General features: G+C 44.3%; 41 protein-coding genes (1 of these 41 only partly in view). 24 read left to right on the plus strand and 17 right to left on the minus strand.

Going from position 1 to position 57,671, the window contains the following annotated elements:
- The 6 genes from AACW75_RS16325 to AACW75_RS16350 form a co-directional block, all read right to left on the minus strand.
- On the minus strand, positions 1-510 hold the beginning of the coding sequence (locus AACW75_RS16325; protein WP_135454402.1) for an Lcl domain-containing protein. 975 nt of this gene lie to the left of the window's left edge; only the first 510 of its 1,485 coding nucleotides appear in the window; the start codon lies at positions 508-510; the stop codon falls past the left edge of the window.
- Between the two features lie 4 nt (positions 511-514).
- Positions 515-2,842 (minus strand): proprotein convertase P-domain-containing protein, encoded by a 2,328-nt coding sequence (locus AACW75_RS16330; protein ID WP_145568934.1) that lies wholly within the window; start codon positions 2,840-2,842, stop codon positions 515-517.
- Positions 2,843-2,851: 9 nt separating this feature from the next.
- Positions 2,852-4,993, minus strand: a complete 2,142-nt coding sequence (locus AACW75_RS16335) for a TonB-dependent hemoglobin/transferrin/lactoferrin family receptor (protein WP_145568933.1) — start codon at positions 4,991-4,993, stop codon at positions 2,852-2,854.
- Positions 4,994-7,015, minus strand: a complete 2,022-nt coding sequence (locus AACW75_RS16340; RefSeq protein ID WP_145568931.1) for a prolyl oligopeptidase family serine peptidase — start codon at positions 7,013-7,015, stop codon at positions 4,994-4,996.
- A 311-nt stretch (positions 7,016-7,326) separates the two neighbouring features.
- Positions 7,327-8,220 (minus strand): lipase secretion chaperone, encoded by an 894-nt coding sequence (locus tag AACW75_RS16345; RefSeq protein WP_145568929.1) that lies wholly within the window; start codon positions 8,218-8,220, stop codon positions 7,327-7,329.
- Positions 8,221-8,259: 39 nt separating this feature from the next.
- The gene (locus AACW75_RS16350; protein ID WP_145568928.1) at positions 8,260-9,201 is read right to left on the minus strand and encodes a lipase family alpha/beta hydrolase; all 942 of its coding nucleotides are present in this window, start codon (positions 9,199-9,201) and stop codon (positions 8,260-8,262) included.
- Positions 9,202-9,729: 528 nt separating this feature from the next.
- On the opposite strand from AACW75_RS16350, the gene AACW75_RS16355 reads away from it, so the two are divergent.
- Complete coding sequence (locus AACW75_RS16355; protein ID WP_108223660.1) at positions 9,730-10,977, plus strand: SGNH/GDSL hydrolase family protein; 1,248 nt, start codon at positions 9,730-9,732, stop codon at positions 10,975-10,977.
- Between the two features lie 169 nt (positions 10,978-11,146).
- Here the strand turns inward: AACW75_RS16355 and AACW75_RS16360 are convergent, their stop codons facing one another.
- Positions 11,147-12,478: a DEAD/DEAH box helicase gene (locus AACW75_RS16360; protein ID WP_017073676.1), complete on the minus strand. Its 1,332-nt coding sequence runs from the start codon at positions 12,476-12,478 to the stop codon at positions 11,147-11,149.
- A 361-nt stretch (positions 12,479-12,839) separates the two neighbouring features.
- Here AACW75_RS16360 and AACW75_RS16365 point away from each other — a divergent pair, with 361 nt between their 5' ends.
- Positions 12,840-13,106 (plus strand): Lpp/OprI family alanine-zipper lipoprotein, encoded by a 267-nt coding sequence (locus tag AACW75_RS16365; protein WP_004732066.1) that lies wholly within the window; start codon positions 12,840-12,842, stop codon positions 13,104-13,106.
- Between the two features lie 174 nt (positions 13,107-13,280).
- Here AACW75_RS16365 and AACW75_RS16370 read toward each other — a convergent pair whose 3' ends face one another.
- A complete protein-coding gene (locus AACW75_RS16370) occupies positions 13,281-14,267 on the minus strand; it encodes a L,D-transpeptidase family protein (RefSeq protein WP_145568925.1) in 987 nt (328 codons plus the stop codon).
- Positions 14,268-14,613: 346 nt separating this feature from the next.
- Between AACW75_RS16370 and deoD the strand changes: the two genes are divergently transcribed.
- The 4 genes from deoD (at position 14,614) to AACW75_RS16390 (ending at position 20,146) form a co-directional block, all read left to right on the plus strand.
- Positions 14,614-15,324 carry a purine-nucleoside phosphorylase gene (gene deoD, locus AACW75_RS16375; protein WP_017073673.1) on the plus strand — a complete coding sequence of 237 codons (711 nt, stop codon included), beginning with the start codon at positions 14,614-14,616 and terminating at the stop codon, positions 15,322-15,324.
- A gap of 116 nt (positions 15,325-15,440) precedes the next feature.
- Positions 15,441-16,910, plus strand: coding sequence for a lactate dehydrogenase (locus tag AACW75_RS16380; RefSeq protein WP_029224867.1), 1,470 nt, complete (start codon positions 15,441-15,443; stop codon positions 16,908-16,910).
- A gap of 186 nt (positions 16,911-17,096) precedes the next feature.
- Positions 17,097-18,566, plus strand: a complete 1,470-nt coding sequence (locus tag AACW75_RS16385; protein ID WP_135454390.1) for a tetratricopeptide repeat protein — start codon at positions 17,097-17,099, stop codon at positions 18,564-18,566.
- Positions 18,566-20,146: a GGDEF domain-containing protein gene (locus AACW75_RS16390; RefSeq protein ID WP_029224866.1), complete on the plus strand. Its 1,581-nt coding sequence runs from the start codon at positions 18,566-18,568 to the stop codon at positions 20,144-20,146. Before AACW75_RS16385 ends, AACW75_RS16390 begins: the two co-directional genes overlap by 1 nt.
- A gap of 46 nt (positions 20,147-20,192) precedes the next feature.
- On the opposite strand, the gene AACW75_RS16395 is transcribed toward AACW75_RS16390, so the two are convergent.
- Positions 20,193-21,101, minus strand: coding sequence for a DMT family transporter (locus AACW75_RS16395; protein ID WP_145568922.1), 909 nt, complete (start codon positions 21,099-21,101; stop codon positions 20,193-20,195).
- Positions 21,102-21,445: 344 nt separating this feature from the next.
- Here AACW75_RS16395 and AACW75_RS16400 point away from each other — a divergent pair, with 344 nt between their 5' ends.
- The 6 genes from AACW75_RS16400 (at position 21,446) to AACW75_RS16425 (ending at position 27,099) form a co-directional block, all read left to right on the plus strand.
- Positions 21,446-21,841 carry a DUF3302 domain-containing protein gene (locus tag AACW75_RS16400; protein WP_145568920.1) on the plus strand — a complete coding sequence of 132 codons (396 nt, stop codon included), beginning with the start codon at positions 21,446-21,448 and terminating at the stop codon, positions 21,839-21,841.
- Complete coding sequence (locus AACW75_RS16405) at positions 21,841-22,971, plus strand: HlyD family secretion protein (protein ID WP_017073667.1); 1,131 nt, start codon at positions 21,841-21,843, stop codon at positions 22,969-22,971. The genes AACW75_RS16400 and AACW75_RS16405 overlap by 1 nt, the downstream gene beginning before the upstream one ends.
- 349 nt (positions 22,972-23,320) lie before the next feature.
- Positions 23,321-23,869, plus strand: a complete 549-nt coding sequence (locus AACW75_RS16410) for an ECF-type riboflavin transporter substrate-binding protein (protein WP_029224865.1) — start codon at positions 23,321-23,323, stop codon at positions 23,867-23,869.
- A gap of 6 nt (positions 23,870-23,875) precedes the next feature.
- Positions 23,876-25,570 carry an ABC transporter ATP-binding protein gene (locus AACW75_RS16415; protein ID WP_145568918.1) on the plus strand — a complete coding sequence of 565 codons (1,695 nt, stop codon included), beginning with the start codon at positions 23,876-23,878 and terminating at the stop codon, positions 25,568-25,570.
- On the plus strand, positions 25,567-26,406 hold the full coding sequence (locus AACW75_RS16420) for an energy-coupling factor transporter transmembrane component T family protein (RefSeq protein WP_145568916.1): 840 nt from the start codon (positions 25,567-25,569) through the stop codon (positions 26,404-26,406). The genes AACW75_RS16415 and AACW75_RS16420 overlap by 4 nt, the downstream gene beginning before the upstream one ends.
- Before the next feature lie 216 nt (positions 26,407-26,622).
- Positions 26,623-27,099, plus strand: coding sequence for a TetR/AcrR family transcriptional regulator (locus AACW75_RS16425; protein WP_145568914.1), 477 nt, complete (start codon positions 26,623-26,625; stop codon positions 27,097-27,099).
- A gap of 120 nt (positions 27,100-27,219) precedes the next feature.
- Here the strand turns inward: AACW75_RS16425 and glgB are convergent, their stop codons facing one another.
- The 3 genes from glgB to AACW75_RS16440 all read right to left on the minus strand — a co-directional run bounded on the left by glgB (position 27,220) and on the right by AACW75_RS16440 (position 34,384).
- Positions 27,220-29,400 carry a 1,4-alpha-glucan branching protein GlgB gene (glgB, locus tag AACW75_RS16430; protein WP_017073662.1) on the minus strand — a complete coding sequence of 727 codons (2,181 nt, stop codon included), beginning with the start codon at positions 29,398-29,400 and terminating at the stop codon, positions 27,220-27,222.
- A gap of 175 nt (positions 29,401-29,575) precedes the next feature.
- On the minus strand, positions 29,576-31,756 hold the full coding sequence (gene malQ, locus AACW75_RS16435; protein WP_145568912.1) for a 4-alpha-glucanotransferase: 2,181 nt from the start codon (positions 31,754-31,756) through the stop codon (positions 29,576-29,578).
- Positions 31,757-31,930: 174 nt separating this feature from the next.
- Complete coding sequence (locus AACW75_RS16440) at positions 31,931-34,384, minus strand: glycogen/starch/alpha-glucan phosphorylase (protein ID WP_017073660.1); 2,454 nt, start codon at positions 34,382-34,384, stop codon at positions 31,931-31,933.
- Between the two features lie 568 nt (positions 34,385-34,952).
- Between AACW75_RS16440 and malT the strand changes: the two genes are divergently transcribed.
- The 7 genes from malT to sstT all read left to right on the plus strand — a co-directional run bounded on the left by malT (position 34,953) and on the right by sstT (position 44,132).
- Positions 34,953-37,661, plus strand: coding sequence for an HTH-type transcriptional regulator MalT (gene malT / locus AACW75_RS16445; protein ID WP_029224864.1), 2,709 nt, complete (start codon positions 34,953-34,955; stop codon positions 37,659-37,661).
- A gap of 581 nt (positions 37,662-38,242) precedes the next feature.
- On the plus strand, positions 38,243-39,163 hold the full coding sequence (locus tag AACW75_RS16450; RefSeq protein WP_145568910.1) for a DUF368 domain-containing protein: 921 nt from the start codon (positions 38,243-38,245) through the stop codon (positions 39,161-39,163).
- Between the two features lie 204 nt (positions 39,164-39,367).
- Positions 39,368-39,808, plus strand: a complete 441-nt coding sequence (locus tag AACW75_RS16455) for a hypothetical protein (RefSeq protein ID WP_017073657.1) — start codon at positions 39,368-39,370, stop codon at positions 39,806-39,808.
- Positions 39,805-40,401 (plus strand): SCO family protein, encoded by a 597-nt coding sequence (locus AACW75_RS16460; RefSeq protein WP_145568907.1) that lies wholly within the window; start codon positions 39,805-39,807, stop codon positions 40,399-40,401. The genes AACW75_RS16455 and AACW75_RS16460 overlap by 4 nt, the downstream gene beginning before the upstream one ends.
- 116 nt (positions 40,402-40,517) lie before the next feature.
- Positions 40,518-40,976, plus strand: coding sequence for a copper chaperone PCu(A)C (locus AACW75_RS16465; RefSeq protein WP_145568905.1), 459 nt, complete (start codon positions 40,518-40,520; stop codon positions 40,974-40,976).
- Positions 40,977-41,460: 484 nt separating this feature from the next.
- On the plus strand, positions 41,461-42,525 hold the full coding sequence (gene rsgA, locus AACW75_RS16470; RefSeq protein WP_145568903.1) for a ribosome small subunit-dependent GTPase A: 1,065 nt from the start codon (positions 41,461-41,463) through the stop codon (positions 42,523-42,525).
- Positions 42,526-42,917: 392 nt separating this feature from the next.
- A complete protein-coding gene (sstT, locus tag AACW75_RS16475) occupies positions 42,918-44,132 on the plus strand; it encodes a serine/threonine transporter SstT (RefSeq protein WP_102554221.1) in 1,215 nt (404 codons plus the stop codon).
- A gap of 247 nt (positions 44,133-44,379) precedes the next feature.
- Here the strand turns inward: sstT and AACW75_RS16480 are convergent, their stop codons facing one another.
- The 3 genes from AACW75_RS16480 to AACW75_RS16490 form a co-directional block, all read right to left on the minus strand.
- Complete coding sequence (locus tag AACW75_RS16480; protein ID WP_145569502.1) at positions 44,380-45,654, minus strand: tetratricopeptide repeat protein; 1,275 nt, start codon at positions 45,652-45,654, stop codon at positions 44,380-44,382.
- Positions 45,655-45,991: 337 nt separating this feature from the next.
- A complete protein-coding gene (locus AACW75_RS16485) occupies positions 45,992-46,594 on the minus strand; it encodes a response regulator transcription factor (protein WP_135454378.1) in 603 nt (200 codons plus the stop codon).
- An 11-nt stretch (positions 46,595-46,605) separates the two neighbouring features.
- On the minus strand, positions 46,606-48,489 hold the full coding sequence (locus tag AACW75_RS16490; protein WP_135454376.1) for a sensor histidine kinase: 1,884 nt from the start codon (positions 48,487-48,489) through the stop codon (positions 46,606-46,608).
- A 254-nt stretch (positions 48,490-48,743) separates the two neighbouring features.
- On the opposite strand from AACW75_RS16490, the gene dsrO reads away from it, so the two are divergent.
- The 5 genes from dsrO to AACW75_RS16515 all read left to right on the plus strand — a co-directional run bounded on the left by dsrO (position 48,744) and on the right by AACW75_RS16515 (position 56,075).
- The gene (gene dsrO / locus AACW75_RS16495) at positions 48,744-49,580 is read left to right on the plus strand and encodes a sulfate reduction electron transfer complex DsrMKJOP subunit DsrO (protein ID WP_145568901.1); all 837 of its coding nucleotides are present in this window, start codon (positions 48,744-48,746) and stop codon (positions 49,578-49,580) included.
- A complete protein-coding gene (nrfD, locus tag AACW75_RS16500; protein WP_145568899.1) occupies positions 49,577-50,734 on the plus strand; it encodes an NrfD/PsrC family molybdoenzyme membrane anchor subunit in 1,158 nt (385 codons plus the stop codon). Before dsrO ends, nrfD begins: the two co-directional genes overlap by 4 nt.
- A gap of 14 nt (positions 50,735-50,748) precedes the next feature.
- Positions 50,749-53,841, plus strand: a complete 3,093-nt coding sequence (locus tag AACW75_RS16505) for a tetrathionate reductase subunit A (protein ID WP_145568897.1) — start codon at positions 50,749-50,751, stop codon at positions 53,839-53,841.
- 521 nt (positions 53,842-54,362) lie between these two features.
- Positions 54,363-55,004, plus strand: a complete 642-nt coding sequence (locus AACW75_RS16510) for a c-type cytochrome (RefSeq protein WP_016797888.1) — start codon at positions 54,363-54,365, stop codon at positions 55,002-55,004.
- 9 nt (positions 55,005-55,013) lie between these two features.
- Positions 55,014-56,075, plus strand: a complete 1,062-nt coding sequence (locus tag AACW75_RS16515) for a c-type cytochrome (protein ID WP_145568895.1) — start codon at positions 55,014-55,016, stop codon at positions 56,073-56,075.
- Positions 56,076-56,260: 185 nt separating this feature from the next.
- Here the strand turns inward: AACW75_RS16515 and AACW75_RS16520 are convergent, their stop codons facing one another.
- Positions 56,261-57,190, minus strand: a complete 930-nt coding sequence (locus AACW75_RS16520) for a LysR family transcriptional regulator (RefSeq protein ID WP_054545872.1) — start codon at positions 57,188-57,190, stop codon at positions 56,261-56,263.
- 26 nt (positions 57,191-57,216) lie between these two features.
- Positions 57,217-57,657, minus strand: a complete 441-nt coding sequence (locus AACW75_RS16525) for an Lrp/AsnC family transcriptional regulator (RefSeq protein WP_010431662.1) — start codon at positions 57,655-57,657, stop codon at positions 57,217-57,219.
- Positions 57,658-57,671: the final 14 nt, after the last annotated feature.

A 57,671-nucleotide genomic window follows, 5' to 3' on the forward strand; every position in this document is an offset into this window, starting at 1 on the left:
TGCAGATAAATCGTCTTGGATATCGCCAGAGATCGTAATGCCACTTTTCGCCAACTGCGCTTTTAATTTGTTGTTTGCCTCAGCTACCGTTAACCCGTCTGCGACATAACCCGCCAATAGTGAACTGATACCATTAATCTCATTTCCAGTATTTTTTTGAAGACCGGGAGCAGCAATATAAGCGTAAGAAGATGCAGAACCGCTCGTGCTATTAGCTGCAATCCCTGTGTCCACCTGAGCTAACAAAGGCACAGATAAAATCGACTTTTTAGTACTGGTGATACTAAATTCGCCATTCGCGTTGGCTGTAGAACTTGGTTCCCCGCTATCGCACATGTAGTTTTGATTTATGTCTGCGCAGACCTTGCTTTGTAAATCTACATTCTGTGCTGTCACTGTACCTGACACGGTATAGGTTGGTGCAGCTGATGCAGAGGTATCGGAACTGCCCGAACCACCGCAGCCAGCAAGAGCCAAAGAGATGGCCAAAATTGTCAATTGAGGTTTCATAGAGTTATCTTCTTGTTTTGTTTTTAAAGAGCCTTGCCATCAGAGACAAGTAACGCGTACCAAATGACCTGCCGAACGAGATCAAGGACATAAATAAAATTGATATGAGTGAAGCTGAACCACCAGAAGAGCTACTCGCAACGGTTGGTTCTTGAGGTGAAGTCGTCGTTTCACCACATTCGTATTTCGAAATAGTGCCGAGTCCCCAACGCTTTAGGTTCCCAGTTTCACCATTCACATAATCGGCGATTTCTAAACGCCAAGACCCGTTAATAGGCTCACCCTTAAACGAATCAAGAACCGAGTCATGCTTGAGCGTGAAGTAACCATCAAAGCCAGAAAATCGCGTCGACTTATGGTTAAGTAAATCGACCCGTGTTCCCTTCGGTGAAATCAGAGTGACCACTAAATCGCTTAAACGAGGGTGTTCGATATCTAAATACATACCAAAATTTTCGTCTGCGACCTGAGCCGTTCCATTTAGAGTGAAATTGAATGTTTTAAAGCCAACGATCGGCTGATTAGTCGAGCTAAACCGGCTATCAGGAAGGTAACTGTTTACTTCTTTGATATCAGATTCGAGTACAGGTAAGCCATATACAAGAGACAAATCGTGCTGCCAATTTTGTGATTTGAGGGCATCGTTGTATCGGTAATCGACACTCGTATTCATAGCAACAGAAGATCCACACATCTCGCCTTTCGGAAGCGTCGCCTCTATCGACAATTGATCAACCGGATCGCTAACGAACGACTTCACCAATTCTGAAATATTGATTTGGCCATCCACTTGAGCCTGTCTTAACGTCGGGTACAACTCAATCGTCAACGGCTTATTTGGATCAATATATCGATCAGCGACCTCTACCTTAAAGGGCTCGATGATCAACCCATGCACATCAAATTTTTGCTTCAATATTTCGGCATAATCTCGATTTGGATATAGCTGTTGAGCCACAAACAGTGTGCTCTCAGCTAGGTCATGCATTTTCAATCCACGACCTAGCCCGTACATAGACTCGAGTACGATTGAATCGAACTCTTTAAAAGCCACTTCTCCATACTGTTCAACCGATGCTTTCAGAGCCTGGAACAAAGGCGTTGACCAAAGCTCATCCCCTAGTTCACCAGCAACACTTTCATGAGGACGATATTCCGCTTGTCTAAAGTAACGTGCTCTTTGATTCCATAGGCTACGAGTGGTATTTCTTACCCCAAAGTAACCATCCCAGTTAAAGACAGTATCAATCTCGAACTCTTGCCCGCGCGTCTGTGCATTTTCATACTGAGTACGAAAGCTAAAACTACCCGCCCAGTAGTCTCCAAACCCTTCACCGATGGCACCTGTATGGCCGTAAGCCCAATCTTTTACGATGTGATAATGAATCCCATGGCCAAGCTCATGCAGAATCACATCACCATCTAATGCATCAGGTGAGCCACCGCCAATACCAAACAAAGCCGCTTTGGAACCATAATAATACGTCGAGTTATCTGCAGATAAACCTCTGCCATCGAACTCAAGAGGGGCATCAAACAGATCAAAGCCCAAGCTGCTGATATAGCGTAAAGACTGATCTAGATGAGCAAATACCATCAATTGTAGGAATCGCACATCTTGCCAATCCACATTTTGCAGCTCGTTCAGATCGGCAAACTTTGTAACACCTTCAGCTGCGAGAAAGTTTGAACTGTCACGGTTTATGACAGCACCTAAGTCGGAGTCAATCGAATATAAGGCCGCTGCGTCGACCTGAGATACACGAGCATTGGTAAGGTAAATTCCATCACTATGATCCAACACCTCTACATCGGCTTGCATGTAATGTGGGAGACTTGGGTATTGGCTCACATCAGTTAGTAAACTTACTGGTGGCTCAGCTCTGTCCATGGTTCTCAAATCAGGACTGAACACATTCACATGCGTCGCAACAATTTGCCCACTGCTTAAGCTCGGCGCACGCTCTGCTTCTAATAAGCGAGGAGCTTCCAGCTCAGCAGCCGTTGTCGGATTTCCGTTGAGTAACACGGTATTTTCTAAGCTTCTGAAAACGCGTGAAACCTGCTCGTCAGAATTAGTGGATAGAACCACAGATTTCTGTTGTTGGTACTCACCTTCGATCAATAAGTCGAAGTTGTAGTGATGTCCCAACTTAGACTGCGTTTCATAGCGAAACCTCAGCGTACCGACCTCTGGGTAAGCTTGTTCTAAATACGCTTTGGCTTCCTGCTGCGTTGATACAACAGTATTACCGAGAGGGTAATCCCACTCGGCGGCACTGCTTGTTGCTGAAACCAACAACAAAGCAAGGTATAGAGGACTCTTTTTCATATGTCCTCCTTAAAACGCATACTTGGCGTTAACGGTGAAGTAACGACCAGGTTCTGTAGAGTAAACTTTATTACTATCAGCTATGCCCGCGACATCTTGGTAACGGATGTATTCTTTGTCGAAGAGGTTGATAACGTTGGCGCTGACATCCAAACCAAAGGTCCAAGAGTAACTTACACCAAGGTCAACACTCGCCCAGCCAGAAGTAGTCGCACAATCAGTAACGATACCTAAATCATCTTCACATTGAGGCACGTTGCCCATCGCTTGTGCCCAATTAACCTGTGCATACGCTGATAATGCATTGTTGTCATAAGCAATGCCGGCATTACCTTCCCAAGGCGTTAGTGTGCGAACTTTTTCTCCATCCTCATCTTCTCCATCAACATAGCCGACTTTTGTATTCACACTCCAAAATTCGCTTAAACGGTGTGCGACAGATGCTTCAATGCCATATGTCTCGACTCCATTTACGTTTTGATACTGCTTGTAGTAGTTACCTGTATTTGGGTCCGGCACAAACGTGACCTGTTTAACGTCGATAAAATTATCGAACTTCTGATAGAAAACAGCCGCATATAGCTGTGTTTGTCCATTATCAAACTTACTGCCCAGTTCAAACGAATCACTGGTTTCAGCCTCAAGGTCCATATTTGGCACAATGACAAATGGGGTAATTGGGACAAAATCATGGTTCTGATAACCATAAATTTTGTCATAACCCGGTGCTCTAAAGCCGTGGTTGTACGAAAGGTAGGTATTTAGCGAGTCTGTTAACTGATAGCTAACCGATAAGCTAGGAGAAAACTCGTTCGAATTTTGTTCCTTCACTTCGTAGCCATTGATTGTGCTCTGTGATTCAGGCTTCAACTGGTGTAAATCAACACGGGCTCCTGCCGTCACAGTCCAATGGTCAATTTCAATCGCGTCACGAATAAAAGCAGCAAAGTTGTACGAGCGGGCTGGAGCAAAAGGGACATCCGCGTTAAGTGACACTCCGTTCCAATCTAAAACAGAAGATTGACTTGGACGCTCATGGAGGTTGGTTTCCATATTCACACCATAAGACAATGTATGGTTCATGTTTTGATGTTGGAATGCGCTAATAAAATCGGCGTTTACACCGAGAAGCTGATCCGTAAAACCACGAATATCAATCGTTCTACGTAACTCAGAAACGTTATTGTTGGTTCGAGACATCAAACGATTGGTGGTATCTTCATTAGTCATATCACGCCAATAGATCTTGGCATCTAATTCCTCAAACCAAGTATTGGCAGGTAGGTACTCAAACCCCGCATACGCAGAGAACGTCTCGGTATAAGACTGTTGGTCAAAATCTTCAGTGTCCCATTTACCGTCCTTTTGGATCTTAGAAGACCCTTCTTTACGACTTGAATTCTCTTTGTAATACTCAACATTACCTTTGAGCATTAAGGCGTCACTTGACCAGTAGTTCAGGGTGTAACCACCACCGACGCCATCGATACTTCGGTTATATAGGTCTTCTTCAAAATTACGGGTTTCTTCACCTTCCCAATAAGAAAGATTGACCAAGCTTTCGAATTTCCCCGAACGGAAAGCAAGGTTTGTCGCGCCTTTGTATTTATTACTGATACCGGTATAGGTTGCAGAGACGTCGCTATAGAAATCTTTGTCGTCGAGGTAGTCTCCCGGCTTTTTAGATCTCACAACCACAACACCACCAATCGCACCGGACCCATACACAGACGAGCTCGCACCTTTGATGACTTCAATACTGTCGAGGTTCGACATATCGAATGAGTTGCGCCCTATTTTGTCGTTGATGTCATTAGCCCCAAAACCATCAGCAGATTTTATCCCGTCTTTAACAATCAAAATCCGGTTACCTGTCATACCGCGAATAGTAATGTTTTGCGGTCGTCCTGCCCCCCCAGAAACACTGACTCCAGGTTCACTTTTTATTGCGTCGTAGAGTTCTGTTGCGCCTTTTTTTTCTAGGTCTTCACCCGTGATCACGGCAACTGAACCTGCTACTTCAGATAACGGTTGCTCTATTTTGTTCGCCGTTACGAGCACCTCTTCAAAGTGGTAAACCTCAGATTCGGCGTGCACGACGTTGGCAGCAAGTACACTCAGTACTGCCGCTGATAGGGGGGAAAGCTTCATTTACTGCTCCGCTTTAATGTCTTTCAGGGTAAGTGATAAAAGGAATGCGTATTCAAACGCTTGTTGTGCTAAGGATTTTCGTCTATCTGTCGAATGTCCTTGAGTAAAGTTTGTCGACAATAAATAGGGCCCACTTCCAGTCGTTAGCTCGCTTAATTTTGCGTAATACTTAGCCCCTTCCCAATAGGGAACGCGGCGATCGTTGAGGCCAACTTGAATCAATATCGGTGGGTAATTTTGTTCGCTAAGATTTAGATAAGGGTCATATTGCTGCATTACCTGCAATTCATCGGCAATGTTTGGATTGCCCCACTCACCGTACTGATGAGCTGTTAGAGGTAATGCAGAATCAGACATGCTATTAACAACATCAACAAATGGCACTTTAAGGACAGCACCATCAAACAAGTCAGGAGCTTGATTTAAAGCTGCAGCAACAAGAGTGCCACCAGCACTTCCACCCATCGCATAAATAGGGCGCTTACCTAGATTGTATGCTGTCAAATCACGAGCAACTGCGATGAAATCCAAGATGGCATTTTCTTTTTTAATCCCCTTACCGGCTTGATACCAAGACTCACCATAAAACCCGCCCCCACGAACATGTGCAATTGCATAAATAACACCTTCATCAAGTAAGCTAATAATTTGTGGCATGAAATAGGGCTTCATCGTCATGCCATAAGCCCCGTATCCATACAAAAACACTGGTGTGGTCTTAGTCAATTTGTCTTTGCGATAAGCCAAAGTGACTGGAATCGTTACCCCACCAGAATTCACCATAACTTGCTCGGTTTGATACGCTGATTGTTGGTATTGAGGGTAATGGTCTTGAGAGAAGCGTTCTCGTTGTAAAGTATCAGTATTCAACCGGACCCACTTCGCAGGCTGAGTCAGAGACATGCTGCGAATGTGCAATTTGTTACTTTGGTAGTCGCCCACTTGGCTTACCCAAGCAACTTGGCCCACGTCGGCCAATAACTGGCTTGAACGATAGCGATTATCTTTGTCGAGAAAGTTTAGAGACTGAGACGCACCACTTTGGCTAACAACCACAGCGCCGGATTCAAACAGATAAAAGTTACTGATTCTGGAATCGTCATTAGGTGCATAGATCGTTTGCCACTGAATTACTTGTGCAGCCTGACTGAGTGGAGCTGAGTAAAAAGCGAAATCATTACGGGTATGGTTACTATTGGCATACAAGGTTGAACCCGCAACATCAACGTAGTATTCCACTCCCGCTTTACGTGACAAAAGTGGTTTGGAAATCTCGCCTGTATCAAGATTGAGTAAACGTTGCTCGCTGGCGTTTTCACTGTTTGCCTGAACCACAGCAAATTGCTTATCACTGGAAAGGTAATACGAAAGCAACCAAGCGGGGTCTAGCTCTTCGATTAAGCGGATTGACTTGGACTCGCTTAAGAAATTTAGGGTTAACGCATACGGTCTCGAAGTGTGTTGTTCAAGCTGAATTAAATACAGAGATTGACCGTCTTTCGACCACGCAAGCGAACTGTCTACATTTTGAGCTACTGGTGTCACTTGACGACTTTGAAGATCAACAACACTGACTTGGTAGTGCTCTGACCCAGTTACATCTTCTGCAATCGCGAGCTTTGTTTTACTTGAATTTAAGGCCCAACCTCCTAGCTGATAGTAATCAAAACCAACAGAGCGAGCGTCAATGTTAAGCAACTCAACTGAATTCGCACTCCCAACTTGCCGAGAGAGTAATACTCTTCCACTGTTACGATTTTGGATCGCATACTCAAATCCACCGATTTCTTTCCATGGTTTATCAGCACGCACGGGACGATGGTCTTGCCAATTTTGTTGTAAGGATTCACTCAGAGATCGAACGCGTTCTTGATAAAGCTGAGTTTGAACATTCTGTTTATTAAGATAATTGAGTACTTCGCTAGCACTACGTGAATCATCCCTTAGCCAAGAGAACTGATCCGAAGCACCAACTCCTCCCGAAAAGGCGAGAACAAAAGCTAACAACACAAACGCTTTCATAAATAAAACAAATCCATACGCTAAATTAATAAATTTCGCGCATAATGCACCTAAACGATAATGAGATCAATTATCATTTACATATATTCGTGAGATTAATCACAAGAAGAGTATCAATTAATGATGGATTACTATTGTAATCTTGGAAGGAATTTATATTTAGATAAGCTTGAAAAATTAGTCGATAGTGTTCATTTAAATCAGAAAATTGACCATTTACAGAACAAGCAAACGTTTACTAAGTTTGTGACACGACTATCTCCACTAAGGAAATTTTGAAAACTTGAATAACTTCGTTAGCTCAGCAAACCTTACTGAGCGTTCTCAGTGCCTCTGATTCTCTCAATCGCTTCTACCCTTCTAAGTTGCTGGGGCTGAAAATGAGCTTCTCGAAGCTGGGCAAGCGTCTCTTTTTGTTCAATTTCAGAGAGTGCTGAGTCATTCAAAATGTCATTTCGTTCGACAAAGTAGACCTCTAAAGATCCATCAAAGTCCGCCCTTTGTTGATCAAGCGCTTCGAGCCTCTGCGTCGCTTCTTCGCCAACCAGTTCGCTTCTCTTCAAGTATTTTCCTTGTTCATCTAGGCCTTGTGAGCTGGATAGTTGCTGTAATAACACCTGATTTTGATAACTGGCTTGAACGTAATCTGGTTGTTCAGATAGATAAGATTCAAGCCTTTGCTGATATTCTTGTTCCTCTAGCCCTTCTTGTTTCAGAAGTAACTTTTCTAAAGCGATTTCCCTCATTTTATTGTCATGGGTAAACAGGATACTTATCTCGCTCTCACTGAAAAATTGAGTTTGAAAGTCAAGCAGAGCTTGATTCAGTGCGCGTAAGTCCTCTGCGGATATTGAGGTGGTGTCGAATTGAACATCCAATGCTGTCAGTGCCGACTTGTACTCGAGGTACTTTGCGAACAATGCTTCATCGACAATAGCAGCTTGTGATTGTTCGTGGTGATTCGCCACATTGTCACGAATCTCTTCAAGGGTTAACTCGGTGTTGCCTGACACGAAATATTCCATCATGTCTTTGGCTGATGCATTATCGATTTCGGTATCTTGTTGAGAAGCAACTTTCAAGGAAGAAACCTTTGGTTCTCTATTACCGTTTGGATCTAGGTCCTCTTTTACGACAATGAAAAAGACCGCCGCTGCACTCATCAGGGCTATTGTGGTTATCGACAAAATGGCGGTCTTTTTCATTGTATTTTCCTTGTTCTCTTATTAAATGGGCAGAGCCACCTACAGGCCTGCCAGCTTCAATCGATTGGCATGTTGACGGTATAGCGTCACAGGATCGGTCTCAAAAAGATGGTGGATACCCAACAAGCCATTGATCTCGTCTAGGTGATTCATTTTATAATCGTCACCAATCACTTTGCCCAAATGCGCGCTGCATGCTCCCACTAAACCATCATTAGGTTCATTGAATGCTAAGCCAAGGATTGTCATCGCTCCGTCGGTAGGATCGAGAAGATTGGTAAAATTGGAAGACCCTGTCCACGAGTAGTAATAAACGCCATTACTCGCTTGCCATTCGCCATCACCACACTCAGACGTAGGAACGCCTTCAGGGTAAAACTGATTGAATGCTAGCGAACCTTCGGTGGTCAAAGCTTCAAGAGAGGCAAGCCCGTCTTGATCCAAATCTGAGCCACCAGACAGCAAGTTAATAAGCGTGGTCAATCCACCAGCCAACTTAACCGCAATACCTTCTGTCGCAGAGCCTTCATCTACGGTTCCACGCACTAAGTCAGCCACCTTTGAGCCTTTATGAACCCCGCCAATACTCGTCACGGACGCAACAAGATCAGGTCGAACCGACGCCACATAACGTGCAGTCGGCCCTCCGTGGCTATGACCAACCAAATTCACTTTGCTTGCCCCAGTCGCAGCTAACAGAGTCTCTACTTGAGCCAGTAACTGCTCTCCACGTATTTCAGAGCTGTTGGTCGCTGATACTTGCGCTACATACACACTCGCGCCATCTTTGGTTAGGGACTCAGGTATGCCATAGAAATAATCCACACCCGCTAATGTATCGAAACCAAACAGACCATGTACCAACATAATGGGGTATTTAGTTTCTGTGTACCCGCTGACTTCTAATGCCGATGCGCTTGTTCCGGCATAGACACCAAAACTCGATAGACAAGCTATTGTCCAAATTAATATCTTTTTCAATGTTCTTCCCTTAAACAGATTAGACCTCTGATGAGTAAATGAACCGTAGGTTATAATTTTATAAAATAAAAAATTCGAGATTGATATTTGTGATGATGGGCTTAATTTAAACAGGGGTGATTAACATTGAAATATGTATCCCAATAAACAGCTTGTTTTTAACTCTTTGATTAAAAATACATTACCTTAGTTTTTGGCACCTTTTATAAAGATCACATTAGATCTAACAACTTACGAAAACCGCACACACTGCTAATTGACCCTCACTGCATACCTCTAAACGGATACCAAAACCCTCAAAAAAAGTGACGAATTTCATCCTGTACTTGAGTGTTCTAACAACAGAAAACACGTTGAAAATTTGATGTTTATGCCAGTTATAACCGACGGACAGTTGAATGTATTGACGTGAATTATTGATGTTAGATATAGGTCTTACCAGTTATTCGCTATTCAGTTATTAAAAGTAACAGGCAACAAGAAACAACGTTTTTTTGGCTTACCTAAATACAATAAGAGAATGCAGTGATGAAAAATACGGCTTTAATACTCGCGTTATCCATCCCTTTTGGTGCTCATGCAGCTGAAGATTCTATACCCACTCCAGAATCCATAACGTCTGCACAGGTTCTAAAAACGCAAGGGGAACAAACTTATTCGTATGTTCGATGTTGGTATCGAACCGACGCATCACACGACTCCTCAGCCACTGATTGGCAATGGGCAAGAAAAGAGAACGGGGACTATTACACCATCAACGGATATTGGTGGTCTTCAGTCTCGTTCAAGAACATGTTTTATAGTGACGCGCCTCAATCCGAAATAAAGCAGCGTTGTGAAAAGACGCTCGACATCCAACATGACGTCGCAGATATCACCTATTTTGCAGCAGATAATCGCTTCTCTTACAATCACTCCATCTGGACCAACGATAACGCTGTGCAAGCCAATACAATTAATCGTATTGTCACTTTTGGTGATAGCCTTTCCGACACTGGCAATCTATTTAATGGCTCTCAATGGGTTTTTCCGAATGCTGATTCGTGGTTTTTGGGACACTTTTCAAATGGTTTAGTCTGGACTGAGTACTTAGCAAAAGCTAAAGATCTTCCTCTGTATAACTGGGCAGTGGGTGGAGCAGCAGGCACCAATCAATATGTCGCGCTGACTGGTGTTTATGACCAAGTCACGTCTTACTTAACCTACATGAAAGTGGCTAAAAATTATCGCCCTGAGAACTCGTTATTCACTTTGGAGTTTGGTCTGAATGATTTCATGAACTACGACCGAGAAGTCGCTGATGTAAAAGCTGATTTCAGCAGCGCTTTGATTCGATTAACAGAGTCTGGAGCGAACAATATCTTGTTGTTCACATTGCCCGATGCGACCAAAGCGCCGCAATTTAAATACTCGACCGAGCAAGAGATCATTAAAGTTCGTGGCAAGATATTGGAATTCAACCAATTCATCAAAGCCCAAGCCGAATATTATCAAGGCATGGGGAAAAACGTGGTGTTATTCGATGCAAGCGCACTCTTCGCGAGTATTACCGATAACCCTGAACAGCATGGTTTTAGAAATGCGAGTGACGCTTGCCTAAATATCAACAGAAGCTCATCAACCGACTATTTACGCAGTCATAGTTTAACCAATGACTGTGCCACATACGGCTCTGATAGTTATGTGTTCTGGGGAGTTACGCATCCAACGACGGCTACTCATAAATACATCGCAGACCATATCTTGGCGTACTCATTCTCGACGTTCAATTTCTAACTAGGAAGAGCCCAGCGAGTATCATGAGTTACCTACTGTAAGTACCGGAAGTTAAGGGCTTACACAAAGTACAGACACAAAAAAACCGCCATCATTGGCGGTTTTTATTTACGTTAACTTTTATAAAGATCAGTTTTTATAAACATCAGCTTTAGTTCACGCGAGTTGATTACTCGTCATCCACTTTTGGTGCGACTTTCTTCTTAGGGATAAACACGCTATCACCCACTGCCACATTTTGGTGGAAGCTCTTATCGCGCTTAACAGGTTTCTTAGGCGTCTTCTTAGCTTGAGTCTTCGCTTTATTCTTCGCAGGACCGCCTTTAGTAACAACAGGTTTACGCGGCTTAATGCCCTTAAACTTGCCTTTCAAACCTTCAAGAACAGAGAAAGTAAGATCTTGTTGAAGGTAAAGCTCAACACGTTTGAAGCTATCCCAGTCTTTTGGACCTACCAAAGAGATCGCGTCACCTTTGTTACCAGCGCGGCCAGTACGACCAACACGGTGAACATACTCTTCCGTATGTTTAGGCATATCAAAGTTGATAACGTGGCTTACGTTTGGAATATCAATACCACGTGAAGCAACGTCTGTTGTTACCAAAATTTTGTAAACCGCACGCTCAAATTGGCTCATGATCGCGTTACGTTGTGTTTGGTTTAGATTACCACTCAATGCAACCGCTTTAAGCTTCTTCTCATTCAGCTTTTCCGTCAAACGGTCAGTATCGGCACGAGTTGCAGTGAAGATCATCACCTGACGATATTCAGCTTCCTCAATGACACGGTCTAAAATCGCTTCTTTGTGATCAAGGTGATCACACAGGTAGAATTTCTGAGTGATATCAAGGTGCTGCTCGTTAGAAACGCCTACAGAAATACGTTTAGGTGCGTCTAACATCTCACTTGCAATGCCGTTAACTTCCGCGTGATCTAACGTTGCAGAGAACATTAGAGTTTGACGACGACGGTGTTTAGCTGCATTCGCAATACGACGGAGCTCAGGAGCAAAACCAAGATCAAGCATACGGTCAGCTTCATCAAGGATTAGCGTTTCAACACCATCTAAAAACAGTGAGCGGTGCTCAAGGTGATCCGCAAGACGTCCTGGAGTCGCAACAATAAAACGAGGGTATTTACGCAGAGCTTTAACTTGGTCGTTAAAGTTTTCGCCACCTAAGATAAGTGTGGCTTCGTAAGACAGACCACCAAGCATGCTTCGCAGTTCGCCGTAAACTTGCTTTGCTAGCTCACGAGTAGGAGCCAAAATTACACCACGAGGATCTTTAGCAGAAAACGCTTTGGTTTTTAATGCTTTGTGTATCATTGGCAACACAAACGCCAACGTTTTTCCTGATCCCGTTTTTGATGAAGCCAATAGATCCTTACCGGCAATAGCAACAGGGATCGCTTTTGATTGGATCTCTGTCGCTTTCTTGAAGTCGTAATGTTTTAAGTTCTTCAGTAAGCGGTTGTCTAAGCCTAAATCTTTAAAGTGCAAAGGACTCTCCAGTCTTGATGGTATTGAATAAAATTAATTTAACGTGACATGATACCGCGAAAGTACTTTATAAGGATAGAGATCACAGTAAATTTATCCTCATATCTCAAGTTGCCTAGGATATTCTATGCATTGGCACCAAAGGGATAGGCCTTCCAAATAATGTAAAAATCGATTCCAACTCCACCGTCTCAAAAATGAGACAGACTGTGATGCTTAGCTAATTACCTCAAAAATTTAGCAATTTCTTTAGTTATTGTTTTTGCAGTTAAAAAATTAGTCGCTACAATCATTAATGAAGCGACTATATGATAAAGAATGTATAGCGCATCTTTTGATGATAAATAAGCAAGGAGTTCTTATGAATAAGACGTTAATCGCAGCTGCAGCCTCAGTTTTCATTTTAGCCGGTTGTTCTTCAGAGCCTGAAGAAGCTGCAGTGTCAGAAATGGATCAATTGACTAACCAAGTTGCTGAACTAAGCAGCGAAGTTGAAGCGCTTAAGAGTGATAAAGCAGCCGCAGAAATGAAAGCTCAAGAAGCATCTGCAGCCGCTATGGCAGCAAAAGAAGAAGCGGATCGTGCTAACGACCGTATCGACAACATTGCAGAGTCTTACACTAAGTAATTGAAAGATAACGCAGTTAATCTATAGATTATATAAGTCGCAAAATGCAGTAAATTGATAGCACCACCTCCGAATAGAGGTGGTGTTTTTTATTTGGGGTAGAGAAAAAGAAAAGAAAGAGAAAGAGAAAGAGAAAGAAGAAAAGCAATGACGCTTTCCAAAGAACCTATTGAATTAAAACTCAATCACAGGCGGTGCTATCTCCACAGGTACACCATTTTGAGCAAAAATAACCGCTTTCGCCTTTGAATTCGGTAAATCAGCATCTTCAAGCCACCATTTTAACTCAACCGGAATTTGTAACGACTTTTTAGAACCGTCACTTCGAGTCAATGGTTCATGAGCTTCAACAAACACACTTCTGTCTGGCTCTAAAGACACTTTAATCGGTTCATCAATGATCGTGACCTGCTCGCCACGGTTAACCTGTTCAAAAAGCCACTCAATATCTTTAGGTTCCATACGAATACAACCAGAACTGACTCGTAAACCAATCCCGAAATCTTTATTAGTTCCATGAATAAGGTAGTCACCTGCCCCATATGCGAGGCGCATAGCGTATTCGCCAAGCGGGTTTTCTGGGCCTGCAGGGACAACTCGAGGTAATTCGATGCCTTTCTCTAAATATTCTTTACGTATTGAGTTAGGAGGTGTCCAAGTCGGGTTTGGTCTTTTTTGGCTTATCTTAGTGATCATCTCTGGGGTATCGCGCCCCACTCGGCCAATACCGACTGGAAAAACATGAACTTGATTTTTATCCGGTTCAAAGTAATACAACCTTAACTCGGCAAGGTTGATAACAATTCCTTTTCTTGGGGTATCAGGCAAAATCAACCGACTAGGAATACTCAATACATAGCCTTCCGCAGGAAGGAAAGGGTCTACACCTTTATTTGCCGCCATTAAAGAAAGAAAGCCAATATCGTATTGCTTTGCAATGATGGCTAACGTTTCTCCAGCCGTCACCTCATGTTGTTGTATTCTGCCTACGATGCGGCTTTCCGCCGGGGGCAGTTCAAAGGTCGCAGCAGACACCCATGACGAAGCCATCGCCGCGATCATAGCCGCAACCAATGACGTTACCCTCACGACAGGCAAAGCTACCTTGCGTATTTGTGTTTTCATAGAATACAAAGGCGTCGAGTTAGCGCAATACGGCATACAATTCCTTGGTTTGTCTTTTATTAAAGTTTAGATTATCGCTGATCAAACGTCTCTACAACGAATTGTTGTCTCGAAAATAATATGCAACAAACTATTATCTTGAGTTTTTCCTTTAAATTTCATGCAATTTATCTATACAAAATCGATTGCCTTTAAGCTTTCAACACATTTGGTTATCAATATTAATAAAACTATAATGACAGACCTATTTTGTGACTAAAGTCTCACGAAGCCTCGTTCTAACTCGCTAATATTGCCTCAACAAAACGAATTCAATTCAACAGAATCGGTAATTGATTAAATCCTGTTCCTATCATTACCGTTTAAACTTTGGAGAACGACCATGGCTACACCTCATATTAATGCTCAAGCTGGTGATTTTGCAGAAACAGTACTTATGCCAGGCGACCCGCTTCGCGCAAAATACATTGCAGAAACATTCCTTGATGACGTGAAGCAAGTTTGTGACGTTCGCAACATGTTTGGCTACACAGGCACTTACAAAGGTAAGAAAGTTTCTGTAATGGGCCACGGTATGGGTATCCCATCATGCTGCATCTACGTACATGAGCTTATCGCTGAGTACGGTGTAAAAAACGTTATTCGTGTAGGTAGCTGTGGTGCAGTACGTGACGACGTGAAATTAATGGACGTTGTTATCGGTATGGGCGCTTCTACTGACTCAAAAGTAAACCGTATTCGTTTCAACAACCACGACTTTGCTGCTATCGCTGATTTCGGTCTTCTAGAAGAAGCAGTAAGCCAAGCACGTGCACAAGAAGTTCCAGTTAAAGTTGGTAACGTATTCTCTGCTGACCTTTTCTACACTCCAGAAGCTGACCTTTTCGAAAAAATGGAAAAACTAGGCATCCTTGGTGTTGATATGGAAGCGGCTGGTATCTACGGTGTTGCTGCGGATCTGGGTGCTAAAGCACTGACAATTCTTACAGTATCTGACCACATCATCCGTGGTGAGAAACTAAGTTCAGAAGATCGTCAAAAGTCATTCAACGACATGATGAAAGTTGCTCTAGAGACTGCAATCAACATCTAATCGTTAAACACTAGCTATCTTTTTCATCCTAGTTAGCTTCAACGATAAATAGTTTGAAACGTAATACCTCGCAGTCAAGCTCGCTTGGCTGCCTAAATAACCCCGAGGGGGTGATCGTGTCCAACGACAAGCTGCCAAAAGATGCAGATGGGTTACAACTCAACTTTTGTAAAACATTGGCGTGTGACAACTTTGGCTTGAGCGATGCAAAACGGTATGTTTTGCAACATGCGAATCCTAAGCGTCCAGCGATGGTTTGTCGTGAGTGTGGAGCTTTCCCCCCCTTACTTAACAATCGTGAAGTGTTAAGCGAACTTCATCGCCTAAGACAACTTCACAGCGATGGCCTTCCTGCTTGTCGTAATGATGATTGCGATAACTTTGGCCTATCGGTTCATACCCATAAACATCTTTATCATGCCTTCGGCTACAGTGGCGACAGGCAACGCTATCGATGCAAAGACTGCCAATCAACTTTCGTTGATAAATGGTCTGGATCCAATAAAAAACTTCAGTTTCAAGAAAACCTAATGGGCTTATTGTTCATGGGTTATTCTGTACGAGAAATCTGTAGAAAATTGGAGATCAACCCAAAAACTTTCTATGATCATGTTGACCATATCGCGAGCCGTTGTCGTCGTAAATTAGCGATGATAGATGCACGATGGGTTAATCATGCCAAAGACTATCAATTTGCTTCCCATTACCAGCGTTTACAGCCACAAAGTAATAACGGCGTGCTCTGGATAGCAACGGGCGAGGCTCATTCTGGTTATATCCTTTGCCAACACGTCAATTACTCTCAGAATGAAGAGCCATCAGGGAATGTTGACCACAACCCTTATGATGACGTGGCACGTTTTGTCTCAAAGGAGCACTCTTCAGAGGCGAACCTCGAACTCCCTCAGCCGTCCGATAAGCTGAAAGAACGTATTGAGCAGCAATACCAAGTGATACTGGCAAGAGGTAATGTGGAAGACCCAATGGGTAACCTCACTGCATTTAGCTACCCTTCGAAGGGTGCTCTAATTCGACCACCTTATACCTCTTATGCTCACTTCTTACATGTACTTGATATGTGTGACGAAAACAAACACGTCGCTATTTATATGCCACAAGATCCATTACTAAGATCTGCCGCCCTAAGCGTTTGTTTGCCGCGCATTCAGAGTCAAAATATTGACCTTATGTATGTCGAGGAAGATTCTGGTTGGCAAGATGATCAAAGTTTTGAAAAGATCGACATTGTGCATATGAGTTGGTGGCGCGATCGTTGGGCTATCGCAAATCAAGGCGATAATCAGAAAGGCATTTGCTACCTAACGGGTAACAATCCAGAACCAAAACAGTGGTTTAACACCGCTTCAATTCAGCAAACTAAGTTCTATCAACAGCGTTTTCAATTGTTATTTGATAGCTTTATCAATGAGCCTAGACGTAAACTTCGTCCTGGGGGCATCCTTCCATTGCTCGATATATTCAGAGCTTGGCACAATCTGTGCTACCAAGATAAGCAAGGGCTTACAGCAGCGCAACGCTTAGGTGTTGCAGAGCAGCCATTAACCCTAAAGCAACTGCTTTCATAGAAACGAAACATCCAGAGATTTATTCGGGAACTCATTGATTTTAAAGCGACAACATGAGGTAACACCCATAATTGGAAAAGATAGATGTTTCTTTGACGCTCTAAGAAAGATAATTGGTGCTTATCCTTAATCACACTCTTATAATGATTGTGTTATCAATACGCTCGATAATTATGGATCTAAGCCTTGGACAAAAATCAGTACCTTCTTGAAACAGAATTAGAACAACTCAAAACTCGCGTCGACTCTGAACCATTAGTGATCCTAGAGATTACACAACAATGCTTCGTCAGATCAGAACAAGTTTTGTTTGAAGAGGGTGCGATCCAATCGCTGATGTTAATGGCAAAATGCTGTTGGAACCTAATGGATTACCAAAAAGGTTTAAAATACATCAAGGAAGCCCACAAACGACAAAGCCGATTAGACACCGACCTTTTTCTCCCTGAAATTCTCCATTTACACGCACTCCAATTCTGGGGACAAGCCAAGTACTATTCTGCCCAGCAATTTTGGATCAATGCTTTAGAGCAATCCGCGCTAGTTGATGAAGTAGAGATCCAAATTGAATGCCTCATTGGCCTAGGCAACATTTGGCGAATGACCCACGAATACAAGCTAGCACGCTCTACCCACCAACTCGCCGTAAAAGTCGCGAATAACAGCCGTATTGGTTGGTTGGAAGGTAAAGCAAGAATATTGCTCGCTTGGGATTACTACTTACTCAATAACTATGTTGAAATGTTGTCGGTACTCGATGGTGCAGAAGAAGCATTAAAAGATCATAAAGATAATACTTGGCATGCAGAGGTGTGGGATTTCAGAGGTCTTGCCCTACTTGGCTTAGAGCGTTTAGATGATGCGGAAAAAGCAACAGCCAAGGCACACAGCCTAGCAGTAGAGCACAACCTAATTTGGATGAAAGCGCACTCTTATATCAGTCGAGCTCGATTGGAACTTCTGCGAAAGAGGCCCGAACAGGCCGCTGAATTACTCAGACTAGCCGAGCGCTCTGCAAACGAATTCGATAATGGCGAGCTACTCAGTCAAATTTGTTATCAACAGTCCTTAGTTGCAGAAGAAAACCAAGATTTTAATGCCGCTTTAGTTGCCTTTAAAAAATACCGTCAATATTCTATCAGTATGCTTCGCGAGCAGACCAACCGCGTCGGTTTAGATAAAGCGCGCAGTTCAAAACGCCAGCTAGAACAGAGAGCAAGAAAACTCATTAACCGTATTCGTGGCCAGCACGAGTACGATCCCGAAAAACACCTTTCTTATGTTGTTTCTGAAACGTTTTGGTGGGAACAATTGGTGCTCTTTAAAACAGAGCTAAAACGTTCAAACCACAGCATCATTATGTTTCAACACGTTGATACCGATTACTTGGATGTCTGCACCGAAATTGCTCATACCTTATGTAATCAAAACGACTTCATTTCAAGGCTGAGTTCAGAGCGAGTCGCTCTTATGCTTTCCGAGAAAGGGGATGTCGCAGAGCAAACCTTCCAAACTCTCAGCACCATACTTGATATTTATCCGTGGCATAGAAAAGGATTGAAAGGTTCGAAACCAACCGTCAGCCTTAATGATATTTTAACGTTCCCGTTCACTTTAGAACAACTTGAAGAAGACGATGCCGAGGTGAGAAATTGATGGAAACCTTACTAAGTAAGATCACCGATGCCGGTTTGGATCCTTCATCGGTTTCTGGTGAAGAGGCGATCATCTTTTGGAACCATATTCGCCAACACGTTTCGACAACCAAAACGGAACAAGCACACTGTTATATTATTAGCTCTGAATATCGTGCTGAATTGCAACAAAATCAAACTAGCATCGAAGAGTTGAGGCATGCATTAAACCTACTCCACTTGCCTGCTGACATAGAAGATATTCTTACAGTAAAAACAAGCTTAAGTGATCGCTTAGTTGAAATTGGTGATTACACCTCAGCACTGAATGAATTTGTTAGTTCGTCATCAATTGCTGTTGAACACGGCTACATCGATGAATACGTGATGGCGATTTTGGGTATGGGGAACCTTTGTGATGCCTATGGTGACCACAGTAAAGCGCTTCGCTACTACCAAAAAATCAACAGTATTGATCATGCGATAAGCAGTCGCTCACTTCGCCTCAAGTTCAAGCTTCATATGGTCGCTAGCCTTCTACTGCTTAACCGTACTACTGCGGCCAGTGATTTACTTAACGAATGTGAAGAACTTAGTATCCTTGTCAGTAATAAGTTGCTCACAGCTCAGATATTGCTTTATCAAGCAAAGGTACTTCGCGCCAAGAAAAAGTATCACGACGCACTTAGCTGCTTGTCTAGGGTTCAATATCCAGTCAACAACACCCAAGCAAGTTGGCTTGCAACCATGACTCGCCTAGAAATGGCACATTGTTTAAGCGCTATCGGTAAGCAAGAATACGCCAGTATGATTCTTACAAGCACCGATAAACGTGTGAATAAATACTCATCACCCGTTCTTGCAAAGCGTTTTTATGACTCCTTGAGCGATGTGTGTATGAATCAAGGCCGTTTTCAAGAAGCGCTAAGCTATGAAAAGAAAGGCTACCGAATTGAAACGGATCTCATGAAGCAGATTCCGATCAGTGAACTGGGTGCGAGTCAGCTACGCCGTCTTTCTCGTTTTGAACTGCAACTAAAGCTGATCCTCTCGGAACAAGAAAACCGAGAGTTGAAAGAAACGACTGAGCAACACAAAAATGCAGTTGCTCAACTACAACAAGATGTATTCACCGATCCGTTAACAGGCTTACATAACCGTCGATGGTTAGATGTGAAATTGAAAGATCTTCTGCTTCACGAAACACCTTTTGCATTAATGGTTGTCGATATTGACCACTTTAAATCAATCAATGATGAGCTCAGTCATTTAGTTGGTGATAAAGCGATTGTTAGCGTTTCTCAAGAACTACGCTCCTACTTCAAGTTTCGAGGCGCTTCATGTGTCAGGTTTGGTGGGGAAGAGTTCTTAGTCATCCTTGAGAACACCAATCTTGCTAAGGCAGAAATGCACTCGGAAAATTATCGAGAGCGCATTTTCCAATTTGCTTGGCATGAGATATTGGGGGAACGTGGACTAACCGTTAGTATTGGTATCACAATGCATCGCGAAGGAGAAAACACTCAGCGTACTTTCTACCGAGCAGATAAAGCGTTATACAGAGCTAAAGCCAACGGCCGCAATCAAATTTGCACCGAGTAATGAAAATTAAGATCGCTTGAAATAGAAAGCACTTATAGAAATCGAACTATTGGTAGAAGAAAAGTGAGATTCCACCTAAAGCAACAAGTGTCCCTATAACACTTTGTTTTGAGACCTTTTCCCCTTTCAGGGCATAGATCACCAGAATAAATACAGGACTGGTCGCTATCAACGTTTGTGCAATCGCAGGGTTCGCATTCTTCAATGCAACTTGCTGAAGCCACAATGCTAAAAATGTTCCGACAAATATTGCCCCTAAAAGCCAAAGCTTGTCGAATTTAGTCATTTCCCATAAATCTCTTTTTATAGACGAGTAAGGCTTACTCTCAACAAAAGGGATAATGAGCATAACGGCAAACACACCTATCGTGAGGCGAATCAGTGCACCTAACAATGGGGGAATATCACCAGCCACCAAAGCATAATGAGAAATCACCACACCTGAAGCCTGACAAACACTCGCCACAAGCCCAAATCCAATACCACTTCGTTGTGCTTTATCACTAGAAAGGTCTTCACCATTCCTAGATTTAGACGGTTGAAAAACGACAAATGTCACAGCTAAAGTGGTGATGACAACACCGAGCCAGCTTTGCAACGTCAATGCGGCACCAAGAAACATTAATGCCAGTACGCCTGAAAGAGGCGGAGCCAAAGACTCAAGCAGCAACGTTTTATTCGCACCGATTCTTTTCAACGCAGCGAAATATGCGCTATCTCCAATTGCGATCCCAATGACACCTGAAATAGCGAGTATCCAAAAATGATTAGCACTCAATTGAAAGTCTGGCATTGGGATAAGAGGCATCACAAGCAACATCATGCCAGAAGCGACGACACCCTTAACAATATTAAGCTGCATAGCAGAAAATCGATGGCCGAATTGTCCATAGATCCATGTCGCACACGCCCACACAATAGCAGCGCCTATTGCCGCAAGTTCACCTATATACATCCGTGTTTATCCTCAGTGATGTGTCTGTCGTCTCGAATCGTCATCTGTATTATTTCTAGCTTTTGAATTATTTCTGCTTTGGTAAATAAAGTCACTGTTGTTTACCACTCTGGATCGCTCCACAACTGAATGATTAACACTCATTTACTAGGCGTTAACCTAACCCCAAATGAGCCTCTATTTCACCTTGCATCCAAATGCATTTTATAAAAATTAATAACCATTTTGCTCACATTAGAAGCGAACACACATTATTTTCAACTAGGTAAATCATTTTTATAACAATTACTTGGATGATAGCGTAGTATCTTTATAACTAATATCTAACATTACAAGGATCTGTTATGTTTTTAGACTACTTTGCACTCGGCCTACTTATTTTCGTTGCGCTAGTAATCTTTTACGGCATCATCGTTATTCACGATATTCCCTATGAAATAGCAAAAGAACGCAATCACCCTCATCAAGATGCTATTCATGTCTCAGGCTGGGTTAGCCTATTCACCTTACACACTATTTGGCCATTTCTGTGGATTTGGGCAACGCTATGGCGTAAAGATCGCGGTTGGGGCTTCGCTAAACTCGAAGAAGAACAACACGATATTCACCATCGAGTTGATGCTTTGATCGATCAAGTCAGTACTCTTCAAGAAGAAATCGCTAAGCTTAAGCAAACTAATGCTGAACAAGCTCATTCCGAAAAAGCTCAGAACAACGCTCAAGATCAGGAGGTTAAGTAATGGATTTACTGCTGATAATGACCTACGCGGCGCTTTGTATCACCATCTTCAAAGTATTTAATATTCCGCTAAACAAATGGACAGTGCCAACAGCTGTTCTTGGTGGCGTCGTCATCATAGGTACCTTGATCCTATTGATGAACTATAACCACCCTTTCACCCAAATTGGTAACCAAGTCTACTCAACAACACCAATCGTTTCTGGTGTGAGAGGTAAAGTCATTGAAGTGCCTGTAGAGGCAAATAAACCTCTTAAACAAGGGGATATTCTTTTCAAAATCGACCCTATTCCGTTTGAAGCTGAGGTCGCAAGATTAGAGGCGAAAGTAAAAGAAGCGAGCCAAGGTGCTCTTGGGATGGAATCAGAGGTAACCGAAGCGGAGGCGGCAAAAGTCAAAGCTATCGCAGAGAGAGATAAGGCACAACGTGAATTTTCTCGTTACAAACGCGGCTATGACAGTGGAGCCTTTACTGAGCAACAATTAGACACACGCAGACAAGCTTACAAGGCATCAGAAGCCGCAGTAAAAGTTGCAGATGCCAATTTAGAACAAGCAAAAATCGCCTTGGATTCTGAAATAGGTGGTGAGAACACCGCGGTTTTGAGCTTATTAGCTGAATTACGTAAAGCTCAGTTTGACTTAGAACAAACCGTCGTTAGAGCTCCTACTGAAGGATACGTTACGCAATTAGCATTGCGTCCGGGCGTAATGGCAGTACCACTTCCTCTTGCTCCCGTGATGACTTTTGTTCACACCGAAGCTCAGTTCTATACTGCAGCATTCAGACAGAATTCATTACAGCGTCTACAACCTGGCTACGAAGCCGAATTTCTGTTCCGCGCGCTTCCTGGTAAAATTTTCAAAGGTCGTATTGATGAAGTAATTCCAGCGATTGGTGAGAGCCAATTCCAAGCTCGAGGTACTCTACTTGGTACTGAGGCACTACGTACCAGCGGTCGTGTGTTTGTTAAGTTAACCATCACTGATGACCTATCTGAATACCACTTGCCTATGGGTACTGCGGTTGAGGTTGCTGTTTATTCTGATAGCTTCACTCACGTATCAATTATGCGTAAAGTACTTATTCGAATGAAGAGCTGGCAGAATTATCTATACCTAGATCACTAAGTTACTGATACCCAAACCACTACTTTGCTTCGACCAAAACCATTAAATGGCCTGTCACAGGGCCACCAATGGACTTAACACATTGTTAAGCTAAATGAAAAAGCCAGACCAGTTCTGGCTTTTTTGTTGCTTGATTAACCACAAAGTTGCACTTTTTCCGTGATATTTACGTGTTCGGATGGAATTTTAGACATCTAGACACTTACCTTCCCTTATGGAAGGGTTCTACTGTATAATGCGCGCCTTATTTTTCATATTTGCCCAAAAAACGGTCTCATTGAGACGCATATTAATAATGGCGAATATTAGTTTTTTATTATGCTTTATCTTTCAGTATTCGAGGTTATCTATGAACTTTTCAGCTAAAACAGTCGTCGTTATTGCCATTGGCGCGGCGCTGTATGGCATTGGTGGTTTACCTATGTTTGGTGTCCCAGTGTTTGCTAACACGACATTGAAACCAGCAATGGCAGTCCTTGCACTGTTTTCTGTTCTATTTGGCCCTATTGTTGGCTTCTTGGTTGGTTTTATTGGCCACTGGGTTACCGATTTATTCGCAGGTTGGGGCGTATGGTTAACTTGGGTATTAGGCTCAGGTATCGTGGGCATGGTTATCGGTCTGTTCCCAATGGTAACCAAAAATCGCCTTCAACAGGGCGAACTTCCAATGAAGGATTTCGCGCTATTTGTCATACTTGCGCTTGTCGGTAATGTGGTAGGTTACGGCTGCTCCGCGTTCTTAGATACCATCTTATATGCAGAACCGTTCACCAAAGTATTTACTCAACTGTCTATTATCGCAGCCGGTAATACCGTCCTGATTGCGGTTGTTGGCTTCTTGATCCTAAAATCAGTCGCTAAACGCAACAAACAAAGCCGCAACCTGACTGAGGCATAAGCGCTAATGACTATAGCATTTTCGAACTTCTCTTTTAGATATGAGTCGCTGGATAAACCGACGCTAAAAAATATCAATCTAAGGATAGAGAAAGGAGAGAAAATCGTCATTATTGGACCCAGTGGTAGCGGGAAATCTACCCTAGGTCAGTGCCTAAATGGTCTGATTCCTCATGCGATTAAAGGTGAAGTAACGGGCTCCCTAGAGATCAACGGTAAGAACATTTCTGATCTTTCAATGCACGACTATACCGAGCAAGTTGGTACGGTATTACAAGATACCGACAGCCAATTTGTTGGTTTAAGTATCGGCGAAGATATCGCATTCGCGTTAGAAAATCAGTTGATGTCGAACCTTGATATGTACCCTTTGGTTAAGTCGACGGCAAAAATGGTCGACCTAGAAGATATGCTGGAGCGCTCTCCTCATGATCTCTCCGGTGGTCAAAAACAACGTGTATCGTTGGCAGGCATCCTAGTGGATGACGTCGACATTTTGCTGTTTGACGAACCTCTAGCAAGCCTCGACCCTAAAACAGGCAAGACAACTATTGAGATCATCGACCAACTTCATAAAGAAACCAACAAGACTATTGTGATTATCGAGCATCGCCTTGAGGATGTTCTACATCGCGATATTGATCGTGTGATCTTAATGGAGCGTGGTGAAATCGTCGCAGACATGACTCCCGATGAAATCTTAGCGTCCGAGCTACTTGATAAACACGGTATTCGTGAACCTCTTTATCTGTCTGCGCTTAAAGCAGCAAAGGCACCTCTGACTAGCGAAGATAAGCTTTCAAACCTCAAAGCTTTGGATTACAAAAGATTCCGCCCTTCAGTCCAAGCTTGGTTTGCTGAACGCCCAGCCCCAACTGCAGAAAAGCAGTACCAACCTTTACTCGAAGTTCATGGTCTAACTTATTCTTACGACGGCGAGAAAAACGCACTCGAAGATGTGAGCTTCAAGATTGGTAAAGGTGAGTTTGTTTCGATCTTAGGAAAAAACGGTTCCGGTAAATCAACCATCACCAAGATCATTATGGGTGTGATTGATGCCGATTCAGGCTCTTCATATCTTAATGGTCAAGACCTATCTGAACTTTCCATCTTTGAGCGAAGCCAGAAAGTCGGCGTGGTAATGCAAAACCCAAATCATATGATCTCGCATCATATGATTTTTGATGAGATAGCATTTGGTCTTCGTAACCGCGGCGTTGCAGAAGAACTTATCAAAGCAAAAGTCGAGAACGTTCTTGAGCTGTGTGGGTTAAGCAAGTTCCGCCACTGGCCGATTGAAGCACTGAGCTATGGTCAGAAAAAACGTGTAACGATCGCATCTATATTAGTATTGGAACCTGAGCTTCTGCTCTTAGACGAGCCGACGGCTGGACAAGACTATCGTAACTACACATCGATGTTGGCGTTTATTCAAAAGCTCAACCGAGAACTGGATATCACTGTGGTCATCATTTCACACGACATGCACCTCGTTCTAGAGTACACCACACGTTCAATTGTGATTGCAGACAGTAAACTCATCGCTAATACAGCCATGACTGAAGTATTCAGTCAGCCATCGCTTCTAGAGCGTGCAAACCTTTGTACGACCAGTATTTATGAACTCGCGACTATGATGAAAATCGACGATACCAATGCGTTTATGCAGTACTTCATCGATTACGAGAGAAGTTCACTATGAACGCATCAAAAGTAAAATTCGGCATCAATTACATTGACACTAAATCCCCGCTTCACGCTCTTAATGGCATCACGAAATTTGCACTTTTCTTAGCTTGGGTAACCGTAGTTCTAACCACTTTCGACCTAAGATTGATTGTTTTGCTGATTGTGACTGGCTTATATCTACTAAAGCTCACCAATGTACCTATACGCGTGTATAAGCCTTTGTTAATTGGTACGGCTAGTGTTCTGAGCTTAAACGCTTTGTTTATGTATCTACTCGCTCCACAACAAGGTGCTGAGCTTATCGGTAATGAGAACATATTGTTAACGCTACCTGGCAACTATTCGTTGAGCCAAGAGACGCTGTTTTACTTAGTCACGGTAACACTTAAGTACATGAGCATGTTCCCGATTGCGTTAATCTTTGTCTTCACTACACACCCAACTGAGTTTGCAGCTAGCCTCAACCGTATCGGTGTTCCATACAAGATTGCGTATGCGGTAAGCTTAACACTACGTTATTTACCTGAAGTTAAAAAAGACTTCATTAATATCATGCATGCTCAGCAGGCTCGCGGTGTGGAACTGTCGAAAAAGGCACCACTCATTACACGTATTAAAAATGTCGCTAAAGTTCTTGGGCCATTGATTTTTTCTAGTTTGGACAGAGCAGACGAGATCTCAAATGCAATGACACTGCGAGGTTTTGGTCGACACAAGGCACGTACTTGGTATAGCTATGCGCCTTTGAAACGTGTCGACTTTGTTTGTTTAACCGTTATTACATTAGTCGTGATACTCGCAATCACAAAGAGAGCACTCGAAGATCAACTGTTCTGGTACCCTTTCTAAACTTCGCAAACTCTACACAAACATCCCCAATACAAACAAAGGCCGCTTACTCAAGCGGCCTTTATTATTCACAAACAACAATTTACGTATAAAATATGGATAAATTATATTTTTTATACGTGATTTTTTGTTTTTTAAGGTCTATTTCCAGATAGTTTGCTAATATCCTCAATCCGTAATTTATATACAGAATGTCACACTCAATAGAGATTTGTAATGGCTCGAATTACTCAAGTACAGAAACTAGAAAATCAAATGAACTACGATGAAATCGTATTAAACCTTTTTCTGGCTGAAGGACATGAAGCATTAACTTATGCAAGGATTGCTCAAGAAATTGGCATTAGTTTAACGACGCTTCAGGGTTATTATCCATCGACTCGTGCTATCCGCTCAGTGCTTCACAAGCACATGCTATCGATTGTGATAGAGAGTCTAGACTTTGCATCGGAAGAGGTATTTGTTCAGTCTTGGCAAAATGCTTTAGATGATGAGCAGTTCCGATTCGTTATTAAATTGATGTTTTTCCATGCCTCACAGATCAAAAGTCCAGAAGCATTTAATATCAGTTCAGACGGACAGTTTCGTGAGAAGATGTTTGAAAGCTTTGGAGCCGACTCTGTTCGTATCCTTGAAACCGTAGTAGGACGTTCAATGTTCTATCTAACCAACTTTGGAACGCGGTCAAATTAGTTTTAACGCAATAAAAAGGGAGCCTAAGGCTCCCTTTTTTAGTTCTGTAATAGATTGATCAGTTTACAAACGCATTCAATTAATCAATTAACTGGCTCACAGACTCATTCAGCTTATAGCTTAGTTGAGCTTGTAGAAAACCGTCGATAACGGTGGTAAGCGTAGCTCAATCGATGTATCTAAGCCTTCACTTGCCACTTGTTCAACCTCAGCAACCGGCTTCACTTCAAAGCCGCTTCCCGCATAATCATCCGAGTCTGTATTCAACAGCAGTGAGTATTTACCCTGCGTTGGGACACCGAGGCGGAAATGTTCATGAGGAACAGGAGTGAAGTTAGATATCACTAAGACACGCTCACCTGATTCACTGATACGCTCATGAGCTAGAATACTCGCTTCTTCTGAATCTTGAAGGCGCCATTCAAAACCTTGTGGATCAAAATCAAGATCATGCATTGCTGGTTCAGAACGATATAGGTTATTCAGATCTCTGGTTAAGCTCTGTACTCCTTGGTGACGTTCATAATCAAGCAAGAACCATTGCAGTTGGTCGTCATGATTCCATTCTGCTGTCTGGCCAAATTCAGCGCCCATGAAGTTCAGCTTTTTACCCGGCTGTGCGTACATGTATCCCATATAAGCACGTAAGTTCGCCGTTTGCTGCCATTCATCACCAGGCATCTTGTTATGGATAGAGCCTTTACCGTAAACCACTTCGTCGTGAGACAGAGACAATACGTAGTTTTCGCTGTGAGCATAAACCAGCGGGAAGGTAATCGTATCGTGGTGATATTTACGATTGATTGGGTCTTCTTGAATGTAAGACAAGCTGTCGTGCATCCAACCCATATTCCACTTAAATCCGAAGCCTAAACCGCCCATAAAGGTCGGTGCCGAAACGCCAGGGAAAGCCGTAGACTCTTCGGCAATCGTCATCGCATTCGGGAAATGCTTGTAAACTTCTTCGTTCATCCACTTAAGCGTTGCGATAGCGTCATAGTTTTCGTTGCCACCGTCTGCATTCGGAATCCATTGATCATGACTGCGCGAATAATCGAGGTACAACATCGAAGCAACCGCATCAACACGGATCCCATCAATATGGAATTGTTCGAACCAGTAAAGCGCATTCGCAACCAAGAAACGACGCACATGCTCTTTGCCTAAATCGTAAATGTACGAGTTCCAATCTTGGTGCCAACCACGACGAGGATCAGGATCATGGAACAATGGCGTACCATCGAAGTTTGCTAAACCATGGTCATCACTAGGGAAGTGAGCAGGAACCCAATCAAGAACCACACCTAAGCCAGCTTGGTGACACTGGTCGACGAAATACTTGAAATCATCCGGTGAACCAAAACGACTTGTTGGTGCAAATAAACCAATAGGCTGGTAGCCCCAAGAACCGTAGAACGGGTGTTCTGAAACGGGCATCAACTCGACATGCGTATAACCAAGATCAGTCAGGTATGGGATTAATTCAGCAGCAAGTTCACGATAGTTTAGGAAATCACCTTCAGCGTTGCGTTTCCAAGAACCGGCGTGCAGTTCATAGAACGAAAGCGCTTCTTTACGTTTCTGCGTAACTGGGCGATTTTGCCACTTAGTGTCTTGCCACTCATAACGAGCGTGATCATAAGTAACAGAGGAAAATGAAGGGTACTGTTCAGAGTAGAAACCCCATGGGTCAGCTTTATGTGGCAAGCCTTCCCCATCAGGTCCTTTTAATTCAAATTTGTATTGAGCGCCTTCTTCCAACTCAGGAATGAATAGACCCCACATACCATAATCTAAGCGTTGCATTGGGTGGCGACGACCATCCCAAGCGTTGAAGTTCCCGACCAAGCTTGCCGCCGTTGCATGCGGAGCATAGACCAAGAAACGAGTACCTGAAACCTTCTGTCCATCACGCTCTAGCGTAATAAACTGAGCCCCCATGTGATGATACATATCTTTAGGTGTATGAAGCTCTTCATAGCTTGCGTACAGATCGTGGTACTGGTATGGGTCATCGATGACCTGTTCTACTCCAGCCCAGTCAACAGCGAGCTTATAATGAGTAAAACGTAAGTCTCTTTCTTGCTTAAGCACGAAACCACTTTCACCCTCTCGCGCTAACTCAATACGAGGTTCCTTTCCGACAATCAACTCAACTTTATCTGCCCCTGGAATCCATACTCTTAATGCACCTTGGTCAGAAGGTAAGTATGGCCCTAAAAATGCAAATGGGTCAGTGAAACAAGCCTGTGATAGTTGGGTATATATTTGTTTTTGCTTTGAAGTCGAACTTAGTTCCAAAACGTTTCTCCCTAACCAAACATCCAAAAAATATAATACAAAAATGCCCGCTATTAGTGCGGGCAATATAACGACGGTTTATTCTACCAGATGAGCATTCATTATTGAGTGACCGAGGTTGTAGTTTCGTACGGCGTAAGCAAAAAACCACGAACTTCCAAGCCACTCAACATCATTACTTACCTGCTTTTTCTCGAACGACAGTTAGCTTAGAAGCGATACGATTAACCCCTTCGTGTGCAAAAATTTCGTCCAAGTTCATTGATAGTTTACGACGCCAGTTAGGATACTCATCAACGGTGCCAGGAATGTTAACCGGCTTGTCCATTTCCAACCAATCTTCAAGTTGTATACTCAATAATGTTGAGCCACCAGCAGCAACGTGCAGTTGAAGTGCTTCAGCTAGGTATGAATCCATTGGTACATGAGCAGCATCGCGACCAACACCTTCAGGCAAGAAGCCATGCCATGCCACAGAATCTAAGATACCTTGCTTACACTCTAGACGGTCATCAAACAACGTTTCTAATTGTTCTGCATCTGGGTATAAACCAATCTCTTGACCCATTTTTAAGTCATCGCAGTGCCAGAAACCGCGTAGCGTTGGCATATCATGAGTACACAGTGCCGCCATTGATTGTGATGCATAGTGCTTAGGTGAGATGAAACCACCGTCGTCTTCTGATGTTTCGAAGAAAAACACTTTGTAAGAATGCACACCAGCATCAGCCAGAATGTCGACAATCTCATCAGGTACCGTACCTAAGTCTTCACCGATAACGCTACATTGATAACGATGAGATTCAAGCGCCAGAATCGACAACATATCTTGTACTGGGTAGTAGATGTACGCGCCTTTAGTAGCGTTTTCACCTTTTGGAATCCACCACAAGCGTAATAGACCTAAAACATGGTCAATACGCAACGCACCACAATGCTTCATGTTTGCGCGAAGCAACTTGATGTAAGCGTCGTAACTTGTTTCCTGAAGCACTTCAGGGTTAAGCGGTGGTAAACCCCAGTTTTGACCTAAAGGACCAAGAACATCAGGTGGAGCACCAATGCTCGCATCCATCACTAGGTTACCTTCATCGGCCCATGTTTCGCTGCCCGAATCCGCAACGCCAACAGCTAGGTCACGGTACAAACCAACCGCCATACCTTTCTCTTCTGCAAGAGACTGTGCATCGTTGATCTGGCAATCAGCTAACCATTGCAGGTACATGTATAGATGAACGTTCTCTAGGTTCTCTTTGATGTATTTCTGTGTTGCTGGGCTTTCGAATGTGCGGTACTTTTCTGGGAATACAGGCCATCCCCACATACCTGAATCTTCAGCGTGCAGCTCACCGTGCAGAGCATCAAATGCCGCTTGATGCATCAGGCTTTCACCGCCCTCTTCAACAAACGCTAAAAACGCTTGTGCACGATCGCTGTTTTTGTCTAGATGACGAGTCTCAAATTCTGCGAATAGCAAAGGCAAGATGCTCATCTTAAGCTCGGACACTTCGGTGTAATTCACCCAGTGCGCTTCACGAGCTTTTTGCAGGCGCTGTTGGAACTCCGCGCTACCTACCGTTTGTTGTGCTTCTGCACTTAATGCAAATTCAGGTACTGAGCTCACATCAATGTATAAGATGTTCAACCAACGACGTGAGGACGGGCTGTATGGGCTCGCGCCTTCTGGGTTCGCTGGGAATAATGAGTGAATTGGGTTCAAGCCTACAAAATCACCACCGCGAGACGCGATATCAGCAACAAGCTGTTTTAGGTCGCCGAAATCACCAATGCCCCAGTTGTGCTGAGTTCTTAGTGTGTACAGTTGAACACTTGGTCCCCAAAGCTTTTTGCCTTGCTCGATTGGTGACTGCTTGAAACACGCTTTTGGCGTAATGATCAATGTCATCTCGTAAGGCTTCTTACGGCGCTTACGGCTCACAATGAGCTTGTGATAACCCCATGCCAAATCACTTGGCAATGCAAACACTAAAGGGCCACCCTCTGCGCGCTCATCACGAACGACTTGAGATTGAAGATAGCCTTCAAGTACCTCTCCTTGCTCGGTTTCTAAGCGCCAGCTAAACTCGCTTTCACGAGCACTTACACCTAGATTAAGCGCCACTTCTACTGGCTCACCATCACGCAAGACAAGAACTGGGTCTAGTACATCTTTTTTGTGTTTTCTTTCTGCTGATTTTAGCAGTGCATCATCGCTGCTTGTATCGTAGCCCAATGAAGCCAATAGAGACGTGATTGTCTCATCTGATACTTGTGCTTCATCGCCCCACGCACTAACGTAACTGTCGGCAATATTTGCCATTTCTGCGACTTGTTTTAATACGGTCTGTTCTTTCATCGCTCTCTCCGAAAACGTTCTAACGCTTTCAATTTTGTAGGGTTGTTATTTAATCTTTTGCTCATCAATTAGCTTATGAGCCACTCAGTTTATAAGCCGTTAATTTGTAAACTACTGGTTTGCTCACAAGTTAATTGAGCCAAGGCAGAAACTGCCTTGGCTACTTTGGAGCTATTAACGGTTAACCGCTTCAAGTTTCCAAATGTTGTTCACGTAATCGCGGATTGAGCGGTCTGATGTGAACTTACCAACCAATGCAGTGTTAAGAATCGCTTTCTTAGCCCAACCTGCTTGGTCTTTGTATTGCTTGCTCATGTCTTCATGTGCTTTCACGTAAGACGCGAAGTCAGCAAGACATAGGTATGGGTCACCACCGTCTAGCAGGCTATCAAACGTTGCACGTAGAAGACCTGGTTGACCTGGAGAGAACTCATCGCCAGTCAGTAGATCTAGAGATGCTTTCAGTAGTGGGTCTGCATTGTAGTAGTCGTAAGGGTTGTAACCTTGAGCTTGCAATGCCACAACACCATCAACGTCTAGGCCGAAGATGTAGATGTTTTCATCGCCAACTTCTTCACGAATCTCAACGTTTGCACCATCCATCGTACCGATAGTTAGAGCGCCGTTAAGTGCCATCTTCATGTTGCCCGTACCCGATGCTTCTTTACCAGCTAATGAAATTTGCTGAGAAACGTCTGCTGCTGGAATAATAATTTCAGCCATGCTTACACGGTAGTCAGGAATGAATACCACTTTCAACTTGTTACCGATGCGAGGATCGTTGTTGATCTTCTCTGCAATCTTGTTAACCGCGAAGATGATTTCTTTTGCTAGGTGGTAACCCGGTGCTGCTTTCGCTGCGAAGAAACATACGCGTGGCTCACACTCGAAACCAGGTTCGTTAAGAATACGGTGGTACAGAGATAGAATGTGTAGCAAATCTAGGTGTTGACGCTTGTATTCGTGTAGACGCTTGATTTGAACGTCGAAGATAGCGTTAGTATCTAGCTCGATACCCATGTTCTCTTGAACCCAATCAGCAAGGCGCTGTTTGTTTTCTTTCTTAACAGCCATGAATTCTTTTTGGAATTTCGCGTCTGTTGCAAACTTAGCGATGCCTTCAAGCTGCTCAAGTTTTGCTGGCCACTCAGTACCGATCTTGCCCGTGATTAGCGTAGATAGACCTGGGTTACAGAACTTCAACCAACGACGTGGCGTGATGCCGTTCGTTACGTTAGTCAGTTTACCTGGGAAGATTTCGTTGAACTCAGGGAACAAGTCTTTCTTAACCAATTGAGAGTGAAGCGCAGCTACACCGTTTACTTTGTAAGAACCGATCACACATAGGTTTGCCATGCGAACCATGCGGTGGAAACCTTCTTGGATGATAGAAAGCTTCGCTTGCTTCTCACCGTCACCAGGCCACATCTTGCGAACTTCTTGCATGAAGCGGTGGTTGATTTCAAAAATGATTTCCATATGACGAGGAAGTAGACGCTTAATTAGCGACTCAGACCAAGTTTCTAGAGCTTCTGGAAGCAGTGTGTGGTTCGTGTATGCGAACGTGTGAGCACTGATTTCCCAAGCTTGATCCCAAGTTAAACCTTTCTCATCGATCAGAATGCGCATCAATTCAGGGATAGCGATAGTTGGGTGCGTATCGTTCAGTTGAATCGTTTCTTGCTTAGGAAGGTCTTCTAGAGAGAAACCTGCTGCTTCGTGACGACGTAGAATATCGCGAACAGACGCTGCTGAGTGGAAGTACTGCTGCATTAAACGCAGAGTTTTACCTTTCTCGTGGTTGTCGTTCGGGTAAAGAACCTTAGTGATGTTACCTGCATCGATTAGCGAGTGTTGCGCTTCGAAGTAGTCACCATTGTTGAAGCTTGCTAGTGAGAAAGGTGCAATTGCCTGACATTCCCAAAGACGCAGCGGGTACACCGTATTTGACTCGTAACCTACGATAGGTAGATCCCAAGGCATTGCTTTCACTTCCATACCTGGAACCCAAGTACGTACTTCTTTACCGTCGATGTATTCAACTTCAACATGACCGTAGAAACCAATGTGCTGTGCTAGTTCTGGACGAGCAACTTCCCAAGGGTAACCTTCAACACCACGCCACGCGTCTGGTGCTTCTTGTTGACGACCATCTTGGAAAGACTGTTTGAATAGACCGTATTCGTAGTGAAGACCGTAACCGACTGTTGGGTATTCTTGAGCGGCACAAGAATCCATGAAACAAGCAGCAAGACGACCAAGACCACCGTTACCTAGTGATGGGTCGCGCTCTTCTTCTAGAAGGTCAGTTAGGTTTTGACCTAACTCTTCCATTGCGTGAGTGATTTGCTCGTATAGGCCCATGCTGATTAGGTTGTTACCTGTTAAGCGGCCAATCAAAAACTCTAATGAAAGGTAGTTAACGCTCTTTGCGTTCTTAATTTTTTCGTCATTTTCAGTTTCTAGCAGGTCGAATGTTGTTAATTCTGCTAACGCACGGCCCATTGCTAGGTACCATGTACGGCTATCTGCATTTTCAATTTTTGTTGCGTATGTTGCAGATAAATGTTTCTTAACGCTCTCTTGGAACGACACTTTATCGAAAGTTTTTTGCTGAGTTGGTTTCATTTCAGAAATCTCGCTTTTAATAGTTCTAATTCATCTGTGACATATCGTGCATGGTCACCATTAACTAAACATCCTCCCGGCCGTACGACTAACTAGGAGTAGATGGGAGGGCGTAGGGGGCGTACCAACAATTGGTTAGTGATCTGACTCTCATGTTCTGACTTAGAACAAAAACTTGGAGTGACTGAGATCACAAGCTCCCGTTCGATAACTTAACTCCAATTGATGTGACTTTTATTTAACCCATTTGAAGTTATTGCCAAATCTGATATTCAGATCACGAAAATATTTTTTGTATCTCACCTTTTGCATAAAATCTTGTGTATCAAAGGACAAAATCACAGACACAAACCACCCCGCTAAGTGAGCAAAGTCACAAATAAAGGGCGTAGAACACTAAAAACATGCAGGAGTGCAAGGTTTCTGAAGAGGATCATAGTCGGTATCGTTTTGCTTCACGTAGTATGAGCGAAGACTTAAGTAATTAGGCTAATGTCATTGGACCGTACTCAACGATAGATTGAGATAATCCAGAGCATAAGCCACGGAATAGGTGAAAAACTTCGACATGTGGATCCCTTCGAAACTGACTCGTCCCGGCCGCTTACATAATGCAATACTGCGACCGAGAGTGCTCGATCTGCTCCAGAACGCAGATTGCTATAAGCTAGTATTGTTCCGCTCTCCAGCGGGATATGGCAAAACCACCATGGCTGCACAATGGCTGGTAGATAAACCCAATGTAGGTTGGTACAGCATCGATGATAGTGACAACGATGCATTCCGTTTCATCAACTACCTACTGCAAGCACTTAACAAAGCAACTCAAAATGCGTGTCCTAATGCCCAAAAGTTGGCAGAAAAACGACAATTTTCATCACTGCATTCTTTATTAAGTGAAGTGTTTGCTGAAATGTCCGAATTCCATCACGAATGTTTTCTTGTGTTGGATGACTACCATTTGGTCAACAATGATGACATTCATGAAGCGATGCGCTTTTTCCTCAAACACATGCCCGACAATCTAACTCTCGTCGTGACAAGCCGCGGTACGCCACCTCTTGGCACCGCTAACCTCCGAGTGCGCGACTTGATGATAGAGATAGGTAACGACTCTCTGGCTTTCGATACAGAAGAGACCACTCGCTTTTTTAATCAACGCGTCGCCGATGGCGTTGATGACACCACTGCAGGTAGTATCTGTACTTATGTAGAAGGTTGGCCCTCTGCACTTCAACTTATTGCGCTTCAAGCGCAGCATCAAAAACGCACACTTGCTCAGTCAGCCGAATCGTTCTCGCACTTTAACCATGCTCATCTATGGGACTATTTGGTTGAAGAAGTGTTTGATCTGTTAGATAAAGAGACACGACAGTTCCTGATGCAATGTTCCGTACTTGATCACTTCAATGACGAATTGGTCTGCGCGCTGACACAACGTGAAGACGCACTGGGAATGATCGAATCACTCAACCGATTCGGTTTGTTCATCTACCCTCTCGAGGGCGAAAAAAACTGGTACCGCTTCCATAACCTGTTTGGTGAGTTTCTAGCGCACGAACGCCAAGCACGAATTCCTCAGCAAGAAGCAGAATTGCATCGAAGTGCAGCCAAAGCATGGATCAAACAGAAAACGCCTCATCAAGCACTGCGACATGCACAGCGAGCCGAAGATCCTGAGCTGATCATCCAAATACTGACAGAGCACGGCTGGCCAATGTTCAACCAAGGTGAGTTGTCTTCGCTAGAGATGGCGATCAAACAGTTGACCACAGATCAGCTTTACAGTGAGCCAAAACTATCCATGTTACGTGCGTGGCTTGCACAAAGTCAGCACCGCTATGATCAAGTAGGCACATTACTTGAAGAAGCCGAGACTCAGTATCAAGCTCGAAACATCGAACTGGATACTCAGCAGCAAGGGCAATACAACGCCCTGCGCGCGCAAGTCGCCATCAATAGTAATGAACCTGAAAGAGCACTGGAATTGGCAGAGCTTTCACTAAGCCAGTTAAACACCACGGTTTATCGTAGCCGCATTGTGGCAACGTCTGTTGTCGGCGAAGTAAACCACGTAATGGGTAACCTCAGTCGTGCGCTGCCTATGATGCAACAGACCGAGAAACTCGCACGTCAATATCAGGTTTACCACCAAGCGCTGTGGGCGATTCTGCAACAGAGCGAAATATTGATTGCTCAAGGTTATGTTCAAGCTGCATTCGAGCTGCAAGACAGTGCGTTCAAATTGATTGAAGAGCATCAGTTGCAATACGTGCCACTGCACGAGTTCTTGCTTCGTGTACGTGCGCAGATATTCTGGTGTTGGAACCGATTAGATGAAGCAGAAGAGTGTTGTTACAAAGGTTTAGATATCCTTGGTCATCACTCACCGAGCAAACACTTGCACAGTTACTCAATGCTGGCTCGTATCTCGCTGAGTCGTGGTGAAATTGATAAAGCATCAAAGTTTATCGACCAAATTCAGCACTTATTACGTCAATCCACTTACCATGTAGATTGGACAGCAAACGCCTCTCTTTCTTTGATCCTATTCTGGCAAGTAAAAGGCGATAAAGAATCTATCCGTGACTGGCTAAATGTGGCCGTTCGACCTGAATCAGCAAGTAACCACTTCTGTCAGCTTCAGTGGAGAAACATTGTTCGTGCTCACATCATTCTTGAGCAATACGAAGACGCAGAAGAAGCATTGGCGTTCTTGAAAAGTGAAGCACAACGCTCTCACCTTGTGACTGATACCAATCGAAACTTGATTGTTGAAGCGGTGCTGCGCACCCAAATTAACGACGAAGATAGTGCACGCCTGCTTCTTGAAGAAGCCCTACATATGACCAATCAAACGGGTATGGTCGGTAACTTCTTGGTAGATGGTGGCACTATTGGTCATATCCTAGATAAGTTGAGCAATAAGCCTGGTTTAGGGGATTTAGAACGTCATCGTGCTCAACAGATCATGAAAGATATCTCAACCACCCAACGTAGCCGCTCGGTTCACTTTGACGAAGACTTTGTCGAGAACTTGGTGAACCACCCGAATATTCCTGAGCTTGTGCGTACTAGCCCACTCACCCAACGTGAATGGCAAGTGCTTGGCTTAATCTATTCTGGCTTTAGTAATGAGCAGATAGCCCAAGAGTTGGATGTTGCGGGTACCACAATCAAGACTCACATTCGAAACCTTTATCAAAAGCTCAATATTGCAAACCGTAAAGAAGCGATCAGTACTGCTGAGAACTTATTGCAGTTAATGGGGTATTAAAGCAGATTCGAGATTCGAGATTCGAGATTCGAGATTCGAGATTCGAGATTCGAGAAAGTATGAGCTAGTCGCCGATGGTGGCTAGCTTTTTTTTGTTTTGAACTTAGAAAAGAAGAAAAACGAAGATAGACAAATGACAGACAAAAAAATAGCCAACCGCAATAATCGCGATTGGCTCTATATATTTGTGAACAAATCAATAGGTTCACTAACAACGTCAGTTGGCTAGGTGACCCTCGGCTTAAGAAGGGTCAATTAATATAATGCAGTTAGCGTGCCAACTTTTATTCGACGTTTTATAAGCCCTGCATCGCATAAAAACCGACAATTTAACATGCGAATTGCAAAGTGCATTTGCATAATGCAACCAAGATGCAATATTGATAAGAGACCTGTTTCATCACTGGGCATTACTGATAGATTACTAAGTGGTTGTATTGTAAATATTAGGCAAACGTTCACTTCAACTTATTCCCTAACAATTTCAAAGGGAATAAAAGCTCTTGAACAAGGGCATATTCATACTTTTTTTACACTAAAGTTTGTATACTGCACAAAATCACACTCAACTCTATGAAGCAATGAACTACTTAAGTACTTTTTTCAAAGGCATGGCAATGGGCGCAGCCGACGTTGTCCCTGGCGTGTCAGGCGGGACCATCGCATTCATTACTGGTATCTACGATACGCTGCTAGAAAGCATTCGAAGAATTAACCCTAGCGTACTTGGCTTATGGAAACGTGGAGGCTTCAAGGCCGCGTTTAGCCACATCAATGGTTTTTTCTTAATCTCATTGTTCGCGGGCGTTTTCACCAGCATCGCGACATTTGCGAAACTCATCTCTTGGCTATTGGTCACGCACCCTGTTCCTTTATGGTCGTTCTTCTTTGGCCTTATCTTGGTGTCGGTTTTCCATATTCTTAAGCAAGTAGAAAAGCGCGATATGATTCGATTCGTGTTTTTGCTGCTTGGTGTTGCCTTCGCATACAGCATCACCGTGCTTAAACCTCTGCAAATGGAACCAACCAGCATCAACATCCTAATCGCGGGTGCAATTGCGATTTGTGCGATGATTTTGCCTGGCATCTCAGGCAGCTTTATTCTGCTATTGATTGGCATGTATGGACCGGTTCTTGGCGCAGTTAAAGAGTTTCAAATCGATGTACTTGCACTATTCCTTGGTGGTTGTGTCATCGGTTTATTGACCTTCTCACATGTGCTCTCTTGGTTATTACGCTCATTCCGAGATTTCACGTTAGTGTTCTTAACCGGTTTGATGATTGGCACGCTACCAAAGATTTGGCCTTGGAAAGAAACCATCAGCTGGCGTATCAACTCGAAAGGCGAAGAAGTTCCTCTGCTCCAAGAGAACTTATCACCTTTCAACTTTGAAGCGGTGACTGCTCAACCGTCTCAACTTACATTGTCTATTGTGATGATGTTAGTGGCAATTGCGTTGGTTCTTGGACTTGAAAAGTTCGGAGAGCGTAACGCGAATTAACCAATCAGCGCCCCTTTGAGCAAACTTAAGAATCGGTGAGTCTAATAAACATTAAGCTCAACACCCTTCTTATATAGATAAAAGCGAAGCCTATGGCTTCGCTTTTTTAGTTCTACAATACGCACAAAATTGCTTTTTGATACAAGCACGTTACGAGGGGTGTGATAACATCGCCGCTCTTATAAAATTAGATGAGAACACGACATGCACCCAGCATTAAAGGTGGTGGCTCTTGGCATTGCTCTCGTGGCAGGTTTTTATGGGCCGCAAGTATTTCAAAAATTTAAGTCGGTCATTGAGCACTCAACTGCCGAAGTCAACTTGGATGACTACTGCATGCTTTCAACCATATCGTGTGAGCAGGAATCCATTTCAATGTCGCTTGATCGCGAAACCGCGCAACCTCTTCTACCCACCAAGATAAAGGTCGTTTGGGAAGGTGCTGCATCGGAGACACTGATGTTATCGCTCACCGGTTTAGAAATGGAAATGGGATCAGCGCGTTTTCAATTGAAGAGCATTGGCAATAATACCTATGAAGGTGAAGTGATTTTACCTGTATGTACTTTAGATAAAATGACATGGGTCGGTGAACTCACTGATGGTGTCGATACTGTAAACCCTGCAATAAGGATGGCAAGATGAGTAGAAATTGGTCGTTAGCATTGGTTGTCGCTTTTGTACTTGGCTTTGGTGTCAAAAGCTATCTTGATGGGCAAAACGAAGTTCAAGAACAACACGCTGCAAAACAAGAGCTCTCCGCAACGACTCTTTTCGGCAAAGACAACCAGCCGACGGAAATCTTTGACCAAACCGATGACAGAATTCGTATCGTTTATTTCGGTTTCACACGTTGCCCGGATGTGTGCCCGACTTCTCTGGCTATGTTAGCCGGAGCACTTAACCAAGTCTCTGATGAAGCAAAAGCAAAGATTCGCCCGATGTTTGTTTCTCTTGACCCTGAACGTGATGCCGCTGAAGCCTCGTATGAATACGCGCAATACTTCCACCCGATGATGGAAGGATTAAGTGGTCCATTGGATGTGACAACAACGCTTGCGCATAACTACGGTGTTATTTTCAGAAAGACCAAGCTTGAAGGTTCAGAGTTGGAATACACCCTAGACCACAGCTCATATTTCTATTTTTTAAAGCCCGACGGTACTTTGATTACCAAAGTACCGCACACGTTGACACCAGCGCCAATTGTTGAGGCCATCAACAAGTTAACACGCTAACGTACCCAGTCATCAACGACCAGGAACAACGTGTAAAAAAATAAAGAACTTAACTAATAAAGTTCGAACAAAAAGTCAGGTCCCAGACCAAAAATATAAAAATTAAGGACAACAACATGAAGTTAAAAGCACTTGCTCTAGCAGGCTTATTGCTCACCCCTTTTGCTCAGGCTAGTAGCGATATTATGGTTCATGACGCGTACGCTCGTGCAACCCCGCCTTCAGCAGTGAACAGCGCGGTGTTCACGACTCTGATGAACCACAGCGATAAAGATCGCGCTATTGTTTCTGCAACAACACCTGCAGCAGGTAAAGTAGAACTTCATGATGTAATCATGGATGGCGATGTTATGAAAATGCGCCAAGTTCAAGAGATCACCATCCCTGCGAACGGCCAAGTTGAACTTAAACCAGGTAGCCTACACATCATGTTGTTCGACCTAGCAAGCAGCCTAAAAGAAGGTGAGCAAATCGAGATGACACTGACCTTCGCCAATGGTGAAACACAGATCTTCGATGCACCAGTGAAGAAAGTGATGAGCGGCATGAAAAAGATGAATCACGATCATCATTAATCGTATTCACAATTGATAAAATAATTTAAGCCACGATGACTTCTCGCCATCGTGGCTTTTTGTTAAACTGAGTTCGCTTTTTATTCAAAGCCTGAACACATTAATAATCCAAGGAGAATAAAAGATGATTGTAATCAAAACACTAAAACTGGTAGTAAAAGTAACGCGTTAATTTGTTTGGTTAATCCAACTTAAATACCGATCGACCAACATCTCGTCACCCGTGACTACCGCACACTTTTACCCGGTTTATTGTTGATCATAAGTGATCAATATATGCATGCCTGTAGCGCATGACTCAATCCGGGGTCCTATCTATTTGAATTCGACCCAAACTCAAAACATTTTTGACGTCTCGACGCTTTTTGATCTCATCAATGCTATTGATCTCATTAACAACCTGAGATCTCACAAGAAGTTAATGCTCTCATAAGACTTTAATACTCTGATAAGAAAGAAAGCTCGCACGTCTGGGTAAATAAACATGAATTCACAAACTGCATTTTCTCATCCAATGTCACTTCAACAGCTTGGATGGCAACCTGTATTTCAGCAACAACTGACACTCGAAGACTATGACCACTCTGTCATTGCTCGTATTACCGCGCACCATCGCAGCGGCTATATTCTTGCGTCAGAACAAGGCGAAATCGTTCTACCCGTTCATCAAAACCAACCCTCAATGACGGTTGGCGACTGGGTGATATTAAACGCTGATCGACAATTTGACCGCTTGTTAGAACGTCAATCGCTATTCAGCCGAAAAGCTGCCGGCAGTCGTGTAGCTGAACAGTATATTTCAGCCAATATCGACACCGTGTTTATTGTGGTCTCGCTAAACAATGACTTTAATCTGAGCCGCATCGAACGCTATCTAGCACTCGCCAACGAGGCACAGGTTGAAGCGGTTATCGTACTTACCAAGAAAGACTTGTGTGACGACTACCAAGACAAAGTACAACAAGTTCAAAGCTTAGATGCCATGCTCATGATCGAAGCGGTGAACAGCCTCGACCAAGACTCTACGCAGGTATTGTCGCCGTGGTGTAAAACAGGAAAGACCGTCGCTTTAATGGGGTCATCCGGCGTTGGTAAATCGACACTCGTGAACTCGTTACTTGGCGAAACTCAACAAGAAACGAGCGGCATACGTGAAGACGACAGCAAAGGTCGACACACCACGACATCACGTTCACTGCACTTGCTAACGTCGGGCGGTTTATTGCTCGATACGCCTGGCATGCGAGAGTTACAACTCGCCGATTGTGCTGAAGGGGTGAGTGAAACCTTTTCTGATGTCGAAGAATTGGCGATGCACTGCCGTTTCTCTGATTGCAGCCACGAATCCGAGCCTGGGTGCAAAATACGTAAAGCGATTGAAAATGGTGAGCTGTCTGAAAGAAGATTTACCAACTATCAAAAGCTATTGAGGGAGCAAGCCAGAAACGGGGCATCATTGGCTGAACAACGTGCGAACGGTAAACAACTTTCTAAGATGTACAAAACCGTGCAATCAGAGAGCCGCAATCTTAAGAAAGCTTCCGACTAAACCTTTAAAGTTAAAGACTATAAGCTTTATTTGAAACGACTTAGCCCTATCCTGTTAATCAGGTGGGGCTTTTTTATTTCAATTTGGTATCTGTATGACTATTTCTGAACACAATGATTTTACCAATAGCCGTTTACATACCCAAACGCCCAGAACATTGCCCCTTAAAAATATCAACGAGTAGATTTATAGCTCAACGTGAATACATTTATTTAACATTTAGCTCTAAAAACACCACGCGGCGCAAACAATCACCCTAAAAGTAAACTATTCCTAGACACACTCTTAGATCCCGCTAATATGACCGCCCATTCCACTAGTGTATAGTTGGAATTGGTACAACTTTATAAAAAAATATATCACTATAATAATTTAACAATTGCAGGTATTTTATGCAAAACAACAACATGCTCGCCCGCATCGCTCGTGGGAACCTTGTCCTACAGATCCTTGCCGGTATTGTTTTCGGTGTCGTTCTCGCCATGGTTTCTCCTTCAGCAGCTCAAGACGCAGGTCTACTAGGTAGTCTGTTTGTTGGTGCTCTGAAAGCTGTTGCCCCAATTTTAGTATTCATTCTTGTTGCAGCTTCTATCGCAAACCAAAAGAAAGGTCAGCATACTCACATGCGTCCAATCATTGTGCTTTACCTGATTGGTACGTTCTCTGCTGCACTAACTGCGGTAGTTCTGAGCTTCATGTTCCCAACCACTTTGACACTGGTTGCTGGCGCTGAAGGTGCTAACCCTCCTCAAGGTATTGCTGAAGTTCTTCATACTCTTCTATTCAAGCTTGTAGACAACCCAGTAAGTGCGCTAATGAACGCGAACTACATCGGTATTCTTGCTTGGGCTATCGGTCTTGGTCTTGCACTGCATCACGCATCTGCAACAACTAAAGCCGTTTTCGAAGATCTAAGCCAAAGTGTTTCGCACATTGTGCGCTTCATTATTCGTCTTGCGCCATTCGGTATCTTCGGCCTTGTTTCGACTACGTTCGCAACAACCGGTTTTGATGCTCTGGCAAGCTACGGTCAACTGTTAGCGGTTCTACTTAGCTCAATGCTGATCATCGCACTTGTGGTTAACCCACTGCTTGTATTTATCAAGACAAAGCAGAACCCATACCCGCTTGTACTTCAATGTATCCGTGAATCAGGTGTAACGGCATTCTTCACTCGTTCAAGCGCTGCAAACATCCCAGTGAACATGAACCTTTGTAAGAAGCTAAACCTAGATGAAGATACTTACTCGGTATCGATTCCTCTAGGCGCAACGATCAACATGGCGGGTGCTGCAATCACCATCACTGTGTTAACGCTTGCTGCTGTTCACACAATGGGTATTGAGATTGATATCTTCACAGCAATCCTACTAAGCCTAGTCGCTGCAATTTCAGCATGTGGCGCTTCAGGTGTTGCAGGTGGTTCACTACTATTGATTCCACTAGCATGTGGCCTATTCGGTATCTCGAACGACGTAGCGATGCAGGTTGTTGCGGTTGGCTTCATTATCGGTGTGATTCAAGATTCAGCTGAAACAGCGCTTAACAGCTCAACAGACGTAGTGTTCACTGCTGCTGTATGTAAAGCTGAGCAAAACAAAGCTTAATTAGCTATTGGCTATTAGTAGTCATTAGCCTTTGGCTCTAAGCTCTAAGCTCTAAGCTCTAAGCTCTAAGCTCTAAGCTCTAAGCTCTAAAAGCAAATCGCATATAAACAAAAAGGGAAGCTTCTGCTTCCCTTTTTGTTGTTCTTGTCTTCTAGATTCCCGCTAGAGTTTCAGTGAATTAATAACTATTGTCACTCTACGGATAGCCTACTTTTGTCGATGAGCTACGTAACCAAAGTTCTAGATCTTAGTGATTATTCTTCCAGCTAGGTTCAACTGCAGACTGACTAAAATCCAAAGAACCGTTGTTAGTATTTGTTAGCTTATCTGGCGATGTTTGGTTATTCGCTGAAGGTTGAGCTGAGTTCTGACTCTGGTTTACTGTACCGTTATCTTGATTAGCAGTCGCCTTCGCTTGTTGGCTGAAATCTACATTAGAACCTTGCTCACTCTGAGCTTGTGTTTTCGAGTTACTGCTCTCCGTTCCTAGCTCATCTATATCTTCATCTGATGCCTCCTTCACTTTCTTAGGAATAGGCACATTACGCTTATAGAGTTTGTTGAGCGCTTTAACAATTGAGTGCTTGGTGATCGCTTCTTGCGTTAGCTTGGTCATTATCGGCTTAGTCAGAGCCTGCAAACCCACTACTGCATCCACACCAAGGTCGCCCCCAACTTTGTCTCGTAATTGCTTGGCTTCTGAATAGCCAAAGTGAGCTGATAAAAATAGCCAGATATAAGCAATAGCACTGCCATGTTCACCATGGTCAATCCAAGCTTCACCAGCTCTAAACATTGCTTCTGAATTGTTCTTCTCAGCTGCAGTTTCAAACCAGTACACTGCCTCTCCGTGATTAGATTCCACGCCGACGCCGTTCAAATAACATGTACCAAGCTTGATCTTGCCGTCTAAACTGTTTTTTTCTGCTGCCTTGCGATACCACTCAACTGCGCTTTCTGCTGAATAATCTGAGTTTTCTTTGTCTAAGCACCAGTCGCCGATAAACAGCATTGCTTCGGTATTTCCCCCCGCCGCCGACTCTTCGATGTAGGTGTAACCCTTAGGGATATTCTTATCCGTACCACGACCAAACACGAGCGCTTTGCCCATCTCGAATTTCGCAACCAGATCGTTATCGAGTGCGGATATCGCAAGCTGCCAAAAGTTGGCTTTTTCTCTTAAAATCAGGTCTTCTTTGCGCTTCATACTGAGACGAACAACGCCATACATACCGTTGATATTATCTAAATGAGCAGCTTTGTCGTACCAATACAAAGCTTCCTTAATATTGCCACGCTCAGCCTCTTTCGCTAAATACAGAATTGATGGCGTATGCCCTGTTTCAGCCTTAAAGTGGCGCTCTTTTTGTTCTTGTATTCGAGCTTTTTCAATCGCCTTTCGGTAAGCAACTGCTCGCGCTTTTCGCTCTTGTTCCAGTCGCTGCTTTCTTAGCGATAAAGAAATCAGCCAAACGGCCACAAGTATTAACGAAAGAGCCGTCGCACCAATTGCGATTCCCATTGTACTCATAAAATATATTAACCTAACTCGGCTGATACAAATCTCGATATCGAGGTGTCATCAACCATAGTGAATGTTTCGAATTACAGGGAAAAGTGTCGTTATTGACACGTTCCGCCCCAAAATGAACTTAGTTCAGTATCTCAGGAATACATAGCGATAAAAAGCCTGCAGAGACCTATCGTTATGCGCTCCCCAAATGGTGTGATCTTGCTTCAATACAGGGTAATTTTGAAGACCGGTTGCGTCAGAAAAAATCTGAAAAACGATCGCAATCTTGGCGTGTTTCTTTTCGCAGCGTCACATACTATCGTTATATCGTTATATCGCTATATCGTTAGTTCAACTGTCCATAGACGTAAGCAAGCTCGGCAACTGTCTTCGCAGAGAATTTCTTCATCAAACTCGCTCGGTGTACTTCCACCGTTCTCACTGCAATACAAAGTGCATCGGCAATTTTCTGGTTGCGCTTGCCATCAATGATCTGCTCAAGAATGTCTATTTCGCGCTCGGTTAAGGAAGCATAGGCTTGGCGATACACATTCATATGTAAATGCTTCTGAGAAGCGTCTAATCCTTTCTTGATCGCCTCAGCCAGTTCTCCGCCTTTAACCGGTTTTTGAAAGAAGTTCACCGCACCAGCTTGCAACGCTTCAACCGCCATTGGCACATCACCGTGACCCGTTAGATAGATAACCGACAGTGGGCTCTGCGCTTTCACCATCAACTCATGAACTTGCTGCCCTCTCATTTCAGGCATTCTGCTGTCTAACACCACACATCCAGCAACACTCAAGTCGACTGAATCCAGAAAGCTCGGGCCATCTTCATAAGCTGTCACCGTAAAATCATGCTCTTCCAATAAGAACACTAATGAGTCACGCATTGACTCATCGTCATCAACCACATAGACCGGCAACGTTTGATGAAGTTCAGACATAACAAGATTCCTTATGAATCATTTGAAAGAGAAAAAGGTAACGTCACTGCAACGTGACAGCCATGAGGAGTCAATGATTTGATGGCCATTTGGCCGCTGTGGTCTTCAATCACGTCTTGGCAAATCGCAAGCCCTAAACCCAAGCCATTTTCTTTGCTACTCACGAAGGCTTGAGTGACTTGTTGCTCGGTGAAATCTAAGCCCGTGCCGTTATCGATAACCGACAGCATCATTTTATCCGGTTGATACTCGGTAATCACTTTAATTGTCGATGGTTCGTTGTTTTTGTTATCAATATCAGACGTAGCGCTTTGTTCGCGATGCTGTTGAGCATTACACGCATCAGTCGCATTGTTTATCAGGTTTACAATCACTTGCTGCAATCCCACCGGGTCAACATGCAGCTGGATAGGCTTACCTACAGCGTAGCGCTCAATGGTTATCTTGTGTTTCTCTAATCGAAATTGCAGTAGCTCGATGGTATCTGTAAGAAGCACTTCTATATCAGTTTGAGATTTATCTGATGAGCGTTTTTTGATCATGTTTCTTAAGCGCTGGATGATCGCATCAGCACGGTCCACTTGAGACTGGATCTTCTCAAATACAGGCTCTATGTCAGTCAGCGGTTTGTTCTTCGAAATCCGCAGTAAACCGCCTTCGCTGTAGTTGCGAATAGCCGCCAAAGGTTGATTGATTTCGTGTGCCAAACTGCTCCCCAACTCACCGACTACCGCGATACGTTGAGAATGTTCGAGCTGCTCACTCTTACTTTTTAATTTGTGCAGTGTGGCTTCCAACTGTTTTTTGCTACGGCTGAATTTATACTCCAACCAAAAGTGATAGGCATTCAGAAACACAACTAACAAAAAGAACGCCCAAGCCCACTGTTGATTGTACTTAAGCCAGATTAGCGCTTCTTTCCACCAAGGTTGTTGCAGCGGGTGCATGTCGAGTTGCTGATAAAGCTTGTCGATTGAAAGCAGGCTTGTCGGTGACGTCCAGCCCGATGCATTCGCTGCAATGGCTGGCGCACTGCTTTTTGGCATCGCAAATAACACCTGACTCATTTGTTTCGCCAGTGCCGAAGAAGCCCGCTCTGTTTTGGCAAACGACCAGTTAGGGTACAACGGCGTAGACACCTGACATCGAAAACCTTCAGGCGCTTGGTTTTCAATCACTCGATATTGTCCCGCCACCAGCAAACCCTCACTGATCATGCTCTCAACCAAACAAGCAGGCACCACAGCCGCTTCAATGTACCCTTCTCGCAGTTGGTACAAGCTGGCATCAATAGGGAAACCTAAAAATTGGGTATTAGAGAAAAAGCGGTTGGGATTAAGCCCTTGTTGCATCACTTGATAACGCATGGTGAGATAACCACCGAATGCATTTTCCGATACCGCCGCAATCGGCTTACCGCTCAGTTGTTCAAAAGAGATATAAGGCGACATTCTTCTCACAACCAGGGCGGAACCAATGCTGCGTGTATTACTGGCGCCTTGAGCTTCAACGTTATGACTGGTCATGGTCGCCATCCAAGAAAGCGCATACTGGCGTCCTAATCGAACCGCCTGACCTGGATTAGTAATAACAAAATCGACAGTGACTCCTTTCACCGCTTCAGCCATCTCTTCCAAATTGAAAGGCTTGAGGACAAAGTGCTTACCCGCAATACGCTCAGACAACCAATCCATTGTCGGCTGCCAACGCTGTTGAGCGGAAAGCTTACCTCGAGTCGCCAACACGCCAACCTCGATAACCTGATCGGGTTCATCTGTGTTTTGGCTTGAGCTTGGGGCTACTATCGCTTGTTCAGATTGAGCTGCTAAACACGCACCCGCGGTTAGGCTCAACCAACAAAGGACAACGATTGTCATTAGGTTTCGGACTGTCACTAAAATCTCTTTCTCCAAACGGACTGTTTATTCATTTCACTTCGTCTTTACGCTGACGACATGTTTAACGCCTAACTCATGCTTTAGATCGCCTTAAACAAGTCTTTAAAACAAAGCATAACAGCTAGATTGGTAAAACCACATTTGTTCTAGATCAACTTTGATCTGGGTATGTGGAAATCCACAATACCCCGAGTACGGCCAAAATCTGACAATGAGCTCAACAGAACGAATACCCATTTATAGGTACCACTATGGACTCATTGAAAAGACGGTTTCTCAGCCAATTCGGTAAAGTTTCCGCCGGTGCTGCGCTCATTCCCATTGCCGGAATCAACACCGCAGTCGCGAGCACAGTCATTCGCAATAACAACCAACCTGACCGCAAAGGCGAAATAGGTAAACGCTACGCCATGGCGATTGATTTACGTAAGTGCGTTGGCTGCCAGGCGTGCACTGTTGGCTGTAGCGTTGAAAACCAAGCGCCGATTGGCCAGTTCAGAACCACTGTAAAACAGTATGAAGTCTCCCTTGATGATGGTTCGACAGTTCAACAAGACGTGAAATCTTTCATGTTGCCTCGCCTTTGTAATCACTGTGACAACGCACCCTGCATAAAGGTTTGCCCTGTTCAAGCGACCTTCCAACGTGAAGATGGCATCGTGATGGTCGACAACGAACGCTGCGTTGCGTGCGCTTATTGTGTTCAAGCTTGCCCTTACGATGCACGCTTCATTAACAACGACACGCTTACCGCTGACAAATGCACCTTTTGTGCGCACCGCCTTGAAGACGGCTTACTGCCCGCTTGTGTCGAAACCTGTGTTGGAGGTGCGCGTGTCATTGGTGACCTGAAAGATCCAAACAGCGAGATAAACCGCCTGCTCAATGAAAACCAAGACGACATCAAGGTGCTCAAGCCAGAGCAGAATACCAACCCACATGTTTTCTATATCGGCATGAACGAACGTTTCGTTAGCCATATCGAAGGCCAGCCTGCGATTTATGATCCAGCCGCCATCGATAACTCATCCTTTAGCAAACAAGACTCGGCAATCGCAGCACAAGGCAAACAAGGAGAGACCGCATGAATATCACTGAGGTGTTAGTTCCCGCTCAAGAGATCGCTTGGCTACCGTGGGCGGTTCAATATTTCTTCTACATTGGTTCGGCTTACGCGGCCGCTATTCTGTTTTTGATTGCACTGATATTCAAGAACTCAACCAGCCACCAATTTCGTTCTGCTCTTGTACTTGTGATGGCCATCGGCGCAATTGTTGGGCCACTAGCACTAACAGGTGACTTACACCAACCCGGACGTGCGTGGCACTTCTACGCTCACATCACACCTTGGTCATGGATGTCATTAGGCTCTCTGTTTTTACCTCTATTCTCTGGGCTAGCTGTCGCAACCGCATGGGTTTACCTACGCGATGACATCGCACAGCTTAAAGAGAGTGAAAATCCGCTTCTAAAACGCTTGTCTTGGCTAACACTAGGCCAATGGCAAGTATCGACAAAGCTGATGATTGCACTCGCTGCTGCTACCGCTATTTCTGGCTTAAGTATCGCGCTTTACACAGGCGCAGAGATTGCGATTTTGGCGAGCCGCCCGCTTTGGCATCAACCGGCTTCCCCGCTGCTTTGGTTCACAACAGCCTTCTTTGCTGCAACGGGCTTAACGTTGTTGATTTGGGCTCTACTGCCTTCAAGCAAGCCAAGTTTAAAACCAACAGATCTCGCTATAGTGCAAAGAACCATTACGTTAACGGGCGGCCTTGCCATTATTCTTACGTCGATTTGGGCATCTAACCATGGTCACTTCAACCTGTATGAGAACGACGCTTGGGGCATCAATTTAGGCATCATGACTACTAGTATTTTGCTGTGCATGATCTTAGTGCTGCCACTACAACGCCTATCGCAAAGTAAGCTAGGAATTATCTGTGTTGCACTTGCGACCATCATTTCAGCATGGGCGGTACGTTGGGTCACCATGATGGAAGTTCAAACCATTCCACGTTTTGATGTAGGCCCATTCCCTTATGAACTGCCAATGGGTAGCGCAGGTTTACTCGGTATTATTGGTATGTGTGGCCTTTGGTTAGCACTTGCGTTGTTCGCCTCTGAAATCGTGTCTACACGAACTATTGTATCTACACGAACAACTGGCTCTGCGCCAAAGACAACATCAAAGCCTAACCAAAATACACCTTCACCACTTAACCGCTCACATAGCTTGTAGTCTGAGGAATCATCATGGATAACAAACGTCGTCAATTTTTGAAAACAGGCCTTGCTGCCGGTGGTGTTGGAGCTTTTGCTGCAGGTTATGCGACAACCACAAAACACATGGTTCACGGTGCTATCGATGGTACCGCTGGTAAGAAAACCAACCACATCCACCACGGTAATTCGCTAGAGACGGAATACAGTGTCGATGAACAAGGTAAGATCTCGCCGAATCCAAACCAACGCGTTGCACCATCAATGTGTTTTGGTTGCTGGACATTGTGTGGCCTGCGTGTACGTATCGATAATCGCAATGACGAGATCTTGCGTATCTCGGGTAACCCCTACCACCCGCTATCCAGTGATCAGCAAATCCCGTTCAAAACACCCGTAAAAGACGCCTACATTGGCTTGTCTGGTGAATCAGGCATCAATAACCGATCGACAGCCTGCGCCCGTGGTAACGGCATGTTAGAGATTCAAAACAGCCCATACCGAATCACTCAACCGTTAAAACGTGTTGGTAAACGAGGTGAAGGCAAGTGGGAACCGATCAGCTACGAACAACTCATCTCTGAGATCACCGAGGGTGGTGACTTATTCGGTGAAGGTGAAGTTGAGGGCTTGCGATCGATTCGCGATATCGAAACGCCACTTGATCCGAACAACCCTGAATACGGTCCTAAAGCCAATCAGTTACTAGTGACTAATGCCGGTAATGAAGGTCGTGATGACATCTTGAAGCGCTTTGCGTTTAACAGCTACGGAACACGCAACTTTGGTCACCACGGCTCTTACTGTGGTTACGCATTCCGCGCGGGTTCTGGCGCGATCATGAATGACTTAGACAAGTTCTCGCACTTAAAGCCCGACTTCAACAACGCTGAGTTCATTCTTTTCATCGGTATGTCTCCGGCTCAAGCGGGTAACCCGTTTAAGCGTCAAGCACGACAACTGGCTGAAGCTCGTACTAATGGAAAACTGAGCTACACCATTGTGACTCCAAGCCTTCCAGCAGGATCATCGAGCCTTGCGGCGGGCGATCGTAACAACTGGCTACCGATCAAACCGGGCACTGATTCAGCATTAGTATTGGGCATGATCCAATGGATCATCGAAAACCAGCGCTACAATCACGATTTCTTGTCTCGACCAAGCGCACAAGCGATGCAAAAAGCAGGCACCACGCATTGGTGTAATGCTTCACACCTTGTGATCAGTGACGAAACACACCCACAAAATGGACGTATGCTCCGTGCATCGGATATTGGATTGCTAGAAACAGGCGAACCGATGTCTGACGATGACGGATTTATCGCACTAGATGTGACAACGTCACTGCTGTCATCGCATATTCAGGTGAATGAAGCGGCTCTGTTCGTTGATCAATACGTAGAAATCGGTGGTCAAACCGTTCGTGTTAAGTCTTCTCTACAAAGATTGAAGGAAGAAGCCTTCAAATATGACCTTGCTTACTACAGTGAGCAGTGTGAAATTCCACAAGATCAAATTATTGCGCTGGCGAAACGCTTTACCAGCTACGGTACAAAAGCAGTTGTTGATACTCACGGTGGCAACATGCACACCAATGGCTTCTACAACTCGTTCTCTATTCTGATGCTGAACGCGCTGATCGGTAACATCAACGCGAAAGGTGGTGCGATGGCGAAAGCAGGCGGCTACCCAACTTCTGTTGCAGGTCCACGTTACGACTTTACCAAATTCAAAGGCAAGACTAAGCCTCAAGGCGTGTTCTTATCTCGCAGCAAGTTCCCTTACCACAAGACCAGCGAATACAAGCGCCGCGTTGCAGCAGGCGAGTCACCCTACCCAACGCGTGCTCCGTGGTACCCAATCTCTGCGCCGCTTTTAACCGAGCATTTATCAGCTGCGATTGATGGCTACCCTTACCGTGCAAAAGCGTGGATCAACCACATGGCGAACCCACTTTATGGCGTTCCGGGTTTAGACAACTTACTAGGGGAGAAGCTTAAGGATCCAAAACAACTTGGCTTGATCGTCTCTATCGATGCCTTCATCAATGAGACAACAGCATTATCGGATTACCTCGTGCCTGACACGGTTACTTACGAAAGCTGGGGCATGGCAACTCCCTGGCATGGTGTCGCGACCAAAGCGATAACCGCTCGTTGGCCGATTGTTGAGCCTAAAACTTCCCGCACTCAAGACGGACGTGCCATCAACCTAGAGAACTTCTTTATTGATCTGGCAAAAACACTTGGCTTAGGTGGCTTCGGCGACAACGTAATCAAAGACAGACAAGGTAACTGGCACGGTATTCATAGCGCTGAAGATTTCTATCTACGCTCTGCAGCTAACTTGGCATTCGTAAAAGGCGGCGTACCGAATGTAGACGCTGAAGATATCGTTTGGTCTGGTCTAGAGCGCCTAGTCCCTGTGATGAACAAAACGCTTAAACCAGAAGAGATGCTCAAAGTGGCGTATATTTTTGCGCGTGGCGGTCGTTTTGAAGACGCAACTAATGCCTACACCAATGAAACCATGAAGTACAAATGGACCAAACCATTGGCTATTTGGAATGAAAAGCTCGGTACGTCTCGTAATACCATCAGTGGCGAGCAATACATGGGTTGTCCTACATGGTATCCACAAAAGTTAGCAGACGGCACGCCTTTGGCAGAGCAGTTCCCAGTAACAGAGTGGCCATTCACCCTAACCAACTTTAAGTCCAACATTCACAGTGCGGTGTCTAACTTATCACCACGCTTGGAATCCATTAAAGGCGTGAACCCGGTTTACATTCACCCGCAAGACGCCTCTTCTGCTGGCATCAAAACAGGCGATGTATTTGCCATTGAAACACCGAGTTCAACCACACATGCGTTGGCAATGGTGATTGATGGTATAAAACAGGGAACATTAGGCTTTGAACACGGCTTTGGACACAAAGAACTCGGTGAGCGTGCGCACTGGATTGGTGACACACAACAACCAGTGAAAATGAAGTCAAACGATGGCGTTAACATCAATGATATAGGCTTAATTGACCCGACAAGAGAAGGCAAAGGTGTAATGCTGGATTGGGTTGTGGGCGCAGCGGCAAGACAAGCGCTTCCAGCTAAGATCTACAAGGTCTAACTTAAACTCTGTAAGCTTAAGCACTTAATCAAAACACTTCTTTATCTGATTTGCAGATGAGAATACAACAGGGCAACTTCGTCATTCGAGGTTGCTCTGCTTTTTCATCCCCTTAATCTAGAAAAGCACCCTATTTGGATAAAACGCCCAATCTTCATACAGCATCGGGACTAGATAAAGCATCCGGTCTAGATAAAGTAATCAACCCAAAGCCATTAGGTAATCTTCATTTCACCACAACTTTTTTAGCCCGCATCCATAAAGCAGCTATGCTTATACAATCGGTGCCATAAAAGAGCCTTAACAAGCAGTTACACCGAGGCGAACATGGCAGTTCCCTTGCATTTCGTTAACGGCAGTTGGATCAGCCTATCGAAGTTCACATCAATACCATTATGGTGATTTAGGTTATTAATGTGAGACTCACCTCAAGTTCCAAGTGAATTAATGTGGAAATCCACAATAGCGCGAACAACCAATTATGTCGAAAATGCGTGCATTACAACCAATAGCGACGCCTCATGACTAAGCTGACAATTAAAACTCAAACTTTAACGCTTTGCATCGCTGCTCTAGGAAGCCTTTCTTTATCCGCTTTTGCACAAGCAGCGCCTAACCCAATGCCAGAAGCTGCAGAAACCTGTAGCGGCTGCCACCAAGCCGACGGTAAAGGCATGCCCAACATCGCCCCTATGCTTGCAGGGCTGAATGCTGATTACCTCGAACACCAACTAATCCTGTTCTCAAGTGGTGAGCGTCAAAGCGCAATCATGAAGGGAATGGCTGACGGTGTGTCTGACCCTGCCGTTCGTCGTGAAGTCGCAGAATACTTTGCATCACTGCCTTCATACGAATTCACCGATTTAGAACAGCGCGGCTCACAAGCTGATATCGATAACCCTTATCGTAAACTTGTATTCCAAGGCGATTGGGACCGAAACATCCCAGCTTGTGCAACCTGCCACGGACCAAGTGGGATGGGCGTAGACAAATTCCCACGCCTAGCCAGTCAACACGCCGACTACATTCAAACTCAGCTCAACGCTTGGAAAAACGGCACTCGGAAGGGTGATGATTTGAACATGATGGGCAACATCGCGGGCAAGCTAACCGACGATGAAATCAAAAACCTGTCGTACTACTTCGCATCTTTCCGATACTAAAGGGCTCGCATGAAAACACTACTTCTAATTACCGCAACCCTTGCCTCTGGAATCGCTTATGCCGAAGCTGAGTTGCCTGATCGCCAAACCGAATTACCAGCCGTTGAGAAGCCTCAAGATAACAAATATCTGGTGCCACGAGACTTGGTAGATATTCCTGCAGGGGAGTTTGGCGACAAAGTAAAATTGGGTTATTCGCTGTTTGTCGATTCACAACAGATGCGTGGTACGTTCGTAGGCAATGAACAAAACTGTGTCAACTGCCACATGCAAGCGGGCATGAAACCAAATGCCGCACCTCTTTGGGGAGCGTATATGGCTTACCCTGCGTACCGCTCTAAAAATGACAAAGTAAACAGCTACGCAGAACGTACCCAAGGCTGTTTCACTTACTCAATGAATGGTTTACCACCAGCAGTGGGCTCAAAAGAGATGGTCGCGCTAACCGCTTACTCGTACTGGTTGGCAATGGGCGGTATCTTGGATAAGAACGGCATGCAAGACACACCCGTTCCTGAGGTTAGCGATGCAGATTTACAAGTCGGAGGAAAAGCGGAGAGCTTCCCTCTTCCTGAAGAGCTGTTAAGCAAATACCCAATCGATGACCGCAGCAAGCTTGCAGGTCGCGGCTACCCTAAGATTGCTAACCCTGAACAAGAACCGTCGATAGCGCGTGGCGAAAAGGTTTATCAAACCAGCTGCCAAACGTGTCACGGACAGAATGGTGAAGGTATCAAAGGGGACGACGGCCGCTCATACCTACCACCACTTTGGGGCGAAAATTCATTCAACTGGGGCGCAGGTATGCACCGCGTAAACACCGCCGCGTACTTCATCTACGAAAACATGCCGCTTGGAAAAAGCCAACAGCTGTCAATTCAGGATGCGTGGGATGTGGCCGCGTTTGTAAACAGTCATGAACGCCCACAAGACCCTCGATACAAAGGCGATGTTGCCGGCAATGCTAAGCGTTACCACAGCCACCAAGGTTACTATGGCAAAGAAGTCGACGGTCATGTACTGGGTTCAAAAGCCTACCCAAGTGGTAAAGAAGTGATTAATGATCACTAATTCGTTTTAAAGAGCAGTAACCGGTTTTCGTGAGTAGTCATGCCTTTCAGTGAGACCGGATAGTTGCTTACACCAGCTATAGCTAAGCTTTACATTGTAAATTGGTTACAACTGGACGAATAAAAAGGAGCCAAATTGTTTAACGATCTGGCTCCTTTTTTGTGTTTGAACGATTAGAAAAATAACTAACCTTGCTGCATCTTCTCCCAAATCGTCGGAGAGCCAATATAGTCTTGAACCGTAGTGATGAATTCTTTAACCAGCTTGGTTTGCTTACGGTGCGGATAAACGGCATAAATAGCCGTATCAGCAGTAGAGATTGGGTAGTCTGGAAGTAAAGTGACCAAGCCAAGTTCTTTCATTGAGGCATACAAGTTTGATTGGTCAAGGAAGCCATATCCTAAGCCATCTTTTACGCAAGAGACCATGGTGCGAACATCACTCACCTTATAGTTGCCACGAATCGTTAGGCTCTGGAAAGTATTACCTCCCGGCTCTTCACTGATACGCAGATGATCAACCGTCATATCGCCATTGGTATAAATTACAGCAGGTAACGCGAGCAAATCTTGTGGCGTCTTCGGTTCACCATGCTGCTTCACAAAGTCGTTCGAGGCGACCAGCATGAAGTTACTGTCGGCAATCTTCTTCGCAATCAAATTCGATTCAACAAGTTTGCTGAAGCGAAACGCGATATCAAACTGCCCAGCAATGATATTGGCGATCTTGTCGTCCAATGACAGCACAATCTGTACATCCGGGTACTTTCTCATGAACTGAGTGATGATAGGTTGCAGATATTGTTGGCCAAAATAGATGGGAGACGTAATTCGTAGCACGCCTTTAGGTTCAGACTGATAGGAATCAGCAATGCCTTGGATTTGATTGATGGTGTCTTTCAACACGTAGGTTTGCGCGAGAATATCTTCCCCTGCTGACGTCAGCGAGAACGAACGCGTAGAACGGTTGAGAAGCTGAACACCTAGGTCTTGCTCAAGCTTTTTTATTTGTTTAGAGAGTGATGAGTTGTCCATATCATGCAAGGTTGCCGCTTTGGTAAACGACCCTTGTTGAACCACATCTAAGAACAATAACAACTGATTAGTATTGGGCACTGCGCCTCTCCTGAAATAAAACTCGACTAGCGTTCATCTTTAGGGGTATCCATCACAACCATGGTCGTAATGGATTGAACCTGAGCGCATTCCCCAAGCACATCGGCATGAAACTTCTTATAGCCCGGCAAATCTTTGGTTTCTACTCTCAGCAAATATTCATTAGCGCCGGTAATGTTGTGGCATTCCACCACCTCTTTTTCCATGCTGACATGCTGTTCAAATTCTAGCTGAGCCGATTTGCTGTGGCTCGATAAACCAATCGAAACATAAGCAATAAAGCCGACACCCATCAGGCCATTATCCAGAACTGCGCGGTAACCTTGAATGATCCCTTTACGCTCGAGATCCTGTACTCGCCTTAGAGTCGCTGAAGCCGACAAACCAATTCGTTCTGAAAGCTCAATGTTGGAGATTCTGCCGTCCAATTTAAGCTCTTGCAATATCCTTTCGTCAAATCTATCCATAAGTACTTATTATT

It is taken from the genome of Vibrio sp. L3-7, from assembly GCF_963898195.1.
Taxonomy (GTDB): Bacteria; Pseudomonadota; Gammaproteobacteria; order Enterobacterales; family Vibrionaceae; genus Vibrio; species Vibrio echinoideorum.

Coding starts and splice junctions, on each gene's coding strand:
- AACW75_RS16330 (WP_145568934.1), bottom strand. CDS start 2,842: ATGAAAAAGAGTCCTCTATACCTTGCTTTGTTGTTGGTTTCAGCAACA.
- AACW75_RS16335 (WP_145568933.1), bottom strand. CDS start 4,993: ATGAAGCTTTCCCCCCTATCAGCGGCAGTACTGAGTGTACTTGCTGCC.
- AACW75_RS16340 (WP_145568931.1), bottom strand. CDS start 7,015: ATGAAAGCGTTTGTGTTGTTAGCTTTTGTTCTCGCCTTTTCGGGAGGA.
- AACW75_RS16345 (WP_145568929.1), bottom strand. CDS start 8,220: ATGAAAAAGACCGCCATTTTGTCGATAACCACAATAGCCCTGATGAGT.
- AACW75_RS16355 (WP_108223660.1), top strand. CDS start 9,730: ATGAAAAATACGGCTTTAATACTCGCGTTATCCATCCCTTTTGGTGCT.
- AACW75_RS16365 (WP_004732066.1), top strand. CDS start 12,840: ATGAATAAGACGTTAATCGCAGCTGCAGCCTCAGTTTTCATTTTAGCC.
- AACW75_RS16370 (WP_145568925.1), bottom strand. CDS start 14,267: ATGCCGTATTGCGCTAACTCGACGCCTTTGTATTCTATGAAAACACAA.
- deoD (WP_017073673.1), top strand. CDS start 14,614: ATGGCTACACCTCATATTAATGCTCAAGCTGGTGATTTTGCAGAAACA.
- AACW75_RS16390 (WP_029224866.1), top strand. CDS start 18,566: ATGGAAACCTTACTAAGTAAGATCACCGATGCCGGTTTGGATCCTTCA.
- AACW75_RS16395 (WP_145568922.1), bottom strand. CDS start 21,101: ATGTATATAGGTGAACTTGCGGCAATAGGCGCTGCTATTGTGTGGGCG.
- AACW75_RS16400 (WP_145568920.1), top strand. CDS start 21,446: ATGTTTTTAGACTACTTTGCACTCGGCCTACTTATTTTCGTTGCGCTA.
- AACW75_RS16405 (WP_017073667.1), top strand. CDS start 21,841: ATGGATTTACTGCTGATAATGACCTACGCGGCGCTTTGTATCACCATC.
- AACW75_RS16410 (WP_029224865.1), top strand. CDS start 23,321: ATGAACTTTTCAGCTAAAACAGTCGTCGTTATTGCCATTGGCGCGGCG.
- AACW75_RS16415 (WP_145568918.1), top strand. CDS start 23,876: ATGACTATAGCATTTTCGAACTTCTCTTTTAGATATGAGTCGCTGGAT.
- AACW75_RS16420 (WP_145568916.1), top strand. CDS start 25,567: ATGAACGCATCAAAAGTAAAATTCGGCATCAATTACATTGACACTAAA.
- AACW75_RS16425 (WP_145568914.1), top strand. CDS start 26,623: ATGGCTCGAATTACTCAAGTACAGAAACTAGAAAATCAAATGAACTAC.
- malQ (WP_145568912.1), bottom strand. CDS start 31,756: ATGAAAGAACAGACCGTATTAAAACAAGTCGCAGAAATGGCAAATATT.
- AACW75_RS16440 (WP_017073660.1), bottom strand. CDS start 34,384: ATGAAACCAACTCAGCAAAAAACTTTCGATAAAGTGTCGTTCCAAGAG.
- malT (WP_029224864.1), top strand. CDS start 34,953: ATGTGGATCCCTTCGAAACTGACTCGTCCCGGCCGCTTACATAATGCA.
- AACW75_RS16450 (WP_145568910.1), top strand. CDS start 38,243: ATGAACTACTTAAGTACTTTTTTCAAAGGCATGGCAATGGGCGCAGCC.
- AACW75_RS16455 (WP_017073657.1), top strand. CDS start 39,368: ATGCACCCAGCATTAAAGGTGGTGGCTCTTGGCATTGCTCTCGTGGCA.
- AACW75_RS16460 (WP_145568907.1), top strand. CDS start 39,805: ATGAGTAGAAATTGGTCGTTAGCATTGGTTGTCGCTTTTGTACTTGGC.
- AACW75_RS16465 (WP_145568905.1), top strand. CDS start 40,518: ATGAAGTTAAAAGCACTTGCTCTAGCAGGCTTATTGCTCACCCCTTTT.
- rsgA (WP_145568903.1), top strand. CDS start 41,461: ATGAATTCACAAACTGCATTTTCTCATCCAATGTCACTTCAACAGCTT.
- sstT (WP_102554221.1), top strand. CDS start 42,918: ATGCAAAACAACAACATGCTCGCCCGCATCGCTCGTGGGAACCTTGTC.
- AACW75_RS16480 (WP_145569502.1), bottom strand. CDS start 45,654: ATGGGAATCGCAATTGGTGCGACGGCTCTTTCGTTAATACTTGTGGCC.
- AACW75_RS16485 (WP_135454378.1), bottom strand. CDS start 46,594: ATGTCTGAACTTCATCAAACGTTGCCGGTCTATGTGGTTGATGACGAT.
- dsrO (WP_145568901.1), top strand. CDS start 48,744: ATGGACTCATTGAAAAGACGGTTTCTCAGCCAATTCGGTAAAGTTTCC.
- nrfD (WP_145568899.1), top strand. CDS start 49,577: ATGAATATCACTGAGGTGTTAGTTCCCGCTCAAGAGATCGCTTGGCTA.
- AACW75_RS16505 (WP_145568897.1), top strand. CDS start 50,749: ATGGATAACAAACGTCGTCAATTTTTGAAAACAGGCCTTGCTGCCGGT.
- AACW75_RS16510 (WP_016797888.1), top strand. CDS start 54,363: ATGACTAAGCTGACAATTAAAACTCAAACTTTAACGCTTTGCATCGCT.
- AACW75_RS16515 (WP_145568895.1), top strand. CDS start 55,014: ATGAAAACACTACTTCTAATTACCGCAACCCTTGCCTCTGGAATCGCT.
- AACW75_RS16525 (WP_010431662.1), bottom strand. CDS start 57,657: ATGGATAGATTTGACGAAAGGATATTGCAAGAGCTTAAATTGGACGGC.